Source organism: Sulfuricurvum sp. (genome assembly GCF_028688295.1).
Lineage (GTDB): Bacteria > Campylobacterota > Campylobacteria > Campylobacterales > Sulfurimonadaceae > Sulfuricurvum.
This window is the reverse complement of sequence record NZ_JAQTYM010000016.1, coordinates 1-41,520: the sequence shown is the minus strand read 5'-3', so window position 1 is coordinate 41,520 and position 41,520 is coordinate 1. Positions and strand designations below refer to the sequence as shown.

The window sequence follows — 41,520 nt, the reverse complement described above, 5'->3', positions numbered from 1 at the left end:
CTATAGAGAGGGGGAAACGCCCGGTCCCATTCCGAACCCGGAAGCTAAGACCCTCATCGCTCATAATACTGCATCTTTCAGGTGTGGAAACGTAGGTCGCCGCCTGGCTTTCAGAATTTATCCTTCTCTTCTTTTTAAACCTCATTCAAATAAATCCTATTAACTCAATCACTCATTACCAACCTATTATTGAATAGTTCTCAAAATAAGGTCAACTTTATAGCATGAAACAACTAACAATGATCGATACACGTGCAAAATGTTATAAATGCTATCGTCCAATTAGCTCTTGTATGTGCTCCTACGTCAAATCAATCGATACAACGACCAAATTTGTGATCTTAATGCATCCCAAAGAGTTCAAAAAGACAAAAAATGGGACAGGTCATTTAACTCATCTCTCTTTGAATAATTCTGAACTCTATATCGATGTCGATTTTAGTGAGCATAGTGCGATCAATGCACTGATAGAGAATGAGAATAATCTTTGTTTTGTCCTCTACCCTGGAAAAAACAGTATAAATATCAATACACAAAAGATTGAAACTAATGACAAGCAGATTATTATTTTCATAATTGATTCAACTTGGCCGTGTTCAGTAAAGATGCTCCGATTAAGTCGTAATCTTCAGCAATTGCCACGCCTTAGTTTTACCCATACTAAAATATCACAATTCCAAATAAAAGAGCAGCCAAAAGAGTATTGTCTATCTACTATTGAATCGACTCAAACGCTTTTAGAAATTTTAAATGCTCAAGGATTAGAATTGATAGATGAGGATGCTATCGAACATTTTTTAGATCCATTTATGGCTATGGTTAACTATCAGATTATGTCAGCATCAAGATCGAACGATACCGTTCGTTTTATCCCTAGAGAGGCTCTTTAAAGATTTTTATCGTCTTCAAATTCTTCGAAAAGACCTGATGCATCAACAATTTCATTATCTCTTTCTTTTATAGCTTCAGCTTCTTCTATTTTAGCGTACTCCATTTCAACGTATTCAATGAAATGCTCTAAATCATTTTCTGGGTTATAATCGGCGGCATATTCCAAAGCGATATCAATAAATTCAGCGCCACATCCAAAATTAATCAATTCTTGTTTTAAATTCATTTTTATCCTTTGTATTTTGTGATGACATTATAATAGGTTACTTTTTCTTTTTGTCATCTATCATCCATAAAAATGGATAAACTAATGTGCGTTTTACCATATTATAGGGGGCAGTTACAATTTCTTTTGCAATAGCTGTTTCAATTTTTGGATTCTCAATATTTCCGCTAATCGAGACTGTTGTTGATATTGACCCATCGTCACCAAAGAGGATATAACCAACCATAGGGACTTTTGCAAGCGCTGACCCAAGGTCTGTCTTGAGGGTAAGTGAGCCATTGAGAGTTTTGGTTTTTAAATTAGAATTTCCTTCACCTAATATTTTTATTTCCGGTGAGTTTAGGGTGAAATTATGAACGTTTACTATCCCATTTTTATAGTTAAACTGTGCATATCCTTCTTCTACTGGTAAACCTTGAGTATTGTAATTAGGAAGTGAAAATGTTGCTAATGATGGAACAGTATTGATGAAAGCTAACACATTGTTAAGAAGCTTATAGTCTTTTAAGATGGTATTTTCAACTCTCATAATTCCTTCGAATTCATCAGATTTGCCTTTAGCTTGAAATGAAAAATTACCACCGCTAAAATCGCTTAGGGCAAAAAGATCTTCCATAAATGTATCATTAAATCCTTTCCCGTTAATGTAAAAATCATTATTGCGTATTTTGAGGACGGCATTCCCACTTCTATGTTGCAGCGATGCATCTAAATCATCATTATTGAGTGTTGCTTGCATTGAATCAGCAAGTATTTTTCGATCTTTCATCAAAAATAGATAGGTGTTATCTGCATAGATTCGAATAGGAAGATACGAATTTTCTTTGTTGGGTATCAAGGAAGGTATTTGTTTTTGTGATGACAAAAATGCAAATAATTGAGGTACATTTATCCCCATATTCTTTGCTTTTATAAGAATATGATCTTCATATTTATTAATATTGATGCGGTTATTAACGCGTATTTGTGTATGACCATCTTGATAAGTGCCATTGAAGCGATAGTGTGAGATGGGGAGAGAATTAATCATCATAAGATGATACGGATACCGAATCAGCCCCTCAAAGCTATAACGCGAATTTTTCGGTGTGTAATAAATATTTAAATTTCCATCATTAATGTGATATTGACGTAATAGCGGAGAACGCTTTGTGAGTAGTGAAATATCATCCAGTGTTATTTTCCAACCATTAGGTATAGTCGTAAAATGCGTTTTTAGCGTATTGGCATCTAAAATAAGTTCTTGACCAGAAGCATCAACTTTAAGTTTGATATTTTCTTGAGTATCAACAAGTGGAGATACTTTTGGACTGATGGGAATAATATTACTGATATCAACTGAACCCAGCATCGTTCGTAACGAAAATTTACCGCTAAAATTCCCTTTGAATAAATCATCTAATACCGTTTCAATAGAATCAAAAGTAATTGTTTCTTTGTGCATGACAGCATTAAAAGGGGATAATAATAGTGGAAGTTGATTAATGCTCCATGCAGAACTTTGATAGCTGCGTAGAGTTGTAAGATTACTATCGTGATAAATATTAATCTTAAAAGGTGAATGGCTGAGTTGGATATCCCCGAGCTTAAAAGAATCAAGTTCTATTTGCATATCTGTATGTTTTTTTGTTCCGTCTAAAAGAGCGCTAATTTTTCCTTGAACAGTATTGGAAATTGAAAAAGGGACAGAGTGGAAGGAACTGGTTGCTTTTTGATAATCAAAGGGGGCTCGAAAGGCGTCTATAGTAAGCTTTTCTCCCATTAAATTCCACAATGATGGCATTACTACTAGCGAATCACCTTTTGGTGAGATAAGGTACGTTAATTGGAGAGGTTGAAGTGGACTGTATAGGTGTAAATGAGTTTTGTTTGAAAGAGGAGATATGTCAAAAGCTTCGATATTGACAGCACCTTTTCTTGATGTTGCATCATATTCACCACTCACTCTAGCATGTGCAATATCATCACCGTAATGGGCAGTAAATTGCTCAAATGTGACCTGCGTGTTGTGCAGTTTAACAATTCCACCATCTGAATATAGAGGAATGGAACTAAGCAGAATTTCCATAGATGATGGACGAAAAGTACCATTTGCTTTAGTTTCATGGGTATGGAGATTAACAGAGAGATTAAGATCGATATCACATATTCCTGACGTTTGTTGGATCGGAAGATCAATCTCATAAAAATGCAAAAGTTCTAAGATAGATTCGTTTAAGACAGCGCGTTTACTCAGAAGATGTATCTCCAGCATACTTTGTGGAGTTGTAAAGTCAATACTTAGACGGCTCTTTTCAGTTGGCAGATTATAAAAATGCCCCTTTAGAGGGAGAATGTAAAGTTTCCCATTGATAAATTTCAACTTAATATGTGGAGAATAGATAGGCTCAAACCCTTCTGCAAAGGTATATTCACCGTTTTTTACATAAGCGTCTGCACGTAATGAGGTGATAATTTCTTCAGGTTTATCATAATGAAACATACCCGATAAATGGTGAAGTGTAAATGATGAAGCTTTTGCGTATTGGATAATCCATGGCTGTATCTTGGCATCGACCTCGAAAAAATCGATAATTGGTTTTATGGTTGTTAGATTATTGTCAAAATTTGCCGTAAAACGTAATTGAGTGGTATCACCACGAGCTTTGAGATGCAGCGTTGGTATTTTAGGAAATTGCATTGATATATCAGCGTATAGCTGTTGTTCTATGAGCTCAATTGAGAGCTTTGCATCCACTAAAGCTCCTTTAATACTCCATTGCGAAGCATTTAGCTTAAATAGTTTTTCATCAATATTAAAGAAAGCAGTATACGAGACATTTTTGTCATACAGTGTAATTACGCCCGGTAAATTTTCACGATAATGAAGTGAAAAATTTAAGTGATCGTACACTACGGTATCAACCTTTATCTCTTTTACCCATTCTTTTGTATAACGTATAACTTGAGGTAGTTTGCCGAGAGGCTCTAGTGTTAGAGGATATTTTTCATGTTTTAAAGCGGTGAGATCAATTTTTGATGCATTGATAAGGAGTGAATTTTCCCATTTGAGATATAATTTCTCGATTATGAGCCCTTGATAGCTCAATCGATCGATTTTAATACCTTCAAGCAAAGCGACAAACGTGAAAAAAACAAGAAAAAAAGTAAATAGCAAACCTAAAAGAAGATATCTATGGGTTTTAGGGATGATTGTAGTAATGATTGTCTCTTTCATGACCTACCTGTTTTCAACCGTCACATCACCTAAAATTGTCTATATTCCACAAGGATCTGTCTTTAAAAGTATAGCACACCTCCAAGATGAAGGGGTAAATGTTTACCAATTTGATGCTTTTATTTTACGACTTCTAGGTCAGCCTCAACAAGGATGGATTGACATTAAAGAGGAAAAAATGTCGAGGATTAAATTTCTCAATCAATTAACAACCGCAAAAGCGGCAACACGACAAATTACCTTAATTCCTGGTGAGACAACGATTGTTTTTTTACGGCAACTTAGTGAGGAACTTTCGCTTGATATGAAAGTTCTGCAAAATAGCTATGAAAAATATGCCACTTTTAAAGAGGGGAGTTTTGTCCCGGACACGTATAGCATCCCAAATGAAATTAGTGAAGAGAAATTGATCGTACATCTTTTGAATGAGTCTGAGAAAAAAATGAGAAGATGGGCAGATGAGTATAAACAATCGTATGACAAAGATAAATGGTTACAAATTGTAACAAAAGCATCTGTTATACAAAAAGAAGCAGCTTCACTCGCAGATATGCCGTATGTCAGTTCTGTCATAGACAATCGAATCAAGTCGAACATGCGTTTGCAGATGGATGGGACTTTGAATTATGGAGAATATTCTCACCAAAAAGTGACGGCACGACGAATTAGAACAGACAAAACTCCCTATAATACGTATAAAAACAAAGGTTTGCCTCTCTATCCCGTTTGTAACGTATCTAAAGATGCGATACATGCGGCACTCTATCCTGCAAGGACGGATTATCTTTATTTCGTTCGTGGAAAGAACGGTGAGCATATTTATAGTAGTTACTTTTCTACACACCGTAAAAACATAGTAAATGCTACAAAATGAAACATTTTATCAACTTATTAACGCTAATAGACACTCAAATAGAAAAAATCTCTCGGTAAGTGTTATGATGTTTGTATAAAAAAAAATGACAGGAGAACCTGATGGCAAAAATCATTTGGTCAGTAATTGACGAAGCACCGGCACTAGCGACATATTCGCTACTTCCAATCGTAAATGCATTCACACAAGCCGCAGGCGTAGAAGTTGTTACAAGTGATATTTCACTTGCAGGTCGCGTTATCGCTACATTCCCAGAACGCATGAGTGATGCGCAACGCATCCCTGATAATCTTGCTCAGTTAGGTGTTATTGCTACGCAACCCGATGGTAATATCATCAAACTTCCAAATATCTCTGCTTCAATTCCACAGCTTAAAGCGTGTATTGAAGAGCTTCAAACTCAAGGTTACGATCTTCCGTCGTATCCGGAAGAGCCTAAAACAGATGAAGAAAAAGAGATTTTTGCACGTTATGCTACATGTCTTGGTTCAGCGGTTAATCCGGTTCTTCGTGAGGGTAACTCAGATCGTCGTGCGGCGGTTGCGGTTAAAAACTTTGCAAAGAAAAACCCACACAAACTACGTGCGTGGGATGCGGATTCAAAAACTCGCGTTGCCCACATGAACAGCGGTGATTTCTACGCGAATGAGCAATCAATCACTAAAGTAGGGGATGGCAAAGTTGTTATTTCTTTGAACGGCAAAACTCTTAAAGAGATCAATGCGGTTGATAGTGAAGTACTCGATGGTACCTTCTTGAGTGCAAAAGCGTTACGTTCATTTTATGCTGATGCGATTGCAGAAGCGAAAGAGAAAAACATCCTTTGGTCTATCCACCTCAAAGCAACGATGATGAAAGTATCCGATCCGATCATGTTCGGTCATGCGGTATCTGTCTTCTTTAAAGATGTATTTGAAAAATACGGAGCTGATTTCAAAGAGATCGGTGTTAACCCGAACCTCGGTCTTGGTGATCTATACAAAAAATTGGCAAAACTCCCCGCTGATAAAAAAGCGGAGATCGAAGCGGCTATCATGGCGGTTTACCCGACTCAACCGGCTATGGCAATGGTTGATTCTGATAAAGGGATCACGAACTTACACGCATCTAACGACGTGATCATCGATGCATCACTACCGGTTGTGGTACGTGATGGCGGTAAAATGTGGGATCCGGCAGGGAAAGTACAACAATGTATCGTAACAATCCCGGATCGTTGTTACGCAACCATGTACTCAGAGTGTATTGAAGATTGTAAGAAAAACGGACAATTCGACGTTACGACTATGGGTTCAGTATCAAACGTCGGTTTGATGGCTCAAAAAGCGGAAGAGTACGGCTCACACCCGACAACATTTGAAATTGCAGAAGACGGCGTTGTAAGTGTATCTGATGATAGCGGCGTGTTGATGACTTTCAATGTTGAGAAAGGTGATATCTGGCGTATGTCGAGAGCGAAAGATATCCCGATCAAAGACTGGGTACGTCTTGCGGTTGAGCGTGCAGAGATCGAAAACGTTCCGGTTGTGTTCTGGTTAGATGAAAACCGTGCGCACGATGCTGAAATCATCAAAAAAGTGAACGCGTACCTTCCTGAGTTCAACAAAAATGGAATTGAGTACCACATTTTGGCTCCTGAAAAAGCGATGGCGTTCTCTTTGAAACGTGTACGTGCAGGGCAAAACACCATTTCAGCAACAGGTAACGTTCTTCGTGACTATTTGACTGACTTGTTCCCAATCCTTGAGCTTGGAACGTCGGCTAAAATGCTCTCTATTGTTCCTCTTCTTGCAGGTGGTGGATTGTTTGAAACAGGTGCGGGCGGATCGGCTCCGAAACACGTTGAGCAATTCGTAAACGAGGGTCACCTTCGTTGGGATTCATTGGGTGAATTCTTGGCTCTTGCTGAGTCACTACGTCACATCAATAAAACGAAAAAAGATAACAAATTGAGCGCTCTTACAGCGGCTCTCGATGAAGCAAACGCGGCGTATTTGGATAATAACAAAGAACCATCACGTAAAGCGGGTGAGCCGGATAACAAAGCAAGTCATTTCTTCTTGGCTCAATACTGGGCAAAAGCGTTGGCTGAGCAAACTGTGGATGCAGAACTTGCATCAAAATTTGCTAACGTGGCTAAAGCGTTGTCTGAAAATGAAGCTAAAATCATGGAAGAACTTCTAGCAGTAGAAGGAAAACCTCAAGATATCGGCGGTTACTTCCATCCGGACACAGTGAAAGCAACAGCTGCTATGCGTCCAAGTGCAACATTGAACACCATTATTGGCGCAATCTAAGTGCTTAGATTCCGGTTCGCCGGAATCGTTTTTTATCTGTAGAATTTTCTCTATAGATAAAAGGCGATTTAATCGTCTTTTATTTCTCTAATAATAAGAGAAATACTGATATGACACAAGGAGTAGGAAAATGGTTAAAGGAAAACGTGTCGGAATCGTAGGGGCAGGAAATGTCGGTTCGACGATTGCTTACTCTCTTGCAATGCTTGGCTCTTGCCATGAGATCATTCTTCGTGATAATAAAATCGAAATTGCAAAAGGAAAAGCACTTGATATGTCACAAGCGGCTGCCGCTGTTCGATCACATTCAACCGTAATTGTTGCAGAAACAATGGCTGATATGACCGATTGTGACGTCGTTGTCATTACTGCTGGAAGCCCACGTCTTCCGGGGATGAGTCGTGATGATTTATTGATGATCAATGCAAATGTTACCCGTGAAGTAATCGAGGGAGTTGCAAAATACTCTCCCAATGCAATCGTTATTATGGTTTCTAACCCTCTGGATGCTATGACCTATGTGGCATTGCGTGAGAGTGGTTTTGATCGCAGCCGCGTTATCGGTATGGCGGGAGTATTGGACAGTGCTCGTATGGCGGCATTTATCCAAGAAAAACTCGGATACGGCGGCGGGCAGATTCGTGCGTCGGTTATGGGTGGACATGGGGATGATATGGTTCCTCTTCCGCGCTATTCGACGGTTGCGGGTGTTCCTCTTTCCGATGTCTTAACTCAGGATGAAATCGATGAGATTGTTCAACGCACACGCAAAGGGGGAGCGGAAATCGTAGCGCTTCTCCAAACAGGATCAGCTTATTATGCTCCGGCAAAAGCAACAGCGATTATGGTAGAAGCGATCTTGAAAGATACCAAGCAAATTCATCCGTGTGCCGTTTACCTCGAAGGGGAATACGGTTTTCATGATGTGGTAAGCGGTGTTCCTGTTATGTTGGGAGCCAACGGTGCCGAGAAAATCATTGAAGTAACGTTGAATGAGACGGAAAAAGCAATGTTTGCCGCATCATGTGCCTCGGTTCAAGGGTTGATTGATACCCTCAACACAAATAAATTTTTTGAAGGAGCCAAATAATGAGTTATCGCATCGAAAAAGATACGATGGGTGAAGTTCGAGTACCGAATGACACTTACTGGGGAGCGCAAACACAGCGTTCACTGGAGAACTTCCAAATCGGTGAAGAGAAAATGCCGTATGAAATTACAAGAGCATTTTCTCTTCTCAAAAAAGCGGTAGCGTTGGTTAACTGCGATCTTGGAATGTTGAGTAAAGAAAAAGCGGATGCTATCGCTCAGGCGGCAGATGAGATGCTCTCAGGCAAACTTGATGCTCATTATCCTCTCGTGGTATGGCAAACGGGTTCGGGTACTCAGTCAAACATGAACAACAATGAAGTGTTGGCAAGCCGTGCAACCGAGATTCTCGGCGGTGATTTCCGTACTCAAAAACTGGTTCACCCGAACGATGACGTTAACAAATCACAAAGCTCAAATGACACCTATCCTACTGCATTGCACGTAGCATCGGTGATCGCGGTAGAAACGCGTCTATTGCCTGCAATCGATCATTTACGTAAAACCTTGATCGCTAAAAGCGAAGCGTTCAGCGATATCGTCAAAATCGGACGTACCCACCTTCAAGACGCAACACCGCTCACTCTCGGTCAAGAGATCAGCGGTTGGGTAGAGATGCTCAACAAATGTGAAAAAATGGCAAAAGATTCTCTCGAATCGGTACGCGAACTCGCTCTAGGCGGTACAGCGGTCGGAACTGGGCTTAATGCTCATCCTGAATTAGGTGAGCGTGTAGCGGCAAAACTGACTGAATTAACAGGTCATAAATTTGTAACAGCACCGAATAAATTTCATGCGTTGACCTCTCATGATGCTCTTGTATTTGCACACGGTGCACTAAAAGCCCTTGCGGCGGATATGATGAAAATTGCGAATGACGTTCGTTGGTTGGCGTCAGGGCCGCGTTGTGGAATCGGCGAGATAACGATCCCTGAAAACGAGCCGGGTTCATCCATCATGCCGGGTAAAGTCAACCCGACCCAATCCGAAGCGGTGACCATGGTAACCTGTCAAGTTATGGGGAACGATGCATGTATCGGTTTCGCGGCGAGCCAAGGGAATTTTGAGCTAAACGTATTTAAACCGGTTATCGCCTATAACTTTTTACAGTCGGTTCGTTTGCTCGCAGATTCTATCGTGTCGTTTAACGATAACTGCGCGGTAGGGATCGAGCCGGTACGTGATCAGATCGACGCATATTTGAATAACTCATTGATGCTCGTTACGGCATTGAACCCGTACATCGGGTATGAAAACGCGGCAAAAATTGCCAAAACAGCACACAAAGAGAACTCCACACTGAAAGAGACCGCGATTAAACTCGGTCTACTTACAGCCGAAGAGTTCGATAAATATGTCATCCCTGAAGAGATGACAAGACCAATAGCGTAAACTTATAACAGGAGGAATGGATGAATATTCACGAATATCAAGCAAAAGAATTATTCAAAAAGTACAATGTACCGACCTTGCGCGGTCACATTGCATTTACACCCGATGAGGCGGTTAAAGCGGCTCAAGAACTCGGCGGAAGCATTTGGGTTGTTAAAGCTCAAATCCATGCGGGTGGACGTGGTTTAGGCGGTGGTGTTAAACTCGCTAAATCAACTTCTGAAGTACGTGAAATGGCGGCTCAAATCCTAGGGATGCAACTCGTAACGCACCAAACAGGACCTGAGGGTAAACTCGTACAAAAAGTTTACATCGAAGAGGGCGCTGACATCAAAAAAGAGTACTATCTTGGACTCTTGCTTGATCGCGCACTTGAAATGCCGATCATGATGGCATCTACTGAGGGTGGTATGGCGATCGAAGAGGTTGCCCACAATACTCCTGAAAAAATTATCAAAGTTTCTATCGATCCGTTGACAGGATTCCAAAGCTTTCACGGTCGTAAATTAGCATTTGGCTTGGGTCTTCCGGTTGAAGAGATCAACACGTTTATCAAATTTGCCGCTGCGCTGTACCGTGTTTACATGGATCACGATGCCGAGATGATCGAAATCAATCCTCTTGTTAAAACAGGCGATGGCAAATTCTTGGCACTGGATGCGAAAATGGGCTTTGATAATAATGCTCTTTACCGTCAAAACCAAGTGAACGAAATGCGTGACTTGAGTGAAGAAGAACCAACTGAGATTGAAGCGGACAAATACGGTCTTAGCTACATCAAACTTGACGGTAACGTCGGTTGTATGGTTAACGGTGCCGGTCTTGCGATGGGGACTATGGATACCATCAACTATGAGGGTGGTAAACCGGCCAACTTCCTCGATGTCGGCGGTTCTGCGAGTGCGGAAACGGTAGCTAAAGGGTTTGATATTATCCTCAAAGATCCAAACGTAAAAGCAATTTTCGTTAACATCTTCGGTGGAATCGTCCGTTGTGATCGCGTTGCTAACGGTATTATCGAAGCGACAAAAATCACTAACGTAAACGTACCGGTTATCGTACGTCTTGATGGTACAAACGCTATCGAAGCGGCAGAGATTCTAAAAAATGCCGGTATCGCTAACATCGTAGCGGCAACCGATCTTGCAGACGGCGCACGTAAAGCCGTTGCAGCAGCTAAGGGAGAGTAATTAATGTCTATTTTGGTCAACAAAGATACAAAAGTTATCGTTCAAGGTTTCACAGGTAAAGAGGGGACGTTCCATGCAGAGCAATGTATGGCATACGGCACCAAAATCGTCGGTGGGGTAACTCCGGGTAAAGGTGGACAAGAGCACCTCGGTCAACCGGTATTTAATACCGTAGCTGAAGCGGTTGCAAGCACGGGCGCTACTGTCTCTATGATCTTCGTTCCACCGGCTTTCGTTTCTGATGCGGTTATGGAAGCGGCAGATGCAGGGATCGCTCTTGCGGTTATTATTACCGAAGGCGCTCCTGTAAAAGACATGATGTTTGCAAAAGCGTACGCGGTTAAAAAAGATATGATGACCATCGGGCCAAACTGTCCGGGAATTATCACTGCAGAAGAGTGCAAAATCGGGATTATGCCGGGGTTCATTTTCAAAAAAGGGAACATCGGTTTGATCTCTAAATCAGGGACGTTGACCTATGAGTCTGCGAACCAAGTCGTTAAAGAGGGATTTGGTATTACGACTGCGGTCGGTATCGGCGGTGACCCGATCATTGGTCTCTCGTACAAACAACTCCTTCCGATGTTCGAAGCAGATCCTGAAACACATGCGATCGTTATGATTGGTGAGATCGGCGGAGACTTGGAGATCCAAGCGGCGGCGTATATCAAAGAGCACATCACCAAACCGGTTGTTGCGTTCATCGCGGGTCAAACCGCACCTGCAGGTAAACGTATGGGTCACGCTGGAGCAATTATCTCCGGTGGTGCAGGTACAGCGGCAGAGAAAATGGCAGCTCTCGAAGCGGCTGGTGTAAAAGTTGTTGTCTCTCCAGCGGATATCGGAAAAGCACTCGCGGAAGTGATGAAAAAATAATGATAGCTACTTTTGAAGTTGCAAATGTTCGTTGCGGCGGGTGTGCCAATACGATAACAACGTCACTTCAAAAAAGTGGATTTGAAGAGGTCAGTGTTGATCTATCGTGCGAGCCTCGTAAAGTAACAGTAGAGATTGCAGACGAGGCGCAATTAGCACAAGTTCAGGCTATTTTAAGAAGTCTCGGATATCCTCTAACCACTGATGAGAGAGGATTTAGCGAAGATACGATTTTAAAAGCCAAAAGCTTTGTGTCGTGTGCACTCGGTAAAATAAATTAGTTTAATCTAAAATTGAGGAGAAGGAATGTCAATATTTAAAGCGCCAGAAAACACTCCGGTGTGGGTTGATGAAGCAAGATGTAAAGCTTGTGATATCTGTGTATCAGTGTGTCCGGCAGGAGTCTTAGCTATGAGACTTGAGCCGACATCGACACTTGGAGCTATGATTGAGATCGTAGCGGCTGAAGCATGTATCGGCTGTAATGATTGTGAACTTAATTGTCCTGATTTTGCTATTTACGTAGCGGATAAATCTGAATACAAGTTTTCAAAACTTTCAGATCAAGCTAAAGAGAGAGCTGAAGCTATCAAGAAAAATAAATATATGAAGCTTAGCGCTTAAAAGGAGCAAAATATGGAATTGAGAGAAGTAATTTCAACCGGTAACGATTTGGCGGCTGAAGCTGCGGTAGACGCAGGATGTATGTTCTTCGGAGGATATCCGATTACTCCATCATCTGAAGTTATGCACACCATTTCAGACCTTTTGCCTGAAGTCGGTGGTACGTGTATTCAGATGGAAGATGAAATTGCAGGTATTGCTGCAGCAGTAGGTGCCGGTATGGCGGGTGTTCGTACTATGACCGCTACATCAGGTCCTGGGGTATCTCTTAAAGCGGAAAACCTCGGTTTAGCGCAAATGGCAGAGGTTCCTTTGGTTCTTGTTAACGTTATGCGCGGTGGTCCATCAACGGGTCTTCCGACACGTGTATCTCAAGGTGACGTACGTCAAGCACGTAACCCATCACACGGTGACTATCGTTCTATCACCCTGTGTGCAGGGAACTTGGCAGAGTGTTATACGGAAACCGTTCGTGCGTTCAATCTAGCGGATCGCTTCATGCAACCGGTAATCGTCCTTTTGGATGAGACAATCGGTCACATGCACGGTAAAGCGATGATCCCAACGGTTGAAGATGTTAAAAAAGGGATCGTTCCTCGTAAAGTCTTTACAGGTGCACCTGCAGATTACCGTCCATACGGAGTCGGTGATGATGAAGCAGCGGTTCTTAACCCTATGTTCCAAGGATATCGCTACCACTTCACAGGGCTTCACCATGATGGTAAAGGGTTCCCGACGGAAGAGATTGAAACGTGTCGTAAATTGATTCAACGTCTTGAAGACAAAGTCATGATGCATACGGATGAAATCGAACTTAATGAAGAGTATATGTGTGATGATCTTGAAGAAAACGATGTATTGATCATCGCGTACGGTTCAGTATCATTGGCAGCAAAAGAGTCGATTCGTCACCTTCGTGCAGCAGGGATCAAAGCGGGTCTTTTCCGTCCGATTACCTTGTGGCCAAGTCCGGCTGAGCGTATCAAACATTTTACCGATAAAGTGAAAAATGTTCTATGTGTTGAGTTAAATATTCGTCAATACACCGAAGAAGTTGAACGTGTTGCAAGCCGTCTCGATATTCACGGTTTGTACAAAGTGAACGGACGAGCTATCTCTCCGTATGAAATCGTTAACAAAGTGAAGGAGATCATCTAATGGCTTTCAATTATGACCAATATTTACGTTTAGAAAAAATGCCTACACTCTGGTGTTGGGGATGTGGTGACGGTGTAATTCTTAAAGCCGTTATTCGTGCAATCGAAACTTGTGGTTGGAAACAAGATGATGTGTGTGTCGTATCCGGTATCGGATGTTCTGGCCGTTTCTCATCGTATGTTGATTTCAACACCGTTCATACAACACACGGTCGTACGGTAGCATTTGCAACCGGTATCAAACTTGCTTTCCCGGATAAAAAAGTTATCTGTGTAGCGGGTGACGGTGATGCATTGGCAATCGGTGGTAATCACACGATTCACGCATGTCGCCGTAATATCGACATCAAATTTATCGTTATTAATAACTTTATCTATGGATTGACTAACTCTCAAACCTCTCCTACTACTCCTCAGGGTATGTGGACGGTGAGCCAAAAATCAGGGAATATCGACCCAACATTCGACGCATGTAAACTTGCGATTGCTTCAGGTGCTTCATTCGTAGCGCGTGAGACGATGCTTGATCCGAAAAAACTTGAAAAAGTTTTGGTAAAAGGGTTCCAGCACAACGGATTCGCGTTCTTTGACGTTATGTCAAACTGCCACATCAACCTTGGCCGTAAAAACAAAATGCAAAGTGCGATGGAAAACCTTGAGTGGATCGATAGTATCACAACTCCATTGAAAAAATGGGAAGCACTTAGCGAAGAAGAAAAAATAAACAAATTCCCTACGGGCGTTTTGAAACACGACGAAAATGCGAAAGAGTACTGCGATATGTACAAAGAAGTACAAGCATTCCATCAAGGTAAACGTAAAACGATTACCCAAGACGATTTCGCGAAGAAAATTTAAGGAGAACACTATGGCTAGAACATTAATGAGATTTACAGGTGTTGGCGGACAAGGTGTTCTTCTTGCGGGAGAAATTTTCGCTGCTGCAAAAATCAAAGAGGGTGGTCACGGTCTTAAAACCGCTACCTATACATCACAAGTACGTGGTGGACCGACCGTTGTTGATATCACTTTGGATGATGAAGAGATTTTCTATCCGTATGCAAATGACGGTGAAATCGATTTCATGCTCTCTGTTGCCCAAGCGAGCTACAACCTTTTTAAAGGTGGTGTTTCTGAGGGTGGTACTATCGTTGTTGAGCCAAACTTGGTTCATCCGAGTGATGAAGATCGTAAACGATGGAACATCGTTGAGATTCCAATCATTACCATCGCAAAAGATGAAGTTGGAAACGTTATTACTCAATCGGTTATCGCTCTTGCGATTGCTAACACGTTTATGAAAGCATTGGACGATGAATTACTTCGCGGTGTTATGCTCTCGAAAGTACCGGCAAAAGTACACGATGTTAACAACAAAGCGTACGATCTCGGTAAAAAATACGCTCTCGAAGCGATGGCTTCTTAATTTTCCGCTTAGGCGGGAAATTCCCCCGACAGACTAATTTTTCCCTTTCCATCCCCCTTAATCTATAGTTTGATACGCTGTCACAACACAAAAGGAGTTCATTATGTCAAGATTTGAAGCACTATTCGAAGACGAAGACGATATTTTCAGCGGTTCACCGCAATCAAAGTATTGGGATATCGCCAAACAAGTGAGCGAAGATTTATACCAGTATGATTTTGATGAAATCATCACGAAAATCGCGGTTATGGAAAAGATGCTGATGAAGCAGCACGATGAAGACGATCTAAACCGCATCGTAGAGAGTTATGCTTTGATGAACCAAGAAGAGATCGAATTGCATAAAAAAAGTCTCTACATGGAATATGCAGGACGTTTGATCTATAAACTTTCCGATTGATATTCATTTTCGTCATTCCCAACTTGATTGGGAATCCACCTCTTTAGTTCTCTTTTTAATCAACTTTTCAATATAATTTTATAGGTACAACAGGTGATAGCTTGGAACTAGTAATCCCAAGAGGTAAAGTCCGGGCTGCTGTAGGACACGGTTCCATCTAACGGATGGCCATGGTAACATGAGGGATCAGTGCAACAGAGAGTAGACCGCCTCGCAAGAGGTGAGGGTGAAACGGCGGGGTAAGAGCCCACCAGTCTCTTAGGCAACTAGGAGAGCTATGTAAACCCAACCGGGCAGCAAGAAACAGATGGTTAGCGTCCTACATCGCTATTGTTTCGCTAGAGGCCTAGAGTGATCTAGGCAGTAGATTAATTATCACTTCATCCAGAACCCGGCTTACGTTGTACCTACTTACATTTCTTATGATACAATAATCAAATATTTATTTATGATTAGGAGTATTGATATGCCTGAAATCAGTAGCTTTTACGGTATTCGCGTTTATATCAATTTTCGTGAGCATAATCCTCCTCATTTTCATGCAGAATATGCCGAATTTAAAATCATTGTCTATCTTGATGGTTGGATTGTAGAGGGTAAATTCCCGAAACGTGCCCTTCAAATGCTTTTAGAATGGGCAGAACTTCACAAAGATGAATTGATCGCAGATTGGAATTTGGCGATGGATAAAAAACTACCACAAAAAATTGAACCTCTTAGATAAGGAGCATAGTATGATTTTAGAAGTAACACATGCAACCTATTTAGATGGATATAACCTCAAACTAGTCTTCAATCATACGATAGAGCGAGTTGTTGATTTATCGCATGAGCTTGATGGGGAGATTTTTGTGCCGTTGCACGATATGGACTATTTCAAATCTTTTTTCATCGATTGTGGAACAATCAGTTGGAAAAATGGAGCTGACATTGCCCCAGAATATTTATTCTTTATATCACAAAAGGTAGGGGAAAAGGTTTCTGAGGATGAAGTGGAAATGGAAAATAAAGTGAGTGGGCTTTATTCGTTGGGGAATGTAGGGTAATAGTTTATATATATTGAGAGACTAGCTTCATATTTCCAATACCTTCCCAAAGCTCTCTATTTCCTACAATATAAAAATTTTGTTTCGACCTAGAAACAGCTACATTGAGTAAGTTAACATTGTTTGTTGCCCAACTTCTTGCTCCATTTTGCGTAGGACAAGGTGCACCCAAAAGAAGAATTACGGCTTTCGCTTCCTTGCCCTGAAATGTATGTACCGTTCCAATATTGTTCTTAATCCAATCACTAGGATTGGAAATTCCAAAATTTAAAAGCCGTTCTTGTTCATGCTCCATTCGTCTTCTCATTCTTTCAGCAACAATTTTAAAAGGTGTAATCACAAAAATATCTGGATCACCTGCGAAATACTCAATAGCTTTTAGCAGCATATTACATACTTGTTCGCCTTCTTCAGGGCACCATTTTTCTTCTACGCCTCCGCGTACATCGAACCAAAAAGTTTGGACTCCGAATAACTCTGTAATGTCGGATTTCTTTGTGATTGTGGCATGAACCATTAATCCACAGTAGGCTAGCTTGTTAGAGATTGAGAACATAGGGTTTTCACAGCGACGATGTACAAGAAGAGGCGTTCCAATTCTAATTTCACTTAAATCTCTTGGGATTGTAGCACCATAGATATTGGATTTATCCGAAAGAATTTGAACAGACGCATCTGGCGCAGTCCATTCCGTAGGATCAACTCCTAGATGTTTCGATATCCCCTCAATTATTGAGGACGGAAGTGTTACCACTGGCTCAATTTGTAAAGGATCTCCTACACTTAGTACACGCTTGGCTTTGAAAATGGCTCCAATAGCTTCTTGTGGGGATGCCTGTCCTGCTTCATCAATCAATAACCATCCAAAACTTTCTTTTGGAAGTTCCTTGAGCATCCGCCCAACAGATGCAAAGGTTGTAGACATAACGGGCACAACTAGAAAAGCACTCGACCAAAGGTCTGGTAGCAATTGTTGCTTGTCATGTGGAAGTGAACTACCGCTTAAGCACGAAAAAAATGCGGCCATATTTTGACGAAGCTTTTGACTAGAAGCATCTATAAAAGCTTTGTGTAATTTTATAGATGCAACAAAAACATCATCCCTCAATCGTTGCACTTTATCCGTAAAATTTGGTGTGAATGTTTGCTGTTCTTCATGACTTAAAAGCCATAAATCAGGTGTTACTAATTTCCCACCACAAATTTCAGAGTACTTTTCTAATTTTGAAATAGCTTCACTCAATTCATTTTCAAATACTTTTTCATCTGATTGACATTTAATATATTCGGATTCCAGATTTTCGAGCTTTTTAATAGCGTTTTGTGACTGCATAAGTAGTTGATTGTAATTGTCACGATGCTCTAAGAATTTTGAATAAATATGCTGGTAGTCGTCTTTCCATATTTGCCATTGTGAACGCATAAAGATACGTACCAAAAAATTGGGCTTTCGAGATAAAGATAATTTTTCTTTTTCTTGCTCTATATTAAGAGAGACTTCACTTTGCTTTAAAACAATTTTTAGATTCTCATTGTTAACTTTAGCGAGTTTGATACTTTCAAGTAATTGAATTTGCTTTGCTTGATTGTTGGCAATATTTATTTTCAGCCGAGAAATAAGATGATAATTTTCGTATGCACTCTGTGCTAAAGCAGTCATATTTGCAGCAGCATTTAAGGTTTTGCTAAATTCCTCTTTTGCTTTTTCCCAACGAGCTTTGGCCTCAACTAGATTTTTAGGTGGATCACATTCTTCGATAATTTTTGGGATAATTTCTTTACCGTTTTCATCTATATCAAAGTTTAGTTGTCCAGTGATGTATTTAAAATATTTTTTTAATGAAGAATTGTCATCCCACCACGCTTTATCGATAAAAGCACTTCTATTTTTTGAATTTCCTAAAACAGCTGCGATAATTCCCCATGTTTCGGTGTCTTCACCTTCCCCTGATAACTGATCACTCAAGGTTTTAAAAAAATTAAGTTCCTCGATATTTTCAGCGATCTGTGATTTTCGAGGTAACTCTTTACTAATATTTTCGACGGCTTTGTTATTAGAAGAAGCTACAAGTATTTCATGACCACTAAGTGACTCGTTTAGTTTATAAAGATGAATGAAATTATTGCCTAGCTTCATTTTTCCTGCATAATCAAATGCATCTTCTGCATCTTTAAACTTCAATAATATTTTGGATCGTTCAAGAAGTACGGCAGCAACAATATCACGTAACAAAGTTGTTTTACCTGTTCCTGGCGGTCCGTTTACAGAAAATAGACCTTCTGACCGAAGCTCATCTAATGCTATATTAACCGATGCCTGTTGTAATAGTACAAGTGAATGGTTTCCCTTCCCTGGCCAGCGAGCAAGAGGTGTTTTTATTGGCTCAAGTGCTTTTTCAATGTATATTTTATCTTTTAATATATCATGAGTGCTTTCAGGTTTTAATATCCCAAGATACTGTGATAAAGCTTTGCCACATTTCCCAGTCTCTATAGTTTGTTTAGCTCTTTGTAAATCATTGAGATAAAAACTATTCAGCAGGGGTGTTTCTGGTTCACCTTTACTAAAGGGCTGATACAGCCGAATAGCGAAAGTTGGAGGAGTGCATTCACCTTGGGAAAGATAATAGTTTTGTGTAATCCAGTTAAAAGCTTCTACTGCTTTATTGAGCGAAAAGGGTAAAAGTTGTCCCTCATCATCTTTTTGGTAGATTATTTTTTCTAAGCCATTTTTGAGGTGTTTTTCAGCTATTTCCCAATACTTTAATTCACTTAACTTTCCTTGCATTGCCATCATATAAGCCCAACCAAAACTAGATATAGCCAGTCCCGTATCGGGCAATGGTATCCCATTTTTATTAAGCAAAACAACACCAAGCGATGCTAGCCCTTTGCTTTGTTGGCGCTCAATATGCTTATCTTGATATTTGCTAAGTAATTGAATAGTTGCTTTTTCTAAGCCAATTGCACCCAGATAAACAAGATAGTAAAGATTATTATTTGGTTTGGATTTTTCGCCTAAATTCCATGGTTCTTGTCCTGATTTTAGATAGCATACAGAACCTTGTCCAATGATGAGATCATTAGGAGTTTTATAAGATTGTGGTGAAAGAGCCTCAATAGCCATCCATGTATCGAGAATATTTTCAGGACGGATATCAATTGGTTTTATGTTAGGTTCTTTATCTCCAAAACTAGCTATTATGTCTTTATTTGAAGACAATACTTTATTCCAGTCTATTGGTTTTTCTTCTTCTAAATTTTCGGGATCATATTTATTTTTTTGGATGATTGGAAACGCAATTGTAGTTGCAGTAGAATTAGAAAAATTAACCTCATCAAAAGGAATTAAAGATTGTTCTGTGCTCAATATATTTTGGATTTTATGTAGAAGCTTTCTTGCACTTTGCGTTGATCTATGCATCAGTTCTTCTTCAAGTTCTTCTAAAACGCCATAATCATTTATGGAATTTTCATAAATATCTTCGAGTTCAGAGATTTTATATTTAAAGTATTTTCGGTTTTGCATTATCTTTCATTTATCTTTAATATTATGTTTTATTGCAAGCTCAAACTATTCTCAGCCCCACATCTTCATACTGCTTAAATTTAGAATCATCCGAAACCAACGTATATCCCTGCTGAATACAGTCCCAAATAATCAAACGATCAAACGGATCTCGATGGTTGTCCATTTTTTGAAGTTTGTAAACACTAGACATACTCAGAGGATCAACGCTATGGATTTCAATCCCCATTTGTTTAACAACATCTTGTAGCTCGTCGGGAGCTAATCCTTGAAGCTCCAGTTTTCCTAAGCCGTATTTCAAAGCAATTTCCCAAAAGCTGATATTGGTAACAAAAACACCGTTTTTCGGATTTTTGAGTAGTTCCAGCTTTTTAGTATCTATCTTGTCAGGGTCAAAAATAAGCCATAGCAGAATATGAGTATCGATGATATATTTCATAACCCTAAAAGCTCCTCTTCGCTCATTGCAAAATCATCGCTAAAACGGACACTTCCTTTGTTTTTGTACAAACCGAATTTGCGCTCTTCTTGATTTTCAATGTAAGGATCGTAGGGGACTATCATCGCTACTTTTTTGTGGTTTTTACCATACTCAATGATAAAGGTTTTTCCCTCTTCTTGAACCAAATGCAAGATATTGGAAAAATCACTTTTTAATTGTCCTACCTGTATCGATTGCATGGGATAACCTTTTCTATTTTAGATCATCATAACACTTAATTGACAAGTTGTCAAGTTCATGCTTTAAGAATTAGGAGAATAGTGGACTATGTATTAATGTTTCACTTAAAACTCCATTCCCACCCCATTTTATTCATACACTCATTAAACGATTTTTTCCTCACAGGTTCATTATAATCTTGCCAGCTGTAGGTGGGCGGGAAGATGAATCCTCTTTTTGTATGAGAGAAAATAGTGGGTGTGTTATGGGAGATAGTCGGGTATTGAGAACCTGCTTGAAAAGGACTGCTGTAGTAGAGCGGCGGAAACAAGGTTGTGGCTTTTTGTGCACATTGGCTTTGATCCATGATAAAAGCGGGTGTTCCCATTTGGACGCACAACCATGATCATACGTGATCGTTTAAGCTCGAACGATTATATCGAATATAGCACTATACATCGTACCTATCTTCTAACTGCTATCCAACTCTATAACAATTTCGTCCTTCTTCTTTTGCACGGTAGAGAGCATCATCAGCACGTTTGAATAAATCTAATGCTGAATCAGTACCAGATCGCTGTGCAATCCCTGCACTTATATGAATATGCTGAGAAATTTTAAAATCATGAATTGAAACTTTTTGCATTACACGTGCAACCAATTGTTCTGCATCTTCACTATTTTCTTTGAACGTCAAAATAGCAAATTCTTCACCACCGATACGATAGAGATGATCCTCTTCTCGTAGATTGGAACGTATGAGAGATGTTAAGCTGATAAGGATATTGTCTCCTACTTGGTGCCCATAGGTATCATTTATATTTTTGAAAAAATCTATGTCAAAGATGATGAGTGTCAAGGCAGGATTGTTAATGCGATCTACGAGATCGGTATCAAAACTTCTACGATTGTAGACATTGGTTAATCCATCACGTTCGGCAAGAATCGAAAGGTTTTTATTTTTTTCTTCAATGATTTGCTGTTTATGATCAAGTCGTCGCATAAAAAAGAGGACAATACCAAATAAACTAAGTAAAAAAAGTGTCAGCATTCCCATTATAAGGTAGAAAATCCGATTTGCTTCTGCCAATTCGTCATCAAAGGGCATTTTGAGAGATATGATGGCACGGATATTGCCAACTTTTTCTCCAAATCCCGCTTTATCTCCGTATTGTTCGATTAATTCAGTAGGTGCCTTATCGGGAGTCGAATGACATTTCATGCAAGAATCTTTATTTGGCTTTATGGGCATAGCGTAATAAATATAGTTATGGTTGTTTTCTTGGACAATAGAACTGTATTCTTTGACATCTGGATTCATTCGAAAATATTGGAGCAAATTTCGTTCATCAGCAGATGCACTATTCAGTGTATTTCTAGGATTGTCCGTTGCTAGTTTGTAGTAAATACGTGTAATGTTATGTTCATCTCTAAGTACATTAAGCTGTTGATGAATTCCACGAGCAATATAGGTAAAAGATAAAACTTTCGGATCAAAAAAATCGCTGTAGAGTTTATTTTCCTCTTTAAGTTTGTAAATAACCGGTTTTAAATGATCTTCGAGATAGCTATGCAACGCTTCTTGGTTGAGTAGAAGCTGATCCAGTTTCTTTTTATTTTGATCTTCAGCATATTTGTGAGTATATTCATAGAGTGCCATACCTATTATTACGTAGCCTGCTATGAGTAATAATGAAAAAAAGAGAATAATATTTTTGTTTTTTAAGCTCATACTAGTACCTATGTGTAAAACTGTTTATGTTATATATTATAGCCTATTCATAGTCAAAAAAAATATCAAATAAAAGGGATTAAAAGCCATTTGTGTCTGCCTTTCAAAGCTAATTTATCTAAATAAAGCACTTGCATACCCAACAACACGGGTGCTATCTCCGCTCGCATCAGCACTGGTGCGATAATCGAGCAATACTGCTTCCATATTGCGTTTGTTGGCGACATCCAGCATTGCTTCAACTCCGATTTTTCCGCACGCTTCACACCCTTGATGCAACATCGTGCTGTTTTCATGTTTTATCGCTTCCAAACAGATTAAATCGAGTTTTTTCGCTTCATCCAACGTATAATAATGACTCAAATCGGTACTAATAACAACAGCAGTATCAGACTGATTCAGTAGATATTCGATAAGTGGAGATATCTGAATCGGATCAGAATAGGCATAAACCATCTCGATCACTTTTACATCGCGCATATAGTATTTGATAAACGGCATTTGAACTTCGGTACTATGTTCGTGATGGGCTTCTGAAAACGTAGTAAGCGAAAACTGCTTTTTGATATCATTGACGAGAGTCGTATCAATCACTAAATCACCCAACGGTGTTTGATAGAGTTCATGATCACCTATACTAACCCCCTCAAAACCGACTTTATGCGATGGTCCGATTACCACAACGGTTTTAGGATGAGTGTGTCTTAGAACACGAAAGGCAATATTGGCGGTAAATCCCGAATATACCCACCCTGCATGGGGAACGATTACCGCATTGCCGTTCAAGCTATCAAAACGTGCCGCTATATCAGAATGAGATTCGAGAACCGTGTTAAAATAATCTATCATAGTATTGATATCACTAGAGGATGCAGGATAAAAGCTTCCAGCAACAGACATCATTCTTTTAGACATCGTTCCCTTCCTTATGTTTTTCTACTTGATAGGTGTAAATTTCCGGATGAAAAGAGAGCGGATCGTGACCGATTCCGGCTTTGAGCCCTAAATGAGCAAAAAAATCATCAAAATCGGTAAGTTCTTCCCATACCTGAGGTAAAAACGTAGCTTGTTGATTCCCTAGACGCAAAATTACTCCATCGACTAGGGGACGAATCAACCTTCGAAGCTCTTCTTTTGAGGTATATTCAACACGTTTCGGCGACGTTAAAAGTGAAACTTCGATACGAATTTCTGGGAATTCTTCTGGAGTCAAAGAAGGAAAACGTTGATCACGAAATGCTGCTGATGAAGCATTGGATATTAAATCCTCAACCAGAGGTCTATGCGCTATTAACGATCCGATACACCCTCTTAGTTTTCCATGTAAAGTCAAGGTGACGAACGTCGCGTATGGCTGTGCGAGATCGGGATAGGCACGAAGCAGAGCATTGGTATCAATCTGCGAGTTTTCAAAAGCACTGAGGATGGCTTCTCTGGCAATCGTGAGGTACAATTGATTCATCATTAGGAGCCCCTTTCGATCTGTTTTTTTTATTCTAGCACTCCTAAACTTGCAAAGCAAGAGAAGCGGTACAACGATTGAAATCGTGATATGCTACAATCACGCCATTATTTTTCAAGGACTTCGAGATGAGTATCGATTTTTCAAAACTCCCACACACACCATGTTACATTTGTGAAGAGGCACTATTAGAAAAAAATCTCCTTCTCATGGAACGTGTTCAGCGGGAATCGGGAGCAAAAATCATCCTAGCACTCAAAGGTTTCGCCATGTGGTCAACCTTTCCGCTTGTGTCGAAATATCTCCAAGGATGTACCGCCAGCGGATTACATGAAGCTAAACTAGCACGGGAGAAAATGGATAAAGAGGTTCATACCTATTCCCCCGCGTTCAAAGATGAGGATATCGATGAGATCGCACGTATTAGTGATGATATAGTCTTTAACTCTCCAGCGCAATTTCATCGCTATTATGATCGAGTTAAATCAATAAATCCAAACATCTCCGTATCGCTCCGCGTCAATCCTGAATACTCATCATCGCCTGTCGATCTCTATAACCCGTGCGGACTCTACAGCCGTTTGGGGACGACGTTAGCCAATTTCGATGATTCTATTGTCTCAAAACTTGACGGACTTAATTTTCATGCGCTATGTGAACAAAACGTCGATGCGTTGGAAGGTGTTCTAGAAGCCTTTGAAGCGAAATTTGGTCCCTATATCGACGGAATGAAATATATCAATTTCGGGGGAGGGCACCATATTACGCGTGTTGATTATGATGTAGATCGTCTGATTGAAGTTATCAAGGCATTTAAATCTCGACATAATAACATCACCGTCTATCTCGAACCGGGAGAAGCAATTGGATGGCAGACGGGACCGCTCGTTGCCTCGGTACTCGATATTGTCCATAACGGGATGGATATCGCTATTCTCGATAGCTCTGCCGAAGCACATATGCCCGATACCCTCGCAATGCCGTATCGTGCAATGATTCGAGGATCTGGAGAAGCGGGCGAGAAGGCGTATACCTATCGTTTCGGTGGTAATACCTGTCTTGCGGGTGATATTATGGGTGATTATTCGTTCGATGAACCGCTAAAAGTAGGGGACAAGATTATATTCGAAGATCAGATTCACTATACTTTTGTCAAAAATACAACATTTAATGGGATCAAACTCCCTTCTCTTGCTTTTTGGACGAAAGAGGGTGAGCTCAAAATCATCCATGAATTCGGATATGAAGACTATCGAGATCGTCTCTCATAAATTTAACGTTTTGCAAGTACCAAGGCAATTGCTTCCGATACCAGTTCATAGGATTCTACAATGGGAAGGGTTTGCTCGATCAAGGTTTTAAGAGTATTTTGTTCATAAAAAAGTTTTTTATTACAGCGTACAAGTTCTATTTTTTTGTTAGCTAAACGTCCATTAGAAAGTTCCAACTGATATTTTCCATTTTTCTTTTGAGTAAACAAGTCATCTTGCATATTATTGAGACGTTGTATTTCCGTGCTATTGGATAGGGAATTTGGTGTCCCCGCTTTTGATTTGTATTGTAATATTTTTCCATCATTTTCAGCAATTAACCCAGTAATAACATCTATTTGTTCGTCTAATAATTTATGATGATCTTTTTCAGATTCTATATCGGCATGTGATTCACTGACTTTGCCTTGTGCTGTATGGATAGTCTCTTTTTGTGAACTGATTCGAAGTTTCATCTGTTTATATTGCATCATAATCGAGACGATGGAGCTGAAATTCCATTTTTGATTTTTAGTATCTGTAATAGCGTATTTTTGGATTTTATTGCCATTGGGATCAAGGATGATTTCATCGGCGTAATATTTAATAAAAAGTTCAGCATTCTTGTCCCGATTTTCAACATATTCCAAAAGATTTTTTGCCATATAAAGAAAAATATTTTGAAAATGTTGTCGTAGGACGTATCCCGTAAAACCTTCTATTTTATCACGCTGATTGTTATCAATGATATCCAAAAGTAAAATTTCTAACATAGAACGAAATATAGGTACACACATTTTTGCAAAGGTTTGATTGTCGATAGTTGAAAAATTCAGTTTTTCATTTATGACCTCTCTTAATATCTCTTCAATTTGCGACCATGCACCATCTGGAAAATAGTTTTCATACATCTGTTGCATTACTTCGTGAGATTCCCCAGCAAAACGTTTATCCATCCCTTTTGGTAATTGTTTAGGTAAGGTATAAAATCGTATAGAAATCTTACCTCGAATAAAAAAGATAATATCACGTGGATCAAGATTAAATATATTTTCGATTTGTTGGCGAGTAATGGTTCGTGCCATTTCGGTATTTTGAAAGGATTGAAATAACTCATAACGTATGTTCTCAGGTATCGAAATAAGATAAGGGAGAGGAGAATATTCACTTTTACGCTCAGATATATCGATAATGCGTAATGTATTTTGAAAAAGTTTCCGATCAAATACTTCGGATTCATTAGGTTCTAGAAAAGATTTTTGAACTATACATCGCGCAAAAGTAAGCTCAATATCTATACTCTGATTTGTTTTTGAAAAATAGTTGATAAGCGCTTTTTTGATAGCACCTTTTTTATCATCGAAGTGTGTTTCATTAGCAATTTCCAACCTTTGTAAAAGTTGTAAGTAGACTTCTTGAGTGAAATCAAGTGCATAGAAATCTTTTGATAAAAACTCATTTAATATGGTGACAATATCGGATACAACTTTTAGATTCATGATAGTGTATTCATTATATCATACAATCTCATCACGCAGTTTTTTGATAATCTCTTGCTCACGGCGTTTAATGTATTTTCCAAGTTCTGCTTCTTGTTGCAGTGTTGGCTCAATCTTAAAATGATATTTGTAACCACCTTCATAAGAAGATTTATAGACCAAATGACCGATTACTTCACTAGAGCTTCCAATGATTTCAGCGGGGAAGACAAGATAGACTTCATGTGAATTTGTTAAAGAATAGGGTGTTTTACTCGTAACGGCAATTCCACCGACCGATAGATCATACATCTGACAACTAAAACTTAACGACACGCTTTTGATACTAAAGGTTAGCGGCTTTGCAGGCTGTACACGAATACTTTGCCGATGAAACAATGATGTTTGAAGCTGATCAAAGCGGGTGAGTTCTAGAACCCGTTTCCCATCCATTATTCTGGGATTGACTGCTGCATAGACATCATTAACAAATTGATTGTTTTTGAGTAGATAAATACCATTTTGTAAAATAGCTGCACTCTCTTGGAGAGGATGGACGCTGATAATGACACTTTTAGTGTCTGTATGGAGAACTTCTGCCGGGTATTGAATAGGTACACCATAATAAGTATTAAGAACTACGATAGACTCAGAACGAAGCCGCAACCGCTCAAGCGCATTGATAAGAGCATCTTCGAAAATAAAGAATGATTCCTCATCAAGACGATTTGAAGCATAAATTATAAATCGCTCGATGGCTGTAGCAAAAGGGATGATTTTATCCCATCCACCCAAATTTCCGTAAAACGATTTAATATAGTAATTGAGGACAATGTAAAATGTATCGGTTAAAAAATGCTCAAGTGCTTCTGAATGACGGAAAAGATCACGTATATCACTCAGTAACTTATCGCTGTCAGATTTGATATTTAAAAAAAGTGAATCATACAGTTTTCCGATTAAAAGGTGAAAATGGTTTTGAGTTATTGGGGATGTTTCCTGATCTGTGTAGGCTTTCCATGCTGCTTTGATAAAGGTAATACGAAAAATCGCTGAGTCTAAATGAGGGTGAAAGACTGTTTTGAAAACATCAATACTTTCTTTTTTCTTAGACATGGTTCACATCATCCGTATTGAGGTCTATGGCGGCTTTGATGGCATTAATATAACTTAATATTAATGCTTTGTTTTGATAGGCAATGTCAAACGCTGTTCCATGATCAACCGACGTACGAATGATAGGCAATCCTAAAGAGATATTGATTCCCTCATCAAAATAGAGTGCCTTAAGTGGTGCCAACCCTTGGTCATGGTACATCGCAACAATGGTTTTATAATGCACACGACTTCGTGGAGTAAACGCAATATCAGGGACAATCGGTCCTTCATAAATACTTTCGCCGATATATTCATTAGCTCGAATGATCGCTTCTTCGATCATTCGTTCTTCATCACCCAGTACTCCATGATCTCCGGCATGAGGGTTAAGACCGAGTACTGCAACAGGCGAACGGTTAAAATTTTTATGAAAGCGGATAAGAAAATCGTAAAGATCATCACTGTTAATATGTGAAGGAACTTTCTGCAATGGTATATGCTCAGTATAGAGTGCCACATACAGCTTTTCACATCCGAGCATCATAATCGCATCCGAGTTTAAAAGATCACGTAGCGCATCAGTATGACCCACATAATCTATCCCTGCCATCATCCACGCTTCTTTGTGGATCGGTAGGGTAACGATCGCATCAACAGCTTGTGATTTAGCAAGTTCTACCGCAGCAATGAATGAATCATAGCTGTATCGCCCGCTTTGTGCTGATATTATCCCAGGCTCAATCGTAAATTCGCCGGAGACTTTAAAGATATGAAAATCATTGGGGATTTGTGTATGGAGCAAATGGGCTGCTTGATGTGCCATCGTGTAGTTGATACAATAGAGCGGATTGCAGAGCTGTTTGACCTGATTGTGCGCTTTAAGGAGTATCTCGAAACCTACACCGTTTAGATCACCTACGCTGATCGCGATGGTTTTTAACGTTGACATAATGCTTTCATATCCGACACAGCCGTCGCTAATCCTGTAAATACAGAGCGGGCGATGATGCTTTGCCCGATATTGAGCTCTTCGATGGTATCGATATCCACGATAGATTTGACGTTTTGATAGTTGAGACCATGTCCCGCTGCAACTTTTAGACCTGCCATACGAGCTTTATTGGCAGCATCCACAATCTCTTCATAAGCTTGGTTCAAACGGCTATCCAACTCTTTACGGCTTAGTTTTAGTGTATCAATCGCATGGTGAGAATGGGGTAGGGCAGAGTAGCGCATTGCATAGACATTTGCATAGGTTCCGGTATGCAGCTCAACCCATTGAGCCCCCAGTTTACAGGAGAGTTCTACCGCTTCACTCGTCGGATCGATAAAGAGAGAAACTTCGATCTCTGCATCGGCAAGCTTTTTAATAGCATTTAATATGACATCAAATTGACCTTTGACATCCAATCCACCCTCAGTTGTCACCTCTTCACGTTTTTCAGGAACCAACGTCGCACGGTGAGGACGCAATCGGCAGACGATATCGATAATGTCAGGGTTGATAGAACACTCCAAATTCACAGGCAAAGATGAACTCTCTAAAATGCGACGAACATCCTCATCATGGATATGGCGGCGATCTTCTCGTAAATGGATTGTAATCTGACTGGCACCGTTTTGAGCACATATACCTAATGCCATCAGAGGATCAGGATCGTTTATTTTACGAGCTTCACGTAGCACAGCGATATGATCGATATTAACACCGAGTTTAAGATTGTCTTCGAGCATAAAAATCCTTTTTAAATTCTACAAATTTTCCCGCTAAGATCGCTTCACGCGCTTGACGCACCAGCCAGAGGTAATAATGGAGATTATGGAGCGATGCGAGACGAAAATAGGTCAACTCTTTAGAGCGGAACAAATGGTTCAGATAGGCACGGCTGTAACGACGGCAGGTGTAGCACTGACACGCAGGGTCGATGGGTTCAGCATCAAATTTATAGCGCGCCCCTTTGATGTTCACTTTTCCAAACGTCGTAAAGAGGGTTCCGTTACGGGCATTGCGGGTTGGCATAACGCAGTCGAACATATCGACACCCCGTTCGATATTTTCAACCAAATCTTCAGGAGTACCAACCCCCATTAGATAACGGGGCTTATCGCTCGGCATGAGCGGTGTCGTGTGCTCTACCGTATCGTACATGAGGTTATTGGCTTCACCGACGGAGAGTCCACCGATAGCGAATCCGTCATAATCCATCGCACACAGCTCTTCTGCCGATTGTGTGCGGAAATTAAAGTCTGTCCCCCCTTGGATGATGGCGAAGATATTTTGATTGATCCCGATCCCTTTGGTCTGATTGTTGCGGTGGTAGTCGATTGACTGCTGCGCCCACTGCGTTGTTCTCTGAATCGAGGTTTTGATCCGTTCCTGAGTTGCAGGGAGTGCTACGAGATCATCTAGGATCATCATGATGTCACTGTTTAGATTGTTTTGGATGTCGATTACTTTTTCAGGGGTAAAGAAGTGTTTGCTTCCGTCGATGTGGCTGCGAAATTCGATCCCCGATTCGGTCGGTTTGGAGATGTCGCTGAGGCTAAATGCTTGAAAACCGCCGCTGTCGGTCAAAAAGCTCTTCGGATAGGTGGTAAACCCGTGTAATCCTCCGAGCTTTGCGATGGTTTCATCACCGGGACGCAAATAGGTGTGGTAGGTATTGGCTAAAATGATTTGAGTATCTAAAAGATCGGTCATATCTGCCATATCAAGCCCTTTGACCGAACCTACCGTCCCCACCGGCATAAATATAGGGGTTTGTATCGTCGAATGTGCCGTGGTGATGGTACACGCTCGTGCTTTGCCGCAAGTGGCATCGACCTTAAATTCCATTCAAAACCTTGTTTTTTCATTATTTTACCGTACATTAGGTTTATAGGCAACTCCAAAGCATTTACACTCTATAATACCGAAAACATATATGCAGGAAATCTTATGAGCATTGAACACTCTCAAGCAGCCTTTGAAAAAGCCCAAAATCTTATCCCCGGCGGTGTAAACTCCCCCGTACGTGCATTTAAAAGCGTCGGCGGGATCCCCCGTTTTATCGCGCGCGGAGAGGGTGGATACTTGGTCGACATCGATGAGAACCGTTACGTCGATTATGTCCAGAGCTGGGGGCCGTTGATCTTCGGACATCGTGATGAGTCTATAGAAAATGCGGTGATCGAAGCGGTCAAGCACGGTCTCAGTTTCGGTGCGCCGACCGAAGCGGAATCTGAACTTGCAGAGCTGATTATATCCATCTATGACTCGATCGAAAAAATCCGTTTTGTCAGCAGCGGAACCGAAGCGGTGATGAGCGCTATTCGCCTCGCTCGCGGATTTACGGGACGTGATGACATCGTCAAATTCACCGGATGCTACCACGGTCACAGCGATGCGTTGCTCGTTCAAGCGGGCTCCGGTGCCGTGACATTCGGAACACCGAGCTCTCCGGGGGTACCTGCGGACTTTACCAAACACACCCTTTTAGCAGAATACAACAATATCGAGAGTGTCAAGCAATGTTTCAAGGATAGCCCGGGGATCGCCTGTGTCATCATCGAACCGATTGCAGGAAATATGGGGCTCGTCCCCGCAACCAAAGATTTCCTTGCCCAATTACGCGCAGTGTGTGATGAGTACGGTGCATTACTTATTTTTGATGAAGTAATGAGCGGATTCCGTGCGTGTTTACACGGTGCGGAGAGCATTACGGGGACGAAGCCTGACCTTGTAACCCTTGGTAAGGTTATCGGCGGCGGTATGCCGGTGGGTGCGTTCGGCGGACGTCGTGAGATTATGGCTCACCTTTCTCCTGAGGGGGGCGTGTATCAGGCGGGAACTCTCAGCGGTAATCCGGTTGCTATGGCGGCAGGATTGGCGTCGATTGGTAAACTCAAAACCAATGCCCGTGTATTCGGAGTTCTCGAAGAGCGAGCGAAGCGTTTGATGAGCGGTTTTGCTGATGCAGCAGCGAAACACAATATCGGATTGCAAACCGATGTTCGCGGATCGATGTTCGGATTTTTCTTTTGTGATACAGCGGTCGGTAATTTCGCCGAAGCATTGAAAAGTGATACGGCACGTTTTGCCCGCTTTCATGCCGCAATGCTCGATGCAGGGTTTTATTTTGCGTGTTCACAGTTTGAGACCGGATTTATTTGTACGGCTACGACCGATGCGATGATCGAAGAGACGATTGCCGCAGCGGAAAAGATTTTTTCAGAGTTATAAAACTTTAACGTTCGCCCTGAGCTTGTCGAAGGGTGGATTCATGGTTCGACAAGCTCACCACGAACGGATATAAAAATAAAAAAGGTATTTCATGGAAAACGAAGAGCATAAACCCCGTTTAAAACCGATCATCGAAGGGGCTGAAAGCTTGTCTCTGGGTATTTCGATGGTTGTTGCCGTGTTAATAGGAGTGGGGATTGGCTTGGGGCTTAAAAAGCTTACAGGCATTACCTGGTTGTTATGGGTGGGTGTTGCCATAGGTATATTAGCCGCTTTCTTGAATGTTTATAAGGCCTACAGTAAGCAATACAAAGAGTTCGAAAAGCTCGCAAAAGATCCTCGTTACAACATGGGTAAATCACAAAAAAATGATGATGACGATGACGAAGATTAAAAAGCCTTTTCTCATTCTCACGATTGCACTCTTAGGTTCATTACCTCTGTTACTTCATTCGGCTACTATTTATGCTAACTTTACGGTTGCGATGTTAACATCGATGACCATCGTCATGGGATCGCTCTATTCATACCGTAATATGATTCAAAGTCGTGTCGGAGATATTGATCCCGAAGACAATAAAGATGTTATCGATATGATGGATGATCCGTATGATTTGTACGAAGAAGAGCGTGAGCAAGAGATCACCGATATAAAGCAAATGATCAAAGAAGAAAAAGCGCGACAAAAGAGCAATATCATCCAAAATACTACGAAAAATGCCTCGGCAATGGTTTCTGTGTATCGCCTTATCCCTTATGCATTTTTAGTGTTGGGATTTATCGCCCTTAATAACAATCATGCGTTAGTGGTATTACCCTACTTGGTAGGGTTAGCAGTAGGAATCCCGATTGGATACATGATCGCTAGGGATTTATTTATTTCACAATCATCGGAACATTAATCGTAATTTTTTGCTCTTTTAGATCGACGAAGAGATTGTTCTCTTCAGCCAAATGGGCAATCTCTGAGAGATATTTGCGATTGATCGTTTCGGCAGATATTTCGATGGAGAAAATCGAATATTTTTCCCCTTCAAATTTAATATGCTCACCGACACGGAAAAATAGACGCGTAACAATCTTCTCATTCCCATTCATTGAAACATAAATCTTATTCAACAATTTTATAAACCATTCGGTTTGGAGTCTAATCTCTGGGATAGTGGGGTCGAGTTCTTTGGTATATTTAGTTTGGCTTCCGATAGAATTGGAACTGATACACAAATCGATCAATGTATAGACGTTGACAAGTTGCCCATCGGGTTTATGTTTGGTAAACTGGAAAGAGGGGAGTTGATAGAGACGGATACCGATTTGTTCTTCATCTTCGTAGCCAACGGTAATCCCAAAAAATTTAAATCGACCGAATTCTAACTCTAAAAAAGTGGTTTTGAAGCCGAATGAGGAACTCGCGTAAGTAGTGGCAATTTTGTAAATAGCCGACCCCTCTACCGCTCCGAGAAGATATTGAGCCTCAGTGTTTAGAGATACAATCTTTCCACTAGAGTTAAAAAGGATAAACGGATTGAAATCATATTCAATCCACTGCTGATCGAATGTCATCAGTCCTCGATATAGTTTTTAAGTTTACGACCCACTTTCGGGTGTTTGAGTTTTTTGATCGCACTGGATTCGATCTGACGGACACGCTCACGGGTAACGTTAAGCTCTTTGCCGATCTCTTCAAGGGTACGGTCACTTTCATCGTCCATGATTCCGAAACGCATCTTGATAACCGCTTTTTCGCGCTCATTAAGCTGTTCTAGGACACTTTCGATTTGTACTTTTAAATCGTCTTTCAAAATAGCATCACTAGGAGAGATAGACATTTTATCTTCAATGAAATCACCGAAACGACCGTCTTCTTCATTCCCGATTGGGGCTTCGAGAGAGATAGGCTCTTTGGTGATTTTGATAACATTTTTAACTTTCTCAACCGATAAGCCTACTTCTTCTGCGATGGTTTCTACATCCGGCTCTTTTCCGTGTTCTTGGAGATGTTTACGCATGATCTTGTTGATACGGTTGATCGTCTCAATCATATGGATCGGAATACGGATAGTACGGGCTTGGTCAGCGATAGCACGGCTGATGGCTTGACGGATCCACCATGTCGCGTAAGTCGAAAATTTATACCCTTTTTGGTATTCAAATTTATCGACCGCTTTCATTAGACCAATATTTCCTTCTTGGATCAAATCCAAGAACGGCAGTCCGCGATTGGTGTAACGTTTCGCGATAGAAACAACGAGACGTAGATTCGATTTTGCCATACGGGTTTTAGAAACTTCCGAGATATTTTTACCCCGTTTGATCTGCTCCAAAATATCGGCCAATTTATCCGGTTCCATATTGAAGCCCCCCTTGGAAGCCTCTTTGGTTTGGATCAATTTTTTGATCTCCATATAAGTGCTGACCATAGTCGCTTCAGGTACTTTTGTCGCAATCTCTTCTTTGGTAAGTTCGCAAATTTTATTCAGAATCAAAGTGTGATTCTTTTTGAGCTGATCATTAAAGAGTGGAAGCTTGTATTCAAGACGTTTCAATTCGCGATCAAATCCTTCATCACTGCGCAATGCCGTTTCCATTGAACGGACAAGCTCATTGATGAGTTTTGAGGTTGGTCCGAGATCCAACAGCGCTTCTTTAAGCATTTTTTTCTTAAAGCTGACGTTGAGGAAAAAGAGGACGTAATCAGCATCCATCTCATCGATAGTGCATTCATCTAACATCTTTTCAGTGGCTTTTACCCAGTCTTTTTTTGCTTTTTCAAGTGCTTTAAAACTCGTAACAACTTTTTCAACCCGTTTTTTATCTTTTACGGATGGAGCTTTTTCAGTTGATTCTTCGTCATCACTTTCATCATCGGTATCATCATCACTCTCTTCTTCATTATCGTCTTCAAAACTTTTGAAAAGTTCTTTAACACGACGCTCACGATTGATTAGAGGATCTTTATAGTCAAGGATAAAATCAATCAAATAAGGGACAGAACAAATCGCATCGATAATGATTCCCTCACCCATCTCCATACGCTTAGAGATTTCTACCTCTTCTTCTTTAGTGAGGAGAGGTATTTGACCCATTTCTCGTAGGTACATACGAACAGGGGAGTCTGAACGGGACCATTCTAGCAACTCATGCTGTTTAAGAATATCAAATTCATCGCCGCTAGCTTCTTCAATGTATTTAAGCTGCGCAGCACGTTTTGCCGCTGCTTCTTGTTGATTGAGCATTTTTGCGTGTTCAGAAGAGGTGAAAAGACAAATCTTATGCTTTTGCGCCAACTTCAGAATGTTTTTTGCTTGCGCAAGGGTAGGTTGTTTATCAAACGGATCAACAATTGTTTCATAAGTGAGACAGTTTTTAGATTTATGTTCGGCAAATAGGGTTTCGAGGTGTTTATTTAGATCTTTGACACTCATGCTGAGGAAGACTCCCTTACGTTAAAAGAGGTGGATTATACCGAAATCTTTCTTAAAATGTTTTTTTAATTGTTGTATGGAATGATACACCCACAGTGGAACAGTTGTTGCTATATCTAACTTAATACTCCACAAGGATGATACATGCAGACCGGATATTATGCGGCAACAGGTGGGATGGTAGCACAGTTTAATCGTATGGATACGATTGCTTCTAATCTTGCTAATGCCAATACTACTGGATATAAACGTGATCAATTGATTACGGGAGATTTTGCACGTTTATACAAAACGGCGCAAAGTGAACTTCCGATTCAAAATCAAACTGAAGAGGCTGCACAGTATTTCAACCGTGCACTTAGTCGTGTCCCTCAAATCACCGATTCTTTTACGGATCATAGTTTGGGGTCCATGCAGCGTACCGATAATACTTTTGATATGGCGTTAGCAAAAGAGGGGCAATTTTTTGCGGTCAATACACCACAAGGGGTTCGATTAACACGCGATGGTACTTTTACAATTAATGATGAAGGAAAATTGGTGAATAAACAAGGGCATGAAGTCCTCTCAGCCGATTATTTTCAAACCAAAACAGCAATCAAATTTACAGCACAAGACAGTATTATAACCATCGATAAAAATGGACTGATCTCTTCGAATGTACCTGATTCTCTTCAGATGTCTGCTAACAAAAAATTACTTGTCGTAGAACCTCAGAATCTCCGAGCACTGAAAAAAGAGGGGGAGAATCTTTATATTCCCGAATCAAGTGATCCGCTCACCCCTTTAGCTGAGAGTGGTAGTGTCATGCAAGGATTTGTCGAAAAAAGCAATGTAAATGCTGTCAATGAAATGATTGCCCTTGTTGAGGCAAACCGCCTTGTAGGAATGTATCAAAAAGCAATGGATTCACAAATGAATGATCTTAACCGTGATGCGATTGAGAAATTAGCGAGAAAAGGATAATAACATGATGCAATCACTCTATACCAGCTCCACCGGAATGCTGGCAATGCAAACGCAAATTGATACGACAGCCAATAATATTGCCAACGTTAACACTATGGGATATAAAAAATCTCGCGCTGAATTCGCCGATTTGATGTATAAAGTGATGACCTATGCGGGAACATCCACCAGTGACACGACCAAATCTCCTACAGGGATCGAAGTGGGCCTTGGGGTAAGACCGACGGCTATTAATAAAATCTTTACCGAGGGTAGTCTCAAACAAACCGACAATACACTTGATGTTGCAATTACAGGTAAGGGTTTTTTCAAGCTTCAACTCCCTAACGGCACCGAAGTATATACCCGTAACGGCTCATTTAAAGTTGACCAAAATGGTACATTAGTAAACTCAGATGGATACACGCTTGTCCCTGAAGTCGTTGTCCCTGAAGATGCTATCGATATCAGTATCGGAACCGATGGGATTGTGAGTGTTACCCAATCAGGCCAAGCGCAAGCGACCCAAGTAGGTCAGATTTCATTAACAAATTTTATCAATCCGGCTGGTCTACATGCCATGGGAGATAACCTTTTTGTCGAAACCGACAGCTCTGGACAACCTGTTGAAGGTACGCCTGGCGAGAGTGGACTAGGAAATATACGTCAAGGATTTGTAGAGCTTTCCAACGTTCAACTGGTTGTTGAGCTTACCGATTTGATTACAGGGCAACGTGCTTATGATGCAAATTCAAAAGTTATTACTACCAGTGATGAGATGTTAGCAACTACTAACGGACTCAAAAAATAGTATTAGTTAATATTAAATCCCTTTTTGTCGGGGATTTAAAACTCTTTCAACTCTTCTTGGCTATAATCCATCTAATTTTACGAACCATAGGATTTTTTTGATGCAAAAGATTGAAGGGAAAGTTTGGAATTTCGGTAAAGATATCGATACCGACCTCATTATTGCCGCACGTTATCTGAATACTTCAGACCCAAAAGAGCTAGCGAAACATGTTATGGAAGATGCTGATCCGACATTCGTGAGTAAAATGACTCCCGGTGACATTATCGTCGCTGATGAAAACTTCGGATGCGGCTCATCACGTGAACACGCTCCGATCGCACTTAAAGCAGCGGGTGTAGCAGCGGTTATCGCTCCAACTTTTGCTCGCATTTTTTATCGTAATGCCTTTAACATGGGTCTGCCAATTTTTGAACTTACTGAGAGTTTAGAGATTAAAGAGGGTGAATCGGTCAGTATTGATATGGATGCAGGAACGATTATGAATACAACCAACGGTAAAGTGTACAACTTTATTCCTATTCCACCGTTCATGCAAGAATTGATAGCTGCAGGTGGTTTAATGAATTACGCAAATGCTGAAATTGCAGCTGGGGAGAAATAATTGATGAAAAGTTACAATATTGCATTGATTAAAGGGGACGGAATTGGTCCTGAGATTATTGATGAAGCGGTAAAAGTTTTGGATGCAGTCGCTGCTTGTGAAGATCTTGAATTTAATTATCAAGAAGCCTTGATGGGTGGATGCGCATACGATGTTACAGGTGATCCATTGCCTCAAGAGACAATTGATATCTCTTTGGCGAGTGACGCGGTTTTATTCGGTGCTATCGGTGGAACTAAATGGGATTCTCTTCCGAGAGAAAAACGTCCTGAGAGCGGTTTGCTCCGTTTTCGTAAAGAGTTAGGCGTCTTCGCAAATCTACGCCCTGCTAACGTATATGATGAGCTCGTGAATGCTAGTTCTCTGAAACCAGAAATCGTCAAAGGGGTTGATTTGATGGTAGTTCGTGAGCTTATCGGCGGTATCTATTTCGGTGAACCGAAAGGGCGAGATGAGAATCGTGGATGGAATACGATGGTCTATACCCGCAGCGAGATTGAGCGGATTTCCCATGTTGCCTTTAAAATTGCGATGGAACGCTCTAAAAAAGTGTGCTCAGTTGATAAAGCAAATGTTTTAGATGTCAGTCAGTTGTGGCGTGAAGTGGTTGAAGAGATCGCTAAAGAGTATCCAGAAGTAGAACTTAGCCATATGTACGTTGATAATGCGGCGATGCAGTTAATCCGTGATCCGAAACAATTTGATGTCATTTTGACCGGTAACATCTTCGGTGATATTCTCAGCGATGAAGCGAGTATGCTCTCAGGTTCAATCGGGCTTCTCCCCTCAGCATCTGTGGGTGCGGCTATCGGTGTGTATGAGCCGATTCACGGCTCAGCTCCGGACATTGCAGGGCAGGGGATTGCGAATCCGATCGCTACCATTGCGAGCGCATCGATGATGCTTCGGTTTGCTCTTAATGAGCACAAAGCAGCAGATCGTATCGATTATGGCATCAAACAAGCATTGGCGGAAGGGTATCGCACCAAAGATATTGCTGGATTTGATGCCAAAGAGGTGTGTTCAACCAGTGAGATTGGCTCAATCATCGCTAATTTTGCGGCAAAATGCAAACGCTAACCCTCGCCAATATTTACGAACTTCAAGGGCTCAAAGAGGATGCTCTTGAAATTTATAAAGAAATTTTGAAAAAAGATCCCTCTAATGCTGATGCAAAAATTGCTATTCGTCGCCTATCAGGGATGCGTAAAAAGTTTTTAGGGGTCAACAACGAAATGAAAGCTTTTTTTGTCCAAATGGATGAAGAAGCGGAGTTTATTCAGTTTGAAAGGTGGTTGTTACGCGCATGGAACTAAAAGATGTTATTTTGTCCACATTAGCAGAGATTGAAGAGTTAGCCGTATCTCCAGAACCTATTGAAAAAATTGAGATTCCAAAAGATGAAATCCCTTTTTTTCAAGAAGAGGTACTAAAAAACAATCATTTGATCGTTGAACCCCCTTCAGTCATTCGTGATGATGAGGCAAGAATGTTAGAGGGGATTCGAGAACGCCTTCTTGTCCTTTTTGAAGGATTTCAATCCCCTAATAATGTCCAAATTGAAGCGAAAGTTGATTTGACACTCAATTTCCTTGAATATCTTTTAGCAACGATAGATCATCGTTTAGATACGATTAAATAATTTTAAATGCGTCAAGACTAGAGGTTGAAGAATGAATGAACACTATCGGGTATTGATCCATTGTAATGATGAGAAAGGTCTTGTCTATAAAGTATCGAGTATCTTTTTCCATCGTAATCTTAATATTATTTCCAATAACGAATTTGTTGACAAAGCATACAATAAATTTTTTATGCGTAGCGTTGTCGCCGGTGAAATAGCACCCGATGCACTTCGTTCTGAGCTGCAGGCTGTTTTACCCTCAAATGCTCATTTGGAAGTTATTGCGCCACGTAAGAAAAGAGTTGTGTTAATGGCGACGAAAGAATCGCACGCTTTGGGTGATATTTTAATCCGTTATGAAGCAGGTGAACTTGATTGTCATATCGTGGGCGTTGTATCAAATTATGACTTACTGGAGCCATTGGTTTCAAAATTTGACATCCCATTTTATACGGTATCGCATGAAGGATGTGATCGTGATGAACATGAGAAACGTGTTCTCTCTCAACTCTCAGAGCTCAGTGACATCGACTATATAGTATTGGCAAAATACATGCGTATTTTAACACCCCGTTTTGTTGAGGCGTATGAAGACAAAATTATCAATATTCACCATTCGTTTCTCCCCGCATTTATCGGGGCGAATCCATACAAACAAGCGTATGAACGTGGGGTAAAGATTATCGGTGCAACAGCTCACTTTGTCAATAATAATCTAGACGAAGGGCCGATCATCGCTCAAGATGTTATCCACGTCAATCATGCACACGGTTGGGAAGAGATGCAAAGACAAGGGCGTGATGTTGAAAAAATTGTCCTCTCAAAAGCTCTCAAACTGGCATTGGAGGATCGTATTTTTGTTCATGCCAACAAAACGATCATTTTCTAAATGTTCAATATCGTTTTAGTCACTCCCCAAATCCCGAACAACACGGGAGCAATAGGGAGATTATGTGTCAATACAAGCTCATCCTTGCATCTGATTAAACCGATCGGTTTTGATATCGATGAAAAGGCGGTACGCCGTGCAGGTTTGGATTATTGGCACAAAATCGATTTGCACGTATGGGAAAGCATTGATGATTTTATGAATGCTCATCCTGTACGTGATCGGTTTTTCTTTGCTACCACCAAAACAGATCGTCCCTATTTTGAAATGGATTTCCAAGAGGGAGATTATCTCTTATTCGGGAGTGAAACCTCTGGTATCCCGGCTGAGATACTAAACGCATTTCCTGAACAGACAATGACGATCCCCATGACCAAAGAGGGGCGTAGTCTCAACCTCGCCATTAGTAGCGGAATCATCCTCTATGAAGCGATCAAGCAAAATTTTAATTCTTACCGAAAGATGATGTAACATGTGGTTTCAAATTCTCGATACTTTCGTCATTGTTTTATTTATTCTCTTTCTCGTCTTTATCTTTAGAGGATATCATCTCTCCCGTTTAGCTAAAATGGAGAAAGAAGATCAAGAAAAAGAGTCTTGAGATTAAAAAATCTTCTCTGCCCAAAATCCCATCTTCATTTCAAACTTATCCATCCATCCGTTAGCTTTGCGAATAACCTTTGCCATTGTCAACTCCTTGAGTGATATTGGGCAAATTGTAGATAAATTTTAAAATAGATTTATAAAATATGTCAAATTGACATATAATTGATATTTTTATGTCATAATTCCTACAATACATCATCAAAACTTCAAAAGGATTTCAATATGAAAACATTCAGTGATATCGTTGAGGCCATTAAAGACATTGTCTCTTCCGAGTTCCCCGATAAAAAAGTATTTGATAAAGATGTGGCAGAGTTGTTGGATATTTCTCAAATGAACTTTGCCACAATGAAAAAACGGAACAAAATCCCCTTTACCGAATTACTTGATTTTTGTGCAAAACGCTCAATCGCTATTAACTGGTTATTGTACAACCAATCGCCCGAGAGTTTGATAGAAGCGACAAACCGTGTATA

The 41,520-nt window shown here is 40.5% G+C and carries 44 protein-coding genes, 1 rRNA gene and 1 other RNA gene; 31 read left to right on the top strand and 15 right to left on the bottom strand.

Annotated features, from left to right (window positions below):
* Together rrf and PHR02_RS05490 are read left to right on the top strand one after the other, a co-directional pair.
* A 5S ribosomal RNA gene (gene rrf, locus PHR02_RS05495) occupies positions 1-108 on the top strand; the annotation flags it as partial.
* A 116-nt stretch (positions 109-224) separates the two neighbouring features.
* The gene (locus PHR02_RS05490) at positions 225-890 is read left to right on the top strand and encodes a tRNA-uridine aminocarboxypropyltransferase (protein WP_299990017.1); all 666 of its coding nucleotides are present in this window, start codon (positions 225-227) and stop codon (positions 888-890) included.
* Here the strand turns inward: PHR02_RS05490 and PHR02_RS05485 are convergent.
* The gene (locus PHR02_RS05485; RefSeq protein WP_299990015.1) at positions 887-1,117 is read right to left on the bottom strand and encodes a hypothetical protein; all 231 of its coding nucleotides are present in this window, start codon (positions 1,115-1,117) and stop codon (positions 887-889) included. The genes PHR02_RS05490 and PHR02_RS05485 overlap by 4 nt on opposite strands.
* Before the next feature lie 37 nt (positions 1,118-1,154).
* Complete coding sequence (locus PHR02_RS05480) at positions 1,155-4,334, bottom strand: AsmA-like C-terminal domain-containing protein (RefSeq protein WP_299990013.1); 3,180 nt, start codon at positions 4,332-4,334, stop codon at positions 1,155-1,157.
* On the opposite strand from PHR02_RS05480, the gene mltG reads away from it, so the two are divergent.
* The 15 genes from mltG to PHR02_RS05405 all read left to right on the top strand — a co-directional run bounded on the left by mltG (position 4,306) and on the right by PHR02_RS05405 (position 16,705).
* Positions 4,306-5,208: an endolytic transglycosylase MltG gene (mltG, locus tag PHR02_RS05475; protein WP_299990012.1), complete on the top strand. Its 903-nt coding sequence runs from the start codon at positions 4,306-4,308 to the stop codon at positions 5,206-5,208. The genes PHR02_RS05480 and mltG overlap by 29 nt on opposite strands.
* Positions 5,209-5,309: 101 nt before the next feature.
* Positions 5,310-7,505, top strand: a complete 2,196-nt coding sequence (locus PHR02_RS05470; protein ID WP_299990011.1) for an NADP-dependent isocitrate dehydrogenase — start codon at positions 5,310-5,312, stop codon at positions 7,503-7,505.
* 130 nt (positions 7,506-7,635) lie between these two features.
* Positions 7,636-8,595, top strand: a complete 960-nt coding sequence (mdh, locus tag PHR02_RS05465) for a malate dehydrogenase (protein ID WP_299990009.1) — start codon at positions 7,636-7,638, stop codon at positions 8,593-8,595.
* Positions 8,595-9,986: a class II fumarate hydratase gene (gene fumC, locus PHR02_RS05460; protein WP_299990007.1), complete on the top strand. Its 1,392-nt coding sequence runs from the start codon at positions 8,595-8,597 to the stop codon at positions 9,984-9,986. Before mdh ends, fumC begins: the two co-directional genes overlap by 1 nt.
* A 20-nt stretch (positions 9,987-10,006) precedes the next feature.
* Positions 10,007-11,176 carry an ADP-forming succinate--CoA ligase subunit beta gene (sucC, locus tag PHR02_RS05455; protein WP_299990005.1) on the top strand — a complete coding sequence of 390 codons (1,170 nt, stop codon included), beginning with the start codon at positions 10,007-10,009 and terminating at the stop codon, positions 11,174-11,176.
* Positions 11,177-11,179: 3 nt separating this feature from the next.
* On the top strand, positions 11,180-12,052 hold the full coding sequence (sucD, locus tag PHR02_RS05450) for a succinate--CoA ligase subunit alpha (protein WP_299990003.1): 873 nt from the start codon (positions 11,180-11,182) through the stop codon (positions 12,050-12,052).
* Positions 12,052-12,333, top strand: a complete 282-nt coding sequence (locus tag PHR02_RS05445; RefSeq protein WP_299990001.1) for a heavy metal-associated domain-containing protein — start codon at positions 12,052-12,054, stop codon at positions 12,331-12,333. Before sucD ends, PHR02_RS05445 begins: the two co-directional genes overlap by 1 nt.
* A 25-nt stretch (positions 12,334-12,358) precedes the next feature.
* Positions 12,359-12,676 carry a 4Fe-4S binding protein gene (locus tag PHR02_RS05440; RefSeq protein ID WP_299989999.1) on the top strand — a complete coding sequence of 106 codons (318 nt, stop codon included), beginning with the start codon at positions 12,359-12,361 and terminating at the stop codon, positions 12,674-12,676.
* A 12-nt stretch (positions 12,677-12,688) separates the two neighbouring features.
* A complete protein-coding gene (locus PHR02_RS05435; RefSeq protein WP_299989997.1) occupies positions 12,689-13,834 on the top strand; it encodes a 2-oxoglutarate synthase subunit alpha in 1,146 nt (381 codons plus the stop codon).
* Complete coding sequence (locus PHR02_RS05430) at positions 13,834-14,691, top strand: 2-oxoglutarate ferredoxin oxidoreductase subunit beta (protein WP_299989995.1); 858 nt, start codon at positions 13,834-13,836, stop codon at positions 14,689-14,691. Before PHR02_RS05435 ends, PHR02_RS05430 begins: the two co-directional genes overlap by 1 nt.
* Positions 14,692-14,701: 10 nt before the next feature.
* Entirely contained in the window at positions 14,702-15,259 is a 558-nt protein-coding gene (locus PHR02_RS05425; RefSeq protein ID WP_299989993.1) for a 2-oxoacid:acceptor oxidoreductase family protein, read from the top strand.
* Positions 15,260-15,362: 103 nt separating this feature from the next.
* The gene (locus tag PHR02_RS05420; protein WP_299989991.1) at positions 15,363-15,659 is read left to right on the top strand and encodes a DUF2018 family protein; all 297 of its coding nucleotides are present in this window, start codon (positions 15,363-15,365) and stop codon (positions 15,657-15,659) included.
* A gap of 81 nt (positions 15,660-15,740) precedes the next feature.
* Positions 15,741-16,073, top strand: an RNA gene (gene rnpB, locus PHR02_RS05415) — RNase P RNA component class A.
* A 52-nt stretch (positions 16,074-16,125) separates the two neighbouring features.
* A complete protein-coding gene (locus PHR02_RS05410) occupies positions 16,126-16,383 on the top strand; it encodes a DUF4160 domain-containing protein (RefSeq protein ID WP_299989990.1) in 258 nt (85 codons plus the stop codon).
* A 10-nt stretch (positions 16,384-16,393) separates the two neighbouring features.
* Complete coding sequence (locus PHR02_RS05405; protein WP_299989988.1) at positions 16,394-16,705, top strand: DUF2442 domain-containing protein; 312 nt, start codon at positions 16,394-16,396, stop codon at positions 16,703-16,705.
* Positions 16,706-16,709: 4 nt separating this feature from the next.
* Here PHR02_RS05405 and PHR02_RS05400 read toward each other — a convergent pair whose 3' ends face one another.
* The 6 genes from PHR02_RS05400 to amrA form a co-directional block, all read right to left on the bottom strand.
* Positions 16,710-20,234: an AAA domain-containing protein gene (locus tag PHR02_RS05400; RefSeq protein WP_299989986.1), complete on the bottom strand. Its 3,525-nt coding sequence runs from the start codon at positions 20,232-20,234 to the stop codon at positions 16,710-16,712.
* A 40-nt stretch (positions 20,235-20,274) separates the two neighbouring features.
* A complete protein-coding gene (locus PHR02_RS05395; protein WP_299989985.1) occupies positions 20,275-20,673 on the bottom strand; it encodes a type II toxin-antitoxin system VapC family toxin in 399 nt (132 codons plus the stop codon).
* Positions 20,670-20,915, bottom strand: coding sequence for a type II toxin-antitoxin system Phd/YefM family antitoxin (locus PHR02_RS05390; RefSeq protein WP_299989983.1), 246 nt, complete (start codon positions 20,913-20,915; stop codon positions 20,670-20,672). Before PHR02_RS05390 ends, PHR02_RS05395 begins: the two co-directional genes overlap by 4 nt.
* 458 nt (positions 20,916-21,373) lie before the next feature.
* Positions 21,374-22,627 carry a diguanylate cyclase gene (locus PHR02_RS05385; protein ID WP_299989981.1) on the bottom strand — a complete coding sequence of 418 codons (1,254 nt, stop codon included), beginning with the start codon at positions 22,625-22,627 and terminating at the stop codon, positions 21,374-21,376.
* A 114-nt stretch (positions 22,628-22,741) separates the two neighbouring features.
* Positions 22,742-23,542, bottom strand: a complete 801-nt coding sequence (amrB, locus tag PHR02_RS05380; protein ID WP_299989979.1) for an AmmeMemoRadiSam system protein B — start codon at positions 23,540-23,542, stop codon at positions 22,742-22,744.
* Positions 23,535-24,092 carry an AmmeMemoRadiSam system protein A gene (amrA, locus tag PHR02_RS05375; protein WP_299989977.1) on the bottom strand — a complete coding sequence of 186 codons (558 nt, stop codon included), beginning with the start codon at positions 24,090-24,092 and terminating at the stop codon, positions 23,535-23,537. Before amrA ends, amrB begins: the two co-directional genes overlap by 8 nt.
* 125 nt (positions 24,093-24,217) lie before the next feature.
* Here amrA and nspC point away from each other — a divergent pair, with 125 nt between their 5' ends.
* Positions 24,218-25,360: a carboxynorspermidine decarboxylase gene (nspC, locus tag PHR02_RS05370; protein ID WP_299989975.1), complete on the top strand. Its 1,143-nt coding sequence runs from the start codon at positions 24,218-24,220 to the stop codon at positions 25,358-25,360.
* A 2-nt stretch (positions 25,361-25,362) separates the two neighbouring features.
* Here nspC and PHR02_RS05365 read toward each other — a convergent pair whose 3' ends face one another.
* From PHR02_RS05365 to tgt, 5 genes are read right to left on the bottom strand one after another with little or no spacing between them, the layout of a single operon-like run.
* Positions 25,363-26,838 carry a hypothetical protein gene (locus PHR02_RS05365; RefSeq protein WP_299989973.1) on the bottom strand — a complete coding sequence of 492 codons (1,476 nt, stop codon included), beginning with the start codon at positions 26,836-26,838 and terminating at the stop codon, positions 25,363-25,365.
* 18 nt (positions 26,839-26,856) lie between these two features.
* Positions 26,857-27,933 carry a PilZ domain-containing protein gene (locus PHR02_RS05360; RefSeq protein WP_299989971.1) on the bottom strand — a complete coding sequence of 359 codons (1,077 nt, stop codon included), beginning with the start codon at positions 27,931-27,933 and terminating at the stop codon, positions 26,857-26,859.
* Positions 27,926-28,864, bottom strand: coding sequence for a 4-hydroxythreonine-4-phosphate dehydrogenase (pdxA, locus tag PHR02_RS05355; RefSeq protein ID WP_299989969.1), 939 nt, complete (start codon positions 28,862-28,864; stop codon positions 27,926-27,928). Before pdxA ends, PHR02_RS05360 begins: the two co-directional genes overlap by 8 nt.
* Positions 28,852-29,649 carry a pyridoxine 5'-phosphate synthase gene (locus PHR02_RS05350; protein ID WP_299989967.1) on the bottom strand — a complete coding sequence of 266 codons (798 nt, stop codon included), beginning with the start codon at positions 29,647-29,649 and terminating at the stop codon, positions 28,852-28,854. The genes pdxA and PHR02_RS05350 overlap by 13 nt, the downstream gene beginning before the upstream one ends.
* A complete protein-coding gene (gene tgt / locus PHR02_RS05345; protein ID WP_299989965.1) occupies positions 29,630-30,751 on the bottom strand; it encodes a tRNA guanosine(34) transglycosylase Tgt in 1,122 nt (373 codons plus the stop codon). The genes PHR02_RS05350 and tgt overlap by 20 nt, the downstream gene beginning before the upstream one ends.
* A gap of 102 nt (positions 30,752-30,853) precedes the next feature.
* Between tgt and hemL the strand changes: the two genes are divergently transcribed.
* From hemL to PHR02_RS05330, 3 genes are all read left to right on the top strand, one after another.
* Positions 30,854-32,137: a glutamate-1-semialdehyde 2,1-aminomutase gene (gene hemL, locus PHR02_RS05340; RefSeq protein WP_299989963.1), complete on the top strand. Its 1,284-nt coding sequence runs from the start codon at positions 30,854-30,856 to the stop codon at positions 32,135-32,137.
* A 91-nt stretch (positions 32,138-32,228) separates the two neighbouring features.
* Positions 32,229-32,531 carry an AtpZ/AtpI family protein gene (locus PHR02_RS05335; protein ID WP_299989961.1) on the top strand — a complete coding sequence of 101 codons (303 nt, stop codon included), beginning with the start codon at positions 32,229-32,231 and terminating at the stop codon, positions 32,529-32,531.
* The gene (locus PHR02_RS05330) at positions 32,518-33,039 is read left to right on the top strand and encodes a hypothetical protein (protein ID WP_299989959.1); all 522 of its coding nucleotides are present in this window, start codon (positions 32,518-32,520) and stop codon (positions 33,037-33,039) included. The genes PHR02_RS05335 and PHR02_RS05330 overlap by 14 nt, the downstream gene beginning before the upstream one ends.
* On the opposite strand, the gene PHR02_RS05325 is transcribed toward PHR02_RS05330, so the two are convergent.
* Both PHR02_RS05325 and rpoD read right to left on the bottom strand, forming a co-directional pair.
* On the bottom strand, positions 33,014-33,700 hold the full coding sequence (locus PHR02_RS05325) for a hypothetical protein (RefSeq protein ID WP_299989957.1): 687 nt from the start codon (positions 33,698-33,700) through the stop codon (positions 33,014-33,016). The genes PHR02_RS05330 and PHR02_RS05325 overlap by 26 nt on opposite strands.
* A complete protein-coding gene (gene rpoD / locus PHR02_RS05320) occupies positions 33,700-35,562 on the bottom strand; it encodes an RNA polymerase sigma factor RpoD (protein WP_299989956.1) in 1,863 nt (620 codons plus the stop codon). Before rpoD ends, PHR02_RS05325 begins: the two co-directional genes overlap by 1 nt.
* A 144-nt stretch (positions 35,563-35,706) precedes the next feature.
* On the opposite strand from rpoD, the gene PHR02_RS05315 reads away from it, so the two are divergent.
* The 10 genes from PHR02_RS05315 to PHR02_RS05270 form a co-directional block, all read left to right on the top strand.
* A complete protein-coding gene (locus PHR02_RS05315; protein WP_299989954.1) occupies positions 35,707-36,528 on the top strand; it encodes a flagellar hook-basal body protein in 822 nt (273 codons plus the stop codon).
* Positions 36,529-36,532: 4 nt separating this feature from the next.
* Positions 36,533-37,321 carry a flagellar basal-body rod protein FlgG gene (gene flgG / locus PHR02_RS05310; RefSeq protein WP_299989952.1) on the top strand — a complete coding sequence of 263 codons (789 nt, stop codon included), beginning with the start codon at positions 36,533-36,535 and terminating at the stop codon, positions 37,319-37,321.
* Between the two features lie 100 nt (positions 37,322-37,421).
* Entirely contained in the window at positions 37,422-37,925 is a 504-nt protein-coding gene (locus tag PHR02_RS05305; RefSeq protein WP_299989951.1) for a 3-isopropylmalate dehydratase small subunit, read from the top strand.
* A gap of 3 nt (positions 37,926-37,928) precedes the next feature.
* Entirely contained in the window at positions 37,929-39,005 is a 1,077-nt protein-coding gene (gene leuB, locus PHR02_RS05300) for a 3-isopropylmalate dehydrogenase (protein WP_299989949.1), read from the top strand.
* The gene (locus PHR02_RS05295; protein WP_015653561.1) at positions 38,993-39,241 is read left to right on the top strand and encodes a tetratricopeptide repeat protein; all 249 of its coding nucleotides are present in this window, start codon (positions 38,993-38,995) and stop codon (positions 39,239-39,241) included. The genes leuB and PHR02_RS05295 overlap by 13 nt, the downstream gene beginning before the upstream one ends.
* Positions 39,232-39,567, top strand: a complete 336-nt coding sequence (locus tag PHR02_RS05290) for a hypothetical protein (RefSeq protein WP_299989947.1) — start codon at positions 39,232-39,234, stop codon at positions 39,565-39,567. Before PHR02_RS05295 ends, PHR02_RS05290 begins: the two co-directional genes overlap by 10 nt.
* Positions 39,568-39,598: 31 nt before the next feature.
* Complete coding sequence (gene purU, locus PHR02_RS05285) at positions 39,599-40,438, top strand: formyltetrahydrofolate deformylase (protein WP_299989945.1); 840 nt, start codon at positions 39,599-39,601, stop codon at positions 40,436-40,438.
* The gene (locus tag PHR02_RS05280) at positions 40,439-40,909 is read left to right on the top strand and encodes a tRNA (cytidine(34)-2'-O)-methyltransferase (protein WP_299989943.1); all 471 of its coding nucleotides are present in this window, start codon (positions 40,439-40,441) and stop codon (positions 40,907-40,909) included.
* 1 nt (position 40,910) lies between these two features.
* Positions 40,911-41,039: a hypothetical protein gene (locus PHR02_RS05275; protein ID WP_299989941.1), complete on the top strand. Its 129-nt coding sequence runs from the start codon at positions 40,911-40,913 to the stop codon at positions 41,037-41,039.
* A gap of 227 nt (positions 41,040-41,266) precedes the next feature.
* Positions 41,267-41,520, top strand: a 254-nt coding sequence (locus PHR02_RS05270; protein ID WP_366141168.1) for a helix-turn-helix domain-containing protein, incomplete at its 3' end; no start/stop codon positions are given.

Coding starts and splice junctions, on each gene's coding strand:
- PHR02_RS05305 (WP_299989951.1), top strand. CDS start 37,422: ATGCAAAAGATTGAAGGGAAAGTTTGGAATTTCGGTAAAGATATCGAT.
- sucC (WP_299990005.1), top strand. CDS start 10,007: ATGAATATTCACGAATATCAAGCAAAAGAATTATTCAAAAAGTACAAT.
- sucD (WP_299990003.1), top strand. CDS start 11,180: ATGTCTATTTTGGTCAACAAAGATACAAAAGTTATCGTTCAAGGTTTC.
- PHR02_RS05325 (WP_299989957.1), bottom strand. CDS start 33,700: ATGACATTCGATCAGCAGTGGATTGAATATGATTTCAATCCGTTTATC.
- PHR02_RS05405 (WP_299989988.1), top strand. CDS start 16,394: ATGATTTTAGAAGTAACACATGCAACCTATTTAGATGGATATAACCTC.
- PHR02_RS05420 (WP_299989991.1), top strand. CDS start 15,363: ATGTCAAGATTTGAAGCACTATTCGAAGACGAAGACGATATTTTCAGC.
- PHR02_RS05290 (WP_299989947.1), top strand. CDS start 39,232: ATGGAACTAAAAGATGTTATTTTGTCCACATTAGCAGAGATTGAAGAG.
- nspC (WP_299989975.1), top strand. CDS start 24,218: ATGAGTATCGATTTTTCAAAACTCCCACACACACCATGTTACATTTGT.
- pdxA (WP_299989969.1), bottom strand. CDS start 28,864: ATGTCAACGTTAAAAACCATCGCGATCAGCGTAGGTGATCTAAACGGT.
- PHR02_RS05360 (WP_299989971.1), bottom strand. CDS start 27,933: ATGTCTAAGAAAAAAGAAAGTATTGATGTTTTCAAAACAGTCTTTCAC.
- amrB (WP_299989979.1), bottom strand. CDS start 23,542: ATGTCTAAAAGAATGATGTCTGTTGCTGGAAGCTTTTATCCTGCATCC.
- PHR02_RS05485 (WP_299990015.1), bottom strand. CDS start 1,117: ATGAATTTAAAACAAGAATTGATTAATTTTGGATGTGGCGCTGAATTT.
- rpoD (WP_299989956.1), bottom strand. CDS start 35,562: ATGAGTGTCAAAGATCTAAATAAACACCTCGAAACCCTATTTGCCGAA.
- PHR02_RS05315 (WP_299989954.1), top strand. CDS start 35,707: ATGCAGACCGGATATTATGCGGCAACAGGTGGGATGGTAGCACAGTTT.
- PHR02_RS05400 (WP_299989986.1), bottom strand. CDS start 20,234: ATGCAAAACCGAAAATACTTTAAATATAAAATCTCTGAACTCGAAGAT.
- tgt (WP_299989965.1), bottom strand. CDS start 30,751: ATGGAATTTAAGGTCGATGCCACTTGCGGCAAAGCACGAGCGTGTACC.
- PHR02_RS05295 (WP_015653561.1), top strand. CDS start 38,993: ATGCAAACGCTAACCCTCGCCAATATTTACGAACTTCAAGGGCTCAAA.
- PHR02_RS05480 (WP_299990013.1), bottom strand. CDS start 4,334: ATGAAAGAGACAATCATTACTACAATCATCCCTAAAACCCATAGATAT.
- PHR02_RS05280 (WP_299989943.1), top strand. CDS start 40,439: ATGTTCAATATCGTTTTAGTCACTCCCCAAATCCCGAACAACACGGGA.
- hemL (WP_299989963.1), top strand. CDS start 30,854: ATGAGCATTGAACACTCTCAAGCAGCCTTTGAAAAAGCCCAAAATCTT.
- PHR02_RS05365 (WP_299989973.1), bottom strand. CDS start 26,838: ATGAATCTAAAAGTTGTATCCGATATTGTCACCATATTAAATGAGTTT.
- PHR02_RS05390 (WP_299989983.1), bottom strand. CDS start 20,915: ATGCAATCGATACAGGTAGGACAATTAAAAAGTGATTTTTCCAATATC.
- PHR02_RS05470 (WP_299990011.1), top strand. CDS start 5,310: ATGGCAAAAATCATTTGGTCAGTAATTGACGAAGCACCGGCACTAGCG.
- PHR02_RS05435 (WP_299989997.1), top strand. CDS start 12,689: ATGGAATTGAGAGAAGTAATTTCAACCGGTAACGATTTGGCGGCTGAA.
- PHR02_RS05330 (WP_299989959.1), top strand. CDS start 32,518: ATGACGAAGATTAAAAAGCCTTTTCTCATTCTCACGATTGCACTCTTA.
- PHR02_RS05430 (WP_299989995.1), top strand. CDS start 13,834: ATGGCTTTCAATTATGACCAATATTTACGTTTAGAAAAAATGCCTACA.
- PHR02_RS05410 (WP_299989990.1), top strand. CDS start 16,126: ATGCCTGAAATCAGTAGCTTTTACGGTATTCGCGTTTATATCAATTTT.
- PHR02_RS05385 (WP_299989981.1), bottom strand. CDS start 22,627: ATGAGCTTAAAAAACAAAAATATTATTCTCTTTTTTTCATTATTACTC.
- amrA (WP_299989977.1), bottom strand. CDS start 24,092: ATGATGAATCAATTGTACCTCACGATTGCCAGAGAAGCCATCCTCAGT.
- mdh (WP_299990009.1), top strand. CDS start 7,636: ATGGTTAAAGGAAAACGTGTCGGAATCGTAGGGGCAGGAAATGTCGGT.
- fumC (WP_299990007.1), top strand. CDS start 8,595: ATGAGTTATCGCATCGAAAAAGATACGATGGGTGAAGTTCGAGTACCG.
- flgG (WP_299989952.1), top strand. CDS start 36,533: ATGATGCAATCACTCTATACCAGCTCCACCGGAATGCTGGCAATGCAA.
- PHR02_RS05440 (WP_299989999.1), top strand. CDS start 12,359: ATGTCAATATTTAAAGCGCCAGAAAACACTCCGGTGTGGGTTGATGAA.
- PHR02_RS05425 (WP_299989993.1), top strand. CDS start 14,702: ATGGCTAGAACATTAATGAGATTTACAGGTGTTGGCGGACAAGGTGTT.
- PHR02_RS05275 (WP_299989941.1), top strand. CDS start 40,911: ATGTGGTTTCAAATTCTCGATACTTTCGTCATTGTTTTATTTATTCTC.
- PHR02_RS05445 (WP_299990001.1), top strand. CDS start 12,052: ATGATAGCTACTTTTGAAGTTGCAAATGTTCGTTGCGGCGGGTGTGCC.
- PHR02_RS05395 (WP_299989985.1), bottom strand. CDS start 20,673: ATGAAATATATCATCGATACTCATATTCTGCTATGGCTTATTTTTGAC.
- PHR02_RS05335 (WP_299989961.1), top strand. CDS start 32,229: ATGGAAAACGAAGAGCATAAACCCCGTTTAAAACCGATCATCGAAGGG.
- mltG (WP_299990012.1), top strand. CDS start 4,306: ATGATTGTAGTAATGATTGTCTCTTTCATGACCTACCTGTTTTCAACC.
- PHR02_RS05490 (WP_299990017.1), top strand. CDS start 225: ATGAAACAACTAACAATGATCGATACACGTGCAAAATGTTATAAATGC.
- purU (WP_299989945.1), top strand. CDS start 39,599: ATGAATGAACACTATCGGGTATTGATCCATTGTAATGATGAGAAAGGT.
- PHR02_RS05350 (WP_299989967.1), bottom strand. CDS start 29,649: ATGCTCGAAGACAATCTTAAACTCGGTGTTAATATCGATCATATCGCT.
- leuB (WP_299989949.1), top strand. CDS start 37,929: ATGAAAAGTTACAATATTGCATTGATTAAAGGGGACGGAATTGGTCCT.